This window comes from Kitasatospora sp. NPDC053308 (genome assembly GCF_055585785.1).
In genome coordinates this window covers 450,076-506,578 of the sequence record NZ_JBVJJY010000004.1, presented here as the reverse complement: position 1 = coordinate 506,578, position 56,503 = coordinate 450,076, and the positions used below count along the sequence as shown (strand labels likewise).

At 75.0% G+C, this 56,503-nt stretch carries 50 protein-coding genes (1 of these 50 cut by a window edge); 24 read left to right on the top strand and 26 right to left on the bottom strand.

What is annotated here, in order from left to right; all coding sequences use genetic code 11:
- Positions 1-439: 439 nt before the first annotated feature.
- From ACZ6Y7_RS12915 to ACZ6Y7_RS12885, 7 genes are all read right to left on the bottom strand, one after another.
- The gene (locus tag ACZ6Y7_RS12915; RefSeq protein WP_465757935.1) at positions 440-1,819 is read right to left on the bottom strand and encodes a serine hydrolase domain-containing protein; all 1,380 of its coding nucleotides are present in this window, start codon (positions 1,817-1,819) and stop codon (positions 440-442) included.
- 85 nt (positions 1,820-1,904) lie between these two features.
- The gene (locus ACZ6Y7_RS12910) at positions 1,905-3,296 is read right to left on the bottom strand and encodes a M1 family metallopeptidase (RefSeq protein WP_465757934.1); all 1,392 of its coding nucleotides are present in this window, start codon (positions 3,294-3,296) and stop codon (positions 1,905-1,907) included.
- Positions 3,278-7,285, bottom strand: a complete 4,008-nt coding sequence (locus tag ACZ6Y7_RS12905) for a Pls/PosA family non-ribosomal peptide synthetase (RefSeq protein ID WP_465757933.1) — start codon at positions 7,283-7,285, stop codon at positions 3,278-3,280. The genes ACZ6Y7_RS12910 and ACZ6Y7_RS12905 overlap by 19 nt, the downstream gene beginning before the upstream one ends.
- A 432-nt stretch (positions 7,286-7,717) precedes the next feature.
- Positions 7,718-8,584 (bottom strand): NmrA family NAD(P)-binding protein, encoded by an 867-nt coding sequence (locus tag ACZ6Y7_RS12900; RefSeq protein WP_465757932.1) that lies wholly within the window; start codon positions 8,582-8,584, stop codon positions 7,718-7,720.
- Complete coding sequence (locus tag ACZ6Y7_RS12895) at positions 8,581-9,111, bottom strand: hypothetical protein (protein WP_465757931.1); 531 nt, start codon at positions 9,109-9,111, stop codon at positions 8,581-8,583. Before ACZ6Y7_RS12895 ends, ACZ6Y7_RS12900 begins: the two co-directional genes overlap by 4 nt.
- A gap of 118 nt (positions 9,112-9,229) precedes the next feature.
- A complete protein-coding gene (locus ACZ6Y7_RS12890) occupies positions 9,230-9,757 on the bottom strand; it encodes a MarR family winged helix-turn-helix transcriptional regulator (protein ID WP_465757930.1) in 528 nt (175 codons plus the stop codon).
- Positions 9,758-9,907: 150 nt separating this feature from the next.
- Positions 9,908-11,200: an FAD-dependent monooxygenase gene (locus ACZ6Y7_RS12885; RefSeq protein ID WP_465757929.1), complete on the bottom strand. Its 1,293-nt coding sequence runs from the start codon at positions 11,198-11,200 to the stop codon at positions 9,908-9,910.
- A 328-nt stretch (positions 11,201-11,528) separates the two neighbouring features.
- Here ACZ6Y7_RS12885 and ACZ6Y7_RS12880 point away from each other — a divergent pair, with 328 nt between their 5' ends.
- A complete protein-coding gene (locus ACZ6Y7_RS12880; RefSeq protein ID WP_465757928.1) occupies positions 11,529-12,788 on the top strand; it encodes a S1 RNA-binding domain-containing protein in 1,260 nt (419 codons plus the stop codon).
- 240 nt (positions 12,789-13,028) lie between these two features.
- Here the strand turns inward: ACZ6Y7_RS12880 and ACZ6Y7_RS12875 are convergent, their stop codons facing one another.
- Both ACZ6Y7_RS12875 and ACZ6Y7_RS12870 read right to left on the bottom strand, forming a co-directional pair.
- Positions 13,029-13,388, bottom strand: coding sequence for a hypothetical protein (locus tag ACZ6Y7_RS12875; RefSeq protein ID WP_465757927.1), 360 nt, complete (start codon positions 13,386-13,388; stop codon positions 13,029-13,031).
- A gap of 77 nt (positions 13,389-13,465) precedes the next feature.
- Complete coding sequence (locus tag ACZ6Y7_RS12870) at positions 13,466-14,560, bottom strand: hypothetical protein (protein WP_465757926.1); 1,095 nt, start codon at positions 14,558-14,560, stop codon at positions 13,466-13,468.
- 237 nt (positions 14,561-14,797) lie between these two features.
- On the opposite strand from ACZ6Y7_RS12870, the gene ACZ6Y7_RS12865 reads away from it, so the two are divergent.
- From ACZ6Y7_RS12865 to ACZ6Y7_RS12855, 3 genes are all read left to right on the top strand, one after another.
- Positions 14,798-15,262 (top strand): SMI1/KNR4 family protein, encoded by a 465-nt coding sequence (locus ACZ6Y7_RS12865; protein ID WP_465757925.1) that lies wholly within the window; start codon positions 14,798-14,800, stop codon positions 15,260-15,262.
- A gap of 216 nt (positions 15,263-15,478) precedes the next feature.
- Positions 15,479-16,069: a TetR/AcrR family transcriptional regulator gene (locus ACZ6Y7_RS12860; RefSeq protein WP_465757924.1), complete on the top strand. Its 591-nt coding sequence runs from the start codon at positions 15,479-15,481 to the stop codon at positions 16,067-16,069.
- Positions 16,070-16,373: 304 nt separating this feature from the next.
- Positions 16,374-17,990: an alpha/beta hydrolase gene (locus ACZ6Y7_RS12855; protein WP_465757923.1), complete on the top strand. Its 1,617-nt coding sequence runs from the start codon at positions 16,374-16,376 to the stop codon at positions 17,988-17,990.
- A gap of 536 nt (positions 17,991-18,526) precedes the next feature.
- Here ACZ6Y7_RS12855 and ACZ6Y7_RS12850 read toward each other — a convergent pair.
- Complete coding sequence (locus ACZ6Y7_RS12850) at positions 18,527-19,288, bottom strand: ABC transporter ATP-binding protein (protein WP_465757922.1); 762 nt, start codon at positions 19,286-19,288, stop codon at positions 18,527-18,529.
- Between the two features lie 408 nt (positions 19,289-19,696).
- Here ACZ6Y7_RS12850 and ACZ6Y7_RS12845 point away from each other — a divergent pair, with 408 nt between their 5' ends.
- The 3 genes from ACZ6Y7_RS12845 (at position 19,697) to ACZ6Y7_RS12835 (ending at position 27,016) form a co-directional block, all read left to right on the top strand.
- Positions 19,697-22,999, top strand: a complete 3,303-nt coding sequence (locus ACZ6Y7_RS12845; protein ID WP_465757921.1) for an FtsX-like permease family protein — start codon at positions 19,697-19,699, stop codon at positions 22,997-22,999.
- Positions 22,996-25,824, top strand: coding sequence for a hypothetical protein (locus ACZ6Y7_RS12840; RefSeq protein ID WP_465757920.1), 2,829 nt, complete (start codon positions 22,996-22,998; stop codon positions 25,822-25,824). Before ACZ6Y7_RS12845 ends, ACZ6Y7_RS12840 begins: the two co-directional genes overlap by 4 nt.
- Positions 25,825-26,026: 202 nt before the next feature.
- A complete protein-coding gene (locus tag ACZ6Y7_RS12835; protein WP_465757919.1) occupies positions 26,027-27,016 on the top strand; it encodes an ABC transporter ATP-binding protein in 990 nt (329 codons plus the stop codon).
- Positions 27,017-27,112: 96 nt separating this feature from the next.
- On the opposite strand, the gene ACZ6Y7_RS12830 is transcribed toward ACZ6Y7_RS12835, so the two are convergent.
- Entirely contained in the window at positions 27,113-27,295 is a 183-nt protein-coding gene (locus ACZ6Y7_RS12830; protein WP_465757918.1) for a hypothetical protein, read from the bottom strand.
- A gap of 151 nt (positions 27,296-27,446) precedes the next feature.
- On the bottom strand, positions 27,447-29,084 hold the full coding sequence (locus tag ACZ6Y7_RS12825) for an AMP-binding protein (protein WP_465757917.1): 1,638 nt from the start codon (positions 29,082-29,084) through the stop codon (positions 27,447-27,449).
- 234 nt (positions 29,085-29,318) lie between these two features.
- Here ACZ6Y7_RS12825 and ACZ6Y7_RS12820 point away from each other — a divergent pair, with 234 nt between their 5' ends.
- On the top strand, positions 29,319-30,011 hold the full coding sequence (locus ACZ6Y7_RS12820; RefSeq protein WP_465757916.1) for an AAA family ATPase: 693 nt from the start codon (positions 29,319-29,321) through the stop codon (positions 30,009-30,011).
- On the opposite strand, the gene ACZ6Y7_RS12815 is transcribed toward ACZ6Y7_RS12820, so the two are convergent.
- The gene (locus ACZ6Y7_RS12815) at positions 30,002-30,208 is read right to left on the bottom strand and encodes a hypothetical protein (protein WP_465757915.1); all 207 of its coding nucleotides are present in this window, start codon (positions 30,206-30,208) and stop codon (positions 30,002-30,004) included. The two genes, ACZ6Y7_RS12820 and ACZ6Y7_RS12815, sit on opposite strands and share 10 nt — an antisense overlap.
- 433 nt (positions 30,209-30,641) lie before the next feature.
- On the opposite strand from ACZ6Y7_RS12815, the gene ACZ6Y7_RS12810 reads away from it, so the two are divergent.
- The 4 genes from ACZ6Y7_RS12810 to ACZ6Y7_RS12795 all read left to right on the top strand — a co-directional run bounded on the left by ACZ6Y7_RS12810 (position 30,642) and on the right by ACZ6Y7_RS12795 (position 35,454).
- A complete protein-coding gene (locus tag ACZ6Y7_RS12810; RefSeq protein ID WP_465757914.1) occupies positions 30,642-31,394 on the top strand; it encodes a thioesterase II family protein in 753 nt (250 codons plus the stop codon).
- A gap of 162 nt (positions 31,395-31,556) precedes the next feature.
- Positions 31,557-32,795, top strand: coding sequence for a styrene monooxygenase/indole monooxygenase family protein (locus ACZ6Y7_RS12805; RefSeq protein ID WP_465757913.1), 1,239 nt, complete (start codon positions 31,557-31,559; stop codon positions 32,793-32,795).
- Positions 32,796-33,314: 519 nt separating this feature from the next.
- Positions 33,315-34,628 (top strand): TIM44-like domain-containing protein, encoded by a 1,314-nt coding sequence (locus ACZ6Y7_RS12800; RefSeq protein WP_465757912.1) that lies wholly within the window; start codon positions 33,315-33,317, stop codon positions 34,626-34,628.
- A gap of 403 nt (positions 34,629-35,031) precedes the next feature.
- Complete coding sequence (locus ACZ6Y7_RS12795; protein ID WP_465757911.1) at positions 35,032-35,454, top strand: hypothetical protein; 423 nt, start codon at positions 35,032-35,034, stop codon at positions 35,452-35,454.
- Between the two features lie 64 nt (positions 35,455-35,518).
- Here the strand turns inward: ACZ6Y7_RS12795 and ACZ6Y7_RS12790 are convergent, their stop codons facing one another.
- The 3 genes from ACZ6Y7_RS12790 to ACZ6Y7_RS12780 all read right to left on the bottom strand — a co-directional run bounded on the left by ACZ6Y7_RS12790 (position 35,519) and on the right by ACZ6Y7_RS12780 (position 37,435).
- A complete protein-coding gene (locus ACZ6Y7_RS12790) occupies positions 35,519-35,689 on the bottom strand; it encodes a hypothetical protein (protein WP_465758029.1) in 171 nt (56 codons plus the stop codon).
- A gap of 24 nt (positions 35,690-35,713) precedes the next feature.
- Positions 35,714-36,439, bottom strand: a complete 726-nt coding sequence (locus ACZ6Y7_RS12785; RefSeq protein ID WP_465757910.1) for a B3/B4 domain-containing protein — start codon at positions 36,437-36,439, stop codon at positions 35,714-35,716.
- 159 nt (positions 36,440-36,598) lie between these two features.
- Positions 36,599-37,435, bottom strand: coding sequence for an EamA family transporter (locus tag ACZ6Y7_RS12780; protein WP_465757909.1), 837 nt, complete (start codon positions 37,433-37,435; stop codon positions 36,599-36,601).
- A gap of 117 nt (positions 37,436-37,552) precedes the next feature.
- Between ACZ6Y7_RS12780 and ACZ6Y7_RS12775 the strand changes: the two genes are divergently transcribed.
- Together ACZ6Y7_RS12775 and ACZ6Y7_RS12770 are read left to right on the top strand one after the other, a co-directional pair.
- Positions 37,553-38,134, top strand: a complete 582-nt coding sequence (locus ACZ6Y7_RS12775) for a helix-turn-helix domain-containing protein (RefSeq protein WP_465757908.1) — start codon at positions 37,553-37,555, stop codon at positions 38,132-38,134.
- Between the two features lie 138 nt (positions 38,135-38,272).
- Positions 38,273-38,782 carry a hypothetical protein gene (locus ACZ6Y7_RS12770; protein WP_465757907.1) on the top strand — a complete coding sequence of 170 codons (510 nt, stop codon included), beginning with the start codon at positions 38,273-38,275 and terminating at the stop codon, positions 38,780-38,782.
- Between the two features lie 125 nt (positions 38,783-38,907).
- Here ACZ6Y7_RS12770 and ACZ6Y7_RS12765 read toward each other — a convergent pair whose 3' ends face one another.
- Together ACZ6Y7_RS12765 and ACZ6Y7_RS12760 are read right to left on the bottom strand one after the other, a co-directional pair.
- Complete coding sequence (locus tag ACZ6Y7_RS12765; RefSeq protein WP_465757906.1) at positions 38,908-39,276, bottom strand: hypothetical protein; 369 nt, start codon at positions 39,274-39,276, stop codon at positions 38,908-38,910.
- A gap of 25 nt (positions 39,277-39,301) precedes the next feature.
- Entirely contained in the window at positions 39,302-40,036 is a 735-nt protein-coding gene (locus tag ACZ6Y7_RS12760; protein ID WP_465757905.1) for an ASCH domain-containing protein, read from the bottom strand.
- A gap of 482 nt (positions 40,037-40,518) precedes the next feature.
- Here ACZ6Y7_RS12760 and ACZ6Y7_RS12755 point away from each other — a divergent pair, with 482 nt between their 5' ends.
- From ACZ6Y7_RS12755 to ACZ6Y7_RS12740, 4 genes are all read left to right on the top strand, one after another.
- Positions 40,519-40,974 (top strand): archease, encoded by a 456-nt coding sequence (locus tag ACZ6Y7_RS12755; RefSeq protein ID WP_465757904.1) that lies wholly within the window; start codon positions 40,519-40,521, stop codon positions 40,972-40,974.
- Positions 40,975-41,084: 110 nt separating this feature from the next.
- Positions 41,085-42,512, top strand: coding sequence for an RtcB family protein (locus tag ACZ6Y7_RS12750; protein WP_465757903.1), 1,428 nt, complete (start codon positions 41,085-41,087; stop codon positions 42,510-42,512).
- 201 nt (positions 42,513-42,713) lie between these two features.
- On the top strand, positions 42,714-43,730 hold the full coding sequence (locus ACZ6Y7_RS12745) for an ABC transporter ATP-binding protein (RefSeq protein WP_465757902.1): 1,017 nt from the start codon (positions 42,714-42,716) through the stop codon (positions 43,728-43,730).
- Entirely contained in the window at positions 43,727-44,563 is an 837-nt protein-coding gene (locus ACZ6Y7_RS12740) for an ABC transporter permease subunit (RefSeq protein ID WP_465757901.1), read from the top strand. The genes ACZ6Y7_RS12745 and ACZ6Y7_RS12740 overlap by 4 nt, the downstream gene beginning before the upstream one ends.
- Before the next feature lie 90 nt (positions 44,564-44,653).
- Here ACZ6Y7_RS12740 and ACZ6Y7_RS12735 read toward each other — a convergent pair whose 3' ends face one another.
- Both ACZ6Y7_RS12735 and ACZ6Y7_RS12730 read right to left on the bottom strand, forming a co-directional pair.
- Positions 44,654-44,890: a hypothetical protein gene (locus ACZ6Y7_RS12735; protein ID WP_465757900.1), complete on the bottom strand. Its 237-nt coding sequence runs from the start codon at positions 44,888-44,890 to the stop codon at positions 44,654-44,656.
- A gap of 76 nt (positions 44,891-44,966) precedes the next feature.
- Positions 44,967-45,875, bottom strand: coding sequence for a LysR family transcriptional regulator (locus tag ACZ6Y7_RS12730; protein ID WP_465757899.1), 909 nt, complete (start codon positions 45,873-45,875; stop codon positions 44,967-44,969).
- A gap of 182 nt (positions 45,876-46,057) precedes the next feature.
- Between ACZ6Y7_RS12730 and ACZ6Y7_RS12725 the strand changes: the two genes are divergently transcribed.
- A complete protein-coding gene (locus tag ACZ6Y7_RS12725) occupies positions 46,058-46,729 on the top strand; it encodes a type 1 glutamine amidotransferase domain-containing protein (RefSeq protein WP_465757898.1) in 672 nt (223 codons plus the stop codon).
- A gap of 105 nt (positions 46,730-46,834) precedes the next feature.
- Here ACZ6Y7_RS12725 and ACZ6Y7_RS12720 read toward each other — a convergent pair whose 3' ends face one another.
- Positions 46,835-47,011: a hypothetical protein gene (locus tag ACZ6Y7_RS12720; RefSeq protein WP_465757897.1), complete on the bottom strand. Its 177-nt coding sequence runs from the start codon at positions 47,009-47,011 to the stop codon at positions 46,835-46,837.
- Positions 47,012-47,453: 442 nt separating this feature from the next.
- Here ACZ6Y7_RS12720 and ACZ6Y7_RS12715 point away from each other — a divergent pair, with 442 nt between their 5' ends.
- The 4 genes from ACZ6Y7_RS12715 (at position 47,454) to ACZ6Y7_RS12700 (ending at position 51,024) form a co-directional block, all read left to right on the top strand.
- A complete protein-coding gene (locus tag ACZ6Y7_RS12715; RefSeq protein WP_465757896.1) occupies positions 47,454-48,536 on the top strand; it encodes a TIGR03617 family F420-dependent LLM class oxidoreductase in 1,083 nt (360 codons plus the stop codon).
- A 406-nt stretch (positions 48,537-48,942) separates the two neighbouring features.
- Entirely contained in the window at positions 48,943-49,785 is an 843-nt protein-coding gene (locus tag ACZ6Y7_RS12710; protein ID WP_465757895.1) for a hypothetical protein, read from the top strand.
- On the top strand, positions 49,782-50,447 hold the full coding sequence (locus ACZ6Y7_RS12705) for a ribonuclease FAU-1 family protein (RefSeq protein WP_465757894.1): 666 nt from the start codon (positions 49,782-49,784) through the stop codon (positions 50,445-50,447). Before ACZ6Y7_RS12710 ends, ACZ6Y7_RS12705 begins: the two co-directional genes overlap by 4 nt.
- 37 nt (positions 50,448-50,484) lie before the next feature.
- Positions 50,485-51,024, top strand: coding sequence for a hypothetical protein (locus tag ACZ6Y7_RS12700; RefSeq protein WP_465757893.1), 540 nt, complete (start codon positions 50,485-50,487; stop codon positions 51,022-51,024).
- A gap of 48 nt (positions 51,025-51,072) precedes the next feature.
- Here ACZ6Y7_RS12700 and ACZ6Y7_RS12695 read toward each other — a convergent pair whose 3' ends face one another.
- The 5 genes from ACZ6Y7_RS12695 to ACZ6Y7_RS12675 form a co-directional block, all read right to left on the bottom strand.
- The gene (locus tag ACZ6Y7_RS12695; protein ID WP_465758028.1) at positions 51,073-52,092 is read right to left on the bottom strand and encodes a bile acid:sodium symporter family protein; all 1,020 of its coding nucleotides are present in this window, start codon (positions 52,090-52,092) and stop codon (positions 51,073-51,075) included.
- A 44-nt stretch (positions 52,093-52,136) separates the two neighbouring features.
- Entirely contained in the window at positions 52,137-52,535 is a 399-nt protein-coding gene (locus ACZ6Y7_RS12690) for a hypothetical protein (RefSeq protein WP_465757892.1), read from the bottom strand.
- Complete coding sequence (locus tag ACZ6Y7_RS12685) at positions 52,532-53,419, bottom strand: isocitrate lyase/PEP mutase family protein (protein WP_465757891.1); 888 nt, start codon at positions 53,417-53,419, stop codon at positions 52,532-52,534. Before ACZ6Y7_RS12685 ends, ACZ6Y7_RS12690 begins: the two co-directional genes overlap by 4 nt.
- Before the next feature lie 704 nt (positions 53,420-54,123).
- Positions 54,124-54,999: a class I SAM-dependent methyltransferase gene (locus ACZ6Y7_RS12680; RefSeq protein WP_465757890.1), complete on the bottom strand. Its 876-nt coding sequence runs from the start codon at positions 54,997-54,999 to the stop codon at positions 54,124-54,126.
- A gap of 186 nt (positions 55,000-55,185) precedes the next feature.
- Complete coding sequence (locus ACZ6Y7_RS12675; RefSeq protein ID WP_465758027.1) at positions 55,186-55,764, bottom strand: PadR family transcriptional regulator; 579 nt, start codon at positions 55,762-55,764, stop codon at positions 55,186-55,188.
- Positions 55,765-56,022: 258 nt separating this feature from the next.
- On the opposite strand from ACZ6Y7_RS12675, the gene ACZ6Y7_RS12670 reads away from it, so the two are divergent.
- Positions 56,023-56,503: the 5' end (the start) of an MATE family efflux transporter gene (locus ACZ6Y7_RS12670; RefSeq protein WP_465757889.1), read on the top strand. Its footprint extends 974 nt past the window's final position; 481 of the gene's 1,455 nt are visible here — the first part of the coding sequence; its start codon is at positions 56,023-56,025; its stop codon lies off the right edge, out of view.

Sequence of the window (56,503 nt, the reverse complement as noted above, 5' to 3'; positions counted from 1 at the left end):
ACCGGTCTCGGTATGTCTCTCCGAACCGGTTGGCATTCACGTTGCGGCCCGGCGGATCGCAGATGTGCACCTGCTGAATGGGACCACCCGTGGCCTTCCGGCCACCTGCCCGGCACCCGGCGCTCGTCCGCGGGGGGTGGACAACGGGGGTGCACGGCTGCACCGCGCGCCCCCGCCGTCCGTACTGCGCGCCCCCGCTGTCCCGGCCGCCCGTCCGTCCCGGCGCCCCGATCGGCGCGCCGCCCCGTCCGTCCCGGCGTCCCGGCGTCCTGTGCGTCCCGCCGTCCCGGCGTCCCGGTCGGCGCGGCGTCCTGTGCGTCCCGCCGTCCCGATCGGCGCGGCGTCCCGTGCGTCCCGCTGTCCCGGCGCCCCGATCGGCGCGCCGCCCCGTCCGTCCCGGCGTCCCGGTCGGCCCTGCTTCCGGTCGGCCCGGCGGGGGTCACCCGGCCTGCCAGCCCTCCGGGTCCACACCGCCCGGGACGGCGCCGGCCGGTCCGTAGGGCTCGCGGGTGTAGACGAAGGAGCCGATGTCGAGGTGGCTGACCGAGCCGTCGGCGCCCCGGACCACCCGCAGGGTCTCGCCCGCGTAGTAGTTGTCCAGGCCGGTCCAGGTGCCGTCCGGCTCGGGGCGGAAGCGCGAGCCCCGGGTGCCGCCACCGAGCTGGCTGAGCTCCAGGACGCGCCCGGCCCGCAGCCGCAGGACGTTCGGGGCGGCGCCCCAGTACCAGGGGCCGGTGAGCTCCAGCAGCTCCTGGTCGACCTCGGGCAGCGGGCGCCAGGGCTCGGGCAGCCGGGGCTCGTGCTCGGCGGTGAGCGCGATCAACCGGGCGGTCAGCAACGAGGTGCCGACGCCGCTGGTGGCGTTGGCGAGGGCGTACGCGGCCAGGCCGTCGGCCTGGCTGACCCACAGTCCCGCCGTGAAGCCGGGCATCGAGCCGGTGTGCCCGTACAGCAACCGGCCTTCGTGGCGGAGCAGTTGCAGGCCGAGGCCGAAGGCGGTGGTCCACCCGTCGTCGAGCGGGGCGGCCACCGGGCGGCGCATCTCGGCGAGGGTGTCGGCGGCGAGCACCTTGTCGTCGCCCGCGGCGAGGAAGGCCGCCCAGCGGGCCAGGTCGGCGCCGGTGGACCAGAGTTGGCCGGCCGGGCCCATCAGACCGGTGTCGGTGAGCGGCTCGGGCCGCAGCACGTCGGCCCACGGGTGGACGGCGAAGCCTCCTGCGTACGGGTGCTCGGGCCGCAGCGTGGTGCGGTCCATGCCGAGCGGGGCCAGCACCTCGCGGCGCAGCACCTCGCCCCAGGGTTCGCCGCGCAGCTTCTCGACCAGCGCGCCGAGCAGCGCGTAGCCGGGGTTGGAGTAGTGCAGGAGGCGGCCGGCCGGGTGCTTCAGCGGGCGCTCGGCCTCCAGCAGGTCGTCGAGGCGGGGCCGCAGCGTGCCCTCGGTCCGCTCCCACCAGGGGCCCGGGGTCTCGGCGGCGAGCCCGGAGGAGTGCGAGAGCAGCTGGGCGACGGTGGCGTCGTCGGCCGGGGTGCCGGGCAGGTGGCGGGAGAGCGGGTCGGCGAGGTCCAGCAGGCCCTCGTCGCGCAGCCGCAGGACCAGCACGGCGACGAAGGTCTTGGTGATCGAGCCGATCCGGAACTGGACGTCCGGGGTGGGCGCGTGGCCGTCGGTCATGCTGCGGGCGCCGCTCCACACCGGCCGCCCGTCCCGCAGCACCCCGGCGACCACGGCGGGCGCCCGCTCCTCGGCCTGGGCCACGGCGACCAGGTGCAGCAGGGCGCGGCGGGTGGCGGGGAGCAACTCGGCGGGCAGATCGGTCATGTGGGCTTCTGGAGTCGTCGACATGTGGACGGACAGTAGCCCAGCGGGGGCGCCGATCCCGAGCGGACCGACGCCCCGCGGGTCCTCAGCCCGGCAGCGGCGGCAGCTCCGGACGCTCCAGCCAGGCCTCGAAGAGCGGGCCGAGCGGTACGGAGGTGTACCGGGAGGCGTGCGCCCGCAGATCGGCGGTGTCGACCACGCCGAACCGGTTGAGGCCCGCCCAGTCCCGCAGCATCGCGAAGAACGCGTCGTCGCCGAGCGTGCGGCGCAGCGCGTGCACGACGAGCCCGCCGCGCTGGTACAGCCGGTCGTCGAACATCAGCTTGCGGCCCGGGTCGCCGAGGACGAGGTCCTGCGGTTGGCCGGCGAGCCGGGTGTGGGCGGCCTGGGCGCGGGCGGCCGCGGCCGGGCCGCCGGCGTGCTCGGACCACAGCCACTCCGCGTACTTGGCGAAGCCCTCGTTCAGCCAGATGTGCCGCCAGTCGGCGATGGTGACGCTGTTGCCGAACCACTGGTGGGCCAGCTCGTGCGCGATCAGCCGCTCCCGCTCCCAGCCGCCGCCGAGGTGGTTGGTGCCGAAGGTGGCGACGCCCTGCGCCTCCACCGGGACGTCCAGCTCCTCGTCCGCGAGGACCACCGCGTACTCGCCGAACGGGTACGGCCCGAAGACCTCGGCGAAGTAGGCCGTCATCTCCGGCTGCCGGGCGAAGTCCCGGGCGAAGCCGGTGGCCAGCCGCTCCGGCACGTACCCGGTCTGCGGCACGGCCGGCCGGGCGGCCAGCGGCACCGCCCGGTAGTGGCCGATCGACACCGTCACCAGGTACGTCGGGGTCGGCGCGCTCTGCTCGTACACCCAGGTGGTGCTGGACGCCCGGGTGGTGCGGGTGAGCAGCCGGCCGCTCGCCACCACGGTGAACGGGGACGCCGTGGTCACCGCTATCTGGTACGTCGCCTTGTCGGCGGGCCGGTCGTTGCACGGGAACCAGGACGGCGCGCCGATCGGCTGGCTGGCCACCAGCGCGCCCTCGGTCAGCTCCTCCCAGCCCAGGCCGCCCCACGGGCTGCGCACCGGGCGCGGGTTGCCGGTGTAGTGCACCTCGACGGTGAACGCCGCGCCCGCCGCGAGCGCCTTGGCCGGGCGGATCCGCAGCTTGCCGGCGCGGTGGGTGTAGCGGGCGGCCCGACCGTCGACCAGCACCCGGCCGATCCGGAACTCGGCCAGGTCGAGCGCGAACTCCGCCAGTGCCGCGTCCGCCACCGCGCTCAGCCGGGCCGAACCGGCCAGCCGGTTGGGCCCGGGCCGGTAGTCCAGCGTCAGCTCGTAGCGGTGCACTCGGTAGCGGTGGTCACCGTTGTTCGGGAAGTACGGGTCCGGGGCGCCGGCGGCCGCGGGGGCGTGCTTGGACTTCACGGGGACGTGCGCTTCCTGCGGGCCGGGACGGGGGGTCGTCGAGGCGGTCATGACGTGGTCTGCCACGCCTCGATGGGGTTGCCCAGCCACCGCGTGTCGGCGGGGACGGACTCGGCGCGCATCACCAGCGAGGCCGGGCCGAGCGTGCTGCGCGCGCCCACCGTGCTGCCGGGCAGCACGATGCCGCCCGGGCCCAGGGTGGCGCCCTCGCGGAGGACCACAGTATCCATCCGCATGATCCGGTCGTGGAAGAGGTGGGTCTGCACCACGCAGCCCCGGTTGATGCTGACCCCGTCGCCCAGGGTGACCAGGTCCGCCTCCGGCAGCCAGTAGCTCTCGCACCAGACGCCGCGCCCGACCTTCGCGCCGAGCGACCGCAGCCACAGGTTCAGCACCGGGGTGCCCGGCACGGAACCGACCAGCCACGGCACCGCCAGCATCTCCACGAAGGTGTCCGCGAGCTCGTTGCGCCACACGAAGCCGCTCCACAGCGGGTGCTCCACCGACCGGAACCGCCCGACCAGCAGCCACTTCGCCGCCACCGCGACCACGCACGCCACCGTGCCGGCGCCCAGCAGCACCAGGCCGGAGAGCAGCGCGGCGGTCGGCGGCGAGCCGACGGCCAGCCGGGACAGCGCCGCCGCGGTCAGCAGGCCCAGCGCCCCGGACGCCAGCACCGGGACCAGCCGGCCCAACTCGACCAGCCCGCGCGCCCACAGCAGCCGGGCCGGCGGCTCGTACGTCAGGCTCTGGTCGGCCCGGTCCGCCGAGCGCGGCAGCCGCATCGGCGGCATGCCCAGGTACGAGCCGCCCTTCTTCGCCTTCGCCGGTGTCGCCGACAGCACGCCCACCAGGCCGCGCTTGGGCACCGAGCGGCCCGGCGCCGTCATCCCCGAGTTGCCGAGGAACGCCCGCTCGCCGACCTTCGCCTCGCCGAGCCGCACCCAGCCGCCGCCCAGCTCGTAGGGCGCGATCAGGGTGTCGTCCGCCAGGAACGCGCCGTCGCCGACCGTGGTCAGGCTGGGCAGCGCCAGCACCGTCGACACCTCGGCGCCGCGGCCGACCCGCATCCCGAGCGCCCGCAGCCACGGCGGCGTGACCAGCCCGGCGTAGAGCGGGAACAGCACCTCGCGGGCCCGGTCCATCAGCTGCGAGACCGTCCAGGCCTGCCAGCCCACCCGCCCGTGCAGCGGGTGCACGCCGGGCACCAGGCCGATGCTCAGCAGCCGGACCAGCACCAGCAGCTGCGCCGCGTACACCGCGCCGTACGCCAGCGTCGCGGGCAGCAGCCCGAGCAGGGCGCCGCCGAGCGCCGGGCCCAGCGCGTCGCCCTGGTGGACGAAGCGGGAGAGCACGGCGAGCGCGCCGACGGCGGGCAGCACCGGGAGCAGGCCGAGCGCGGCGCCGCCGGCGCCGTACATCGCCACCCAGCGGGCCCGGCGCGCCGGGCGGTCCTTGGGCCAGGTGCGCTCGGCGCGGCCCAGCTTGACCGCGGGCGCGCCGCCCCAGCGCTGGCCGGTCGGGACCTGACCGGTGACGCTGGAGCCGGCCACCACCTGGGCGCGCTTGCCGATCCGGGCCCCGGGCAGCAGCGTCGAGCGGGTGCCGACCACGGCCCCCGAGCCGACCTTGACCTGGCCGATCAGCAGCCGGTCGCCGTCCAGCCAGTAGCCGCACAGGTCCACCTCGGCCTCGACTGCGCAACCGCGGCCCAGCTTCAGCATCCCGGTGACCGGCGGCAGCGAGTGCAGGTCCACGTCGGGCGCGACCTTGCAGCCCAGCGCGCGGGCGTAGCGCACCAGCCAGGAGCCGGACAGCGAGGTCGCGCCGCTCAGCTCGGCGAGCCGCTCGGCCGCCCACAGGCGCAGGTGCACCGAGCCGCCGCGGGGGTGGGTGCCGGGGCGCACGCCGCGCAGCAGCAGCCGGGCGCCGCCCGCCGAGACGGCCAGCCGGCCCGCCGGGGAGAACAGCGCCAGCGCGCCCGCGCCGACCCACCACCAGGAGGCGGTGGGTGCCCACGGGTAGTCGCCGAGGTGGGTGAGCAGGTTCCCGGCGGCCAGCAGGGCCACCGTCCAGCGCAGGCCGACCACCGTGAACAGCGGGATCAGCAGGAGCAGCTGCAGCAGCTTCGCCCTGGTCGGGACCAGGGTGACGGTCCGGGCCTCGGCGCTGTCCGCGGCGGTGCGCTCCAGGTGCCGGGCGAGCTTGCGCAGCGTCGGGTTCTGGTAGATGTCGAGGACGGCCGCGCTCGGGTAGCGGGTGCGCAGCAGGGTGGTCAGCCGGGCGGCGGCCAGGCTGCCGCCGCCGATCGCGAAGAAGTCGTCGCGCGGGCCGCTGACGGTGATGCCGAGGATCTCGGCCCACTGCTCGGCCAGCCACGCCTCGGTGCCGTAGAGCTGCTCGCTCGGGCCCGCGGCCTCCAGTTCGGGCAGCGGCCACGGCAGGGCGTTGCGGTCCACCTTGCCGGAGGTCCGGGTGGGCAGGGTCTCGACGGTCGCGAGCAGCGGGACGAGGGCGGCGGGCAGCTCGGCGCGCAGCCGCTCGACGGCCTGCTCGCGGTCGAAGCCGTCCTGGACCACCAGGTAGCCGACCAGCAGTTGGTTGCCGCCGCGGGCGGTCCGCACGGCGGCGGCCGCGCCGGCGACGCCGGGCAGCGCCTGCAGCGCCGCGTCGACCTCGCCGAGCTCGATCCGGCGGCCGCCCAGCTTGATCTGCTCGTCGGTGCGGCCGAGGAACAGCAGGCCGGCCGGGTCGGCCTGGACCAGGTCGCCGCTGCGGTAGGCGCGCTCCCAGCCCAGCGAGCGCAGCGGCGCGTACTTCTCGGAGTCCTTCTCCGGGTCGAGGTAGCGGGCCAGGCCGACGCCGCCGATCACCAGCTGACCGGTGCCGCCGGGGGCGACCGGCTCGCCGGCCTCGTCCACCACGGCGAGGTCCCAGCCGTCCAGCGGCAGGCCGATCCGCACCGGGCCCTCGCCGGTCAGCAGCGCGGCGCAGGCGACCACGGTGGCCTCGGTCGGGCCGTAGGTGTTCCACACCTCGCGGCCCTCGGTGACCAGGCGCTGCACCAGCTCGGGCGGGCAGGCCTCGCCGCCGAAGATCAGCAGCCGGACCTCGTTCAGCGCCTCGGCCGGCCACAGCGCGGCCAGCGTCGGGACGGTGGAGACGACGGTGATCTCCTGCTCGGCCAGCCAGGGGCCGAGGTCGGCGCCGCTGCGCACCTGCGAGCGGGGCACCGGCACCAGGCAGGCGCCGTAGCGCCAGGCCAGCCACATCTCCTCGCAGGAGGCGTCGAAGGCGACGGACAGCCCGGCCATCACCCGGTCGCCGGGGCCGATCGGCTCCTCCTGCAGGAAGAGCGCGGCCTCGGCGTCCACGAAGGCGGCCGCGTTGCGGTGGGTGACGGCGACGCCCTTGGGCTTGCCGGTGGAGCCGGAGGTGAAGATGATCCAGGCGTCGTCGGCCGGGGTGGGGCGGCGCTCCGGGGCGGGCGCGCGCTCGGTCGTGGTGGCGATGACGCGGTCGGCGCCGAGCACGGCGGCCACGCCGGCCTCGCCGAAGACCAGCTCGGCGCGCTCGTCCGGGTCCTCCGCGTCCACCGGGACGTAGGCGGCCCCGGCGGCGAGCACGGCGAGGATCGAGACGTACAGGTCGTTGGTGCCCGACGGCACGCGCACGCCGACCCGGTCGCCGGGGCCGATCCCGGCGGCGGCCAGGCGGCGGCGCAGCTGCTCGACCTCGGCGGCCAGCGCGCGGTAGCTCAGCACGGCGTGGCCGTCGTCCAGGGCCGGCTCGTCGGGGTGGGCGCGCACGGTGGCGTCCAGGACGTCGACCAGGGTGCGCGGTGCGGCGGCCGGGCGGCCCGGGAACAGGGCGCGCGTCGGTGCGGCGGCCGGGTCCGGCCGGTGCAGCTGGTCAGGCTGGGCCGGCTGGGCCGGCTGGGCCGGCTGGTCATGTTGGGCCGGTGGGTTCGGCTGGCCCAGCCGGCCCGACTGGTTCGGATGGCCCGGCTGGTTCGGATGGTTCGGTTCGTTCGGTCGGCTCGGTTCAGCTGTCATGGCAGCCCGTGCGCTCCTCGTCACTCGCCCCATTCGTTCCGATCGGTGCCCGACCCTTGGGGGCGGTGGGGACCACTCGCCGTAACCGGGTGACCCCACTCCGGGGTCGGAGCGGACAACCCGACCGATGGTAGCTCCGTCCTTCCGGCGGCGCCGGGGCGGCGATCGACCCAACTCGGCCGATTCCGGCCGAATCTGATGCAGTATCAGTCAATAACTGAGGCTTCAAAACATCGATGTGACGGTCAGTCAGTCGACTTGACGGATCGTCAGGGTGAATTCTCCATCGTGATCCATGCCACACCGGTGGCTGCTCCCTTCGGGTGGCGGGCCCGGCGTTTCGGCCGTGCCCCGGGATGTCCGGCCGGGCGGTTCGGCGCCCCGACGTCCCGGCGGCTCCTGCGGTCCGGGCCCGCCACGGTGGCGGGACGGTCAGCGGAAGAGGTGCAGGTGCTCCCGGAGGAAGGCCTCCAGGGTGCGCGGGCTGCGCCCCGTGGCCAGGGTGAACGCGCCGTCGGGCGTCTCCCGGCGGGCCACGGCGAGCTGCTGGATCTCCACGATGTGGGCGGCGAGCCAGTCCGGCATTCCGGCCCGTTGGACCAGGTGGGTCCGCAGCTCGGCCGGGGTGAGGTCGAGGTAGCGGACCGGCCGGCCGAGCAGCTCCCCGAGCAGGGCGGTGAGCTCGGGGTGGCTGTAGGCCCGCCCGCCGGTCAGCGGATAGCTGCCGCCGGCCAGCTCCGGGCGGGTGAGCACGTCGGCGGCGAGATCGCCGATGTCCCGGACGTCGACGTAGTTGCACCGCGCCCGGCCCGTGGCGCCGTGCACCACTCCGGCGGCGGCGATGCCGGGCGCCAGGAGCAGCAGCTTCTGCATGAACGCGTACGGTCGCAGGACGGTGGTGGTGACGCCGGAGTCGCGCAGGCGCTCCTCGATCAGGTGGTGGCCGCGGGAGACCGCCACGGGGGAGTCCGGCTCGGCGGCGGGGGCGGACACCTTCACGATGTGCTCCACGCCGCAGTCGAGCGCCGCGTCGACGGCGTTCAGCTCGTACCGGACCTGGTCCGGGCTGTTGGCCATGGTGAGGAACAGCTGCCGCGCGCCGAGGAAGGCCCGGCGCAGGGAGTCCGGGTCGGCGGCGTCGGCCGCGAAGGGCTCGGTCCGCGCGAGGGTGCGCTCGTCGAGGCCGGCCGCGAGGCGGGCGGGGTCGCGGCTGAGTGCGCGGCTCGGTGCGCCGAGGGCGGCGAGGCTGCGCAGGGTGGCGCCGCCGGTGGCGCCGGCGGCGCCCATGATGACGATCATGATGTCTGCCTTTCGGGTGCGGGTGCGGGTGCGGGCGCGGGTGTGGGGGTGGGTGCGAGCGTGGGCGCGGGTTGCTGTCGCGGCCCGTGGGAGCGGCTGCCGCGCCAGCGCCAGGTGGTGATGGTGGCGGCGATGGCGGAGGAGGCCGGGAGGTCGATCGGCAGCCGCCGCAGCCAGGTGCCGGTGGCGAGGCCGGGGAGGCCGGGGATGTGCGGGAGCCCGCGCGCGGCGGCGAGGCCGACGGCGAGGCCGAGGCCGGCGGCGACCAGCCCGAGCGTGGCGGCGGCGAGGACGCGCGGGATCCGGGGCGGCCTGCCGCGGACCGGCCGACGGCGCAGGACGGAGCCGAGCGCGGCGGCCACCAGGGCGGAGGTGCCGCCGATGGTGGTGAGCGCGGCGATCGCCAACTGCCGCTGCCCGGTGGCGGCTCCGCCCACTCCGGCCGTCACGGCCGGCATCAGGTAGGCGACCAGGACCTCGCGCCACAGGACGAAGGGCGGGGGAGCGCCGGGGGCCTTCTTGGCCATGGGGTGTCCTCTCGGGGATGTGCTTAGGTGCCTAAGTATGGGTGCTTAGGTGGCTAACTATCTGGGCTGAGAGAAGGGCGGGCCGTTCGCCGGCCCGCCCGGGTGGGTCTGTCCGTGGTCAGTCGGCGGTCAGTGCGTCGACGCCCGCGACCACCCTCGCCAGCAGGTCGAGGAAGGTCGCGCGCTCCTCGACGGAGAGCCCGCCGACCAGCGCCTGCATCCGGGCGAAGTGCTCCGGTGCCAGGTCGCGCAGCTTCTCGGCGCCGCGTGCGGTGAGGATCACCACGTTGCCGCGCCCGTCCTCGGCGGACGGGCGGCGCGCCACCAGGCCCTCCCGCTCCAGGCCGTCGACCAGCCCGGTGACCGTCGCCCGGGAGACGCCGAGGCTCGCCGCGAGCTGGGACGGCGACTTCTCGCCACCGTGGTCCTCCAGGTCGGACAGCAGGCGGTAGCGGCCGGTGGAGAGTCCGAAACGGCCGAAGTGCACCTCGCCCGCCTGGCCGATCCTCGCCCCCGCCGCCATCAGCCGCGCCGCGACCAGGACCGCCTGGGGATCGGCCTGGGCCGTGAGGCCGTAGCGGGCGATCTGGCGGCGGGCCTGGTCGAGCGTGGGTGCGCCGGGGTCGGGCTCGGAGTGCTGGGTCACGAGAAGTAATATGGCGCCTAATCAGATTCGCCGTCAAGCCCGGCCGGTGTGGCCGGTGCTTCTCGGGGGACGGGGCGCTCCGGTGGAGCCCCGGAGGGTCCGCGGCGAGCGAGTCCTCACCTGGGCCTTTGACGGTGCCTCGGGCGGGTTCTAGGCGGCGCGGGGCGCGATCCGGGGCGGCGTCCAGTCGGCGTGCTTCAGGGCGGTCCGGACCATCACGCCCGGCGGGGTCAGCCGGATCGCGGCGTTGCGCAGGCCGACCGCCAGCGGATTGGCGAGCTGCTGGCCCATCCGGCCGGCCCGGCGGGCGTCGCGGGCGACGGTCTGGCTGCGCGGACGGCGCAGCGCGTCGTACCGGGCGAGCGCGTCCTCGACGGTCGGGCCCTCGGCGAGCGCGGCCGCCAGGGTCACCGCGTCCTCCAGGGCTTGGCAGGCGCCCTGGCCGAGGTGGGGCGTCATGGCGTGCGCGGCGTCGCCCAGCAGGGCGATCCGACCCGCGACGAAGGAGGGCAGCGGGGTGGCCAACTCGTTCACGTCGTGGTGCAGCACGGCCTCCGGCCGGGTCGCCGCGAGCAGCGCGGGGATCGGCTGGTGCCAGCTCGCGAACCGGCGGCGGACCTCCGCCAGCGGGTCGCGGTAGCGGACCCCGGGCGGGGAGTTGAGGACGGCGTGCCACTCGGCCGTGCCGTCCGGGAAGGCGATGTGGCCGAACTCGGCGCCGTGACCCCAGGTGAGTTCGAAGTCCGCCGTCAGGCCGTCCACCGGGCGCTCGGTGATCGCGCGCAGCACCGTCGAACCGCTGTAGGCCGGGCCGGGGTGGGCGGGGAAGAGCCGGCGCCGGAGGCGGCTGTTGATCCCGTCGGCCGCGACGACGAGGTCGGCGTCCAGGGTGGTGCCGCCGGCGCTCACCCGTACCCGGGCGGGGTGCGGGGTGTCCGCGCCGGTCGCTTTCTTCGTGCCGGTCGCGCCGGTCGCGCCGGGCGCCCCGGCGACTCCGCTAGCCCCGCTCGCCCCGGTCACGTCGGTCACCTCGGTCACCTCGGTCACCTCGGTCACCTCGGTCACCTCGGCGCCGATCAGCAGGGAGTCGGCCGGCAGGGCCTCGCGCAGGATCCGGTGCAGCGCCGCGCGCGGTATCCCCACGATCGGCGCGCCCAGCTCCCGCTCCAGCGCCTGTCCGTCCATCACCGCGAGCCGGCGGCCGTCCGGTGTGCGGGTGCCGCCGCTGTACTGGCGGCGCGCGGCGGTCTCGACCGCCTCGCCGACGCCCAGGGCGGCGAGCGCCCGCATCCCGTTGGCGGCGAGCGAGATCCCGGCCCCGGCGTCGTCCAGCACGGGCGCCCGCTCGACCACCGTCACCTCCCAGCCCGCGAGCCGCAGCCCGATCCCGGCCGCCAGTCCGCCGATCCCGCCCCCGACCACCACCGCGCTGTTGCCGTTCACGCCCGGTCCCTCCCGTGTCGCTCCGCTGTCTTCTACAGCTGTAGAAGGAGCGTACTACGGGCTTACGGGGGCTCGGAGGCACGGGGGAGGGGCCTGCGGGGCCGGAGCTCGGAGCTGCGGGCTCAGGACGGGCGCCCTGGGTGAGGGGCGACGGGCGAGGGGCGACGGGCCGTGGGAAACAGGGGAGCGCCGGACCGGCCCGTTCGGGCAGGATGGCCCGGTGAACCTTCACCACCGGCCCCGGCCCTGCCCCTCGCGCCCGCGCGCGGACGTCCTGGTGCGTCACCGCTCCACGGCACCCGCCGCAGCGGCCCCCGGGGAGTGACGCGTGCTGCCGTACGTGTGGCGGGTCACCAAGTACGACCCCGCGGACCGCGACGAGCGGGGTTCCTACACCGGGCCGGAGGGGACGGTCAGCGACCACGGGCCGGTCGAGGCCGCCTACCTGGAGGCGATCGCCGCCTTCGCCGAGGACACCGGCGTGCGGCAGCCGGCCCTCCGCGAACCCCAGGTCGCGCCCGGCCTCGCGCACTTCGGGCTGGAGCCGGCGGTCGAGGGCGGGGGCCTCGCGGGACTCTTCCCGCCCGACCTGACCGGCTACCACGACGGCGCACTGGTCCCGCTGCCGGTCGCCCTGGAGCTGGTGCGGGCTATGCTCCGCGACAACGGCGCCTGGTGCCGCCTGGAGGTCGAGTCCGCCTTCACGGTGCACGTCGGGTGGGACCAGTACGTCTACGTGGGCAGTGCCGTGCCCTGCGAGGCGGCGGTGGAGCGCACCCGCGACCTGGGGCTCTTCCCCGAGCCGGTGGAGGCGTCCCCGTACGAGGTGGAGCCGGACGGGCCGGATGAGCAGCGCCCCGCCGACGACGTCTTCTGGGCGCGGGTGCGCGCGTGCGTGGCGGCGGGCGAGGCGGCCCTCCTGGAGGAGATGCACCTCGACAACGCCTCCCGCTGGCACCGGCTCGACGACCGGTCCCTCGACGCGGTGCGTGCGCGGCTGACCCCTCGGGCCCGGCTGGCCGTCTGGCCAGGCCTCTCCACCGAGGTCGAGGAGGTGCTCGCCGGTCTCCCGGACGAGGGCCTGGTGGAGTTCGTCTGGGAGGACCAGGACGGCCGGATCACCGGCGTGGTCGCCGACGAGGAGGGGTTCGAAGCCGTGTCCGCCCGGGTCGCCGACGCGCGGGCCGCCGCGCTGCTGTCGGTGTACGTGGACGAGCGCAGCCCGCTGTTCACAGCCGTGCTGCCCGACGGCGACGGCGTCGTCCGGGCCCGGTGGCGGACCGAACCGACCCCGAGCGACCGGGCCTGGGCCTTCCTGCGGACGTTGAGCCCCGGTCAGACGGTGACGGGCACCGTCACCCGGATCGCCTCCTGCGGTGCCACGAGCGTCGACATCGGCGGCTTCACCGCGACGATCGACCTCCCCGACCCGGCCGGGGACCCCCTCGACCGCCCCGTCGAGGTCGTCGAGGTCGGCGAGGTCGTCGAGGCCGGCCGGCGGATCACCGCGACGGTCCTCGGTGTCGACCTGGTCCGGGAACGGGTGTCACTGTCGCGCGAGGTCCGGCAGGAGGACCGGACGCGGTAGTCGCGCATGATGCGATGCGGTCATCGGATTCTTCGAGCGAGAGTCGGGCATGGGACGTCGGACGGGCCGACGTCCTGCGTGGTGGTCTGCGAGTAAGACAGTCGACCCGGGGGATCCGGTCCGCCTGCACGGGGAGGGCGGTCGCGAGCGAGTCCGGACCAGGCGTCACACCCGATCTCCGGAATCCCTCGCTTCAGCTTCATGCCGTGCGCCCGTCGGCGAGCCCTTGGCAGCGGTCGTCTACGCGGAATCGGGCCTGATCCGGCGGACGTTCTCCCGGCCGCACGTCGCGCAGACGATCCACTCGCACAGCCAGCCGTCCCAACGGAAGGGCAGGCTCGCCCGGTTGCAGTCCTCCCAGCCGCAGAAGACGCAGTCCGCCTCCTCGCCGGTCACGTACCGGAACGCGTGCAGGATCGGGCGGCCGCCGAGATCGGGACGCCCCAGGAACCCGCAGCCGGGGCACGTCCGCCACTCGTGGGTGCCTCCGTACGCCCCGGCGCGGGTGACCTCCCGCACCAGGTCCCGCCCGCACTGCGGGCAGGTCGTGGGCAGCGCGTCACCCGTGCCGTCGATCCCGGTCGGATCCTTGACCCCCACGTTGCTCCCCCTGCCCCTCGGTCCACCCTCGGCCCGACACACCTGCGCCGCCAGCCTATTCCGCGGGCGCCGCGGGATCAGCGCCGCCAGCGGTAGAGGGCGTCCCATTCCTCGGTGATCCAGGTGCCGTCACCGACCGGCATCACGTTGTCGACCTCGGCCATCGGGTACTCGACGCGGCCGTGCAGGGCCCCGGTGGCCGCGTCGACGAGCCAGTGGCTGTGCTCCTGCCAGCGGTCCCTCCCGAACACGGACACCGCGGCCTCGTCGTACGGGTTGTAGAGCGTCACGATGGCGGTGTCGTTGTCCACGAACCCGCTCATGGTGGAGATCTGCGGGTCGTCGTGCACCGAGCAGTCGCCGGTGCCGGGAGCCGGGAAGTCGGTCAGGCCGAGCGAGGCGATGACCTCGTACGTCGGGAGGCTGTGCCAGCGGACGTCCCGCCGCCTGCGGTCGACGGTCATGCAGCGCGAGTTCCGCGAGTCCGTGGCCAGGTACTCGCGCTCGCCGGGGAGCAGGCCGCCCGGGCCCTGCGGCAGACGCGCGCCCAGGACGATGCCGCCGGGCTCCCACCGCGCGGCGTAGTGCGTGGCCGCCATCCGGTCCCCGGACACGGCCACTCCGGTGACCTCGTCGTTCCCGTCCCAGAGCAGCCTGACGAACCGCTCGTAGCCACCGCACGGGAGCACGCTCCGCGCGAGCACCGTGCCCTCGGCGTCCAGGGTGACGATCAGGGTGCTGTCCGGCAGCCCGGAGGGGAGTCGCAACCAGATCCGGAGCTCGGCCCCGTCGGCCCCGTCGGCGCCGGGGCCGGGACGGGACGCGCCGCCGGTCACCGAGAAGTCGAGGTAGCCCCAGCGGCCCACGTCCCAGGTGCCGTACGGCTGCGTCCACAACCCGGTACCGTCCGGGGCGACCGCGACGTACGCCGACTCGGCGCCGAAGACGGCGAACGAGAGGTCGGGAGCCACCCAGTGCCGCGACCACCGGTTGGGCGACGGGGCCGGGAACTCGGTCAGCAGCTCGGCCTGTTCCCCCAGCTCGTAGATGCGCAGCGACTCCGTGCCGCGCACCTCCAGCCGGGGGAGGGGCCCGGTGGGGTCGAGGTACGTCAGGGCGCCGCTCCGGTCCGGGATCGGGTACGTGGCCACCAGCCGGGGTGTGATCGTCATGCCCGCATCCTCTCGTGCGGGGCCGACAGCGTGCTGTGCTGCCCGCGTGCCCGGCTCGGCTGCTGCCCGACGCCGCCGACGCCAGGGGCGAGCGGGCCTCGGCAGGGTTCCGGAGTCCCGTGCGCCGGATATCCTGCGGCGGAGTGTCCCGCGCTGTGCGGCACACCTGAGTGCCGAGGGGGTGGCCCGGTGGACCGGGCGGGGCTGAAGTCGTTGGTCGGTGCGGACCCGCGGGGTGTGCGCGCGCTGCGGCGTCGGCTGCGGCACCGGCTGAATCCGGTACTGCGGGAGTCCGAGGTGCGGGAGTTCGAGGACCGCTACGGCATCGAACTCCCTCCGGCATACCGGGAGTTCCTCCTCACGATGGGGGACGGTGGAACGGGGATCGGTCAACTGCTCTGGCCCTGGTACCCGCCGGACGAGCACGAGCTCTTTCCCGGCTTCCTGGCGACTCCGTTCCCGCACCGCAGGGCCTTGCGCCTGGACGCGCCATCCGAGGAGACGGAGCACCTGGTCACTGGAACGATCAGGGTCGGGTCCCAGGGGCACGACCCCGTCGAGTGTGTCTTCCGGCTGGTGGTGACCGGGTCGCAGGCCGGATACGTGTGGGAGGACCGGCTGGAGTGGGACGGGACGCTCACGCCCGGGCCGAACTTCACGGTGTGGTCGCGGCTCCGCCTGCTGGACATGGCCGGGCCCTGACCCGGCGCCGCGAGGTCCGCCGGGACGGGCCCCGGCGCTCCGCCGGCGAAGGGGCGTCAGCCGATCCCGGCCGACCCCGGCTGATCCGCTCGGGGGTGGACGGTGCAGCGCTCGACACCCGCACGGCCCGTACGCGGGGCGCGTCGGGCGCACCCGCCGGGCCGTCGTGCCGCTACCGGAGGGTGGGGGACGCGGCGGTGCCGGTAGAAAGGGGGGATGCGGCGAGATGAGGAGCAGGGGCGGCCGGACCGGCGGACGGTGCTGGCGGACGCGGCGATCGGGGTGCTGGCGGACCTCGGGGTGCGCGGGCTGACCCACCGGGCGGTGGACGCGGCCGCCGGGTTGCCGACCGGGACCACCTCGGCCTATCTGCGGACCCGCCAGGCGCTGCTGACCGCGCTGGTGCGGCGGCTGGTGGAGCTGGACCAGGGGGAGCTGCAGGACATGGGGGAACGGGTGCCCGTCCGCTCGGTGGAGGAACTGGTGGCCGGGATCCTGGCGTTGATGCGGCACCGGCTGACCGGCGAGGGGCGCCGGCGCTCGCTCGCCCGGTACGCGTGCGCGGTGGAGAGCGTACGGGATCCCGAGCTGCGGGAGATCCTCGTCCCGCGGGAGAACGCGGGGCGCGCCGCCGTCCGGGCCTTCCTCGCCGAGCGCGGCGTACCGGATCCCGACGGGCGGACCGGCACGCTGCTGGCCTGCATCGACGGTCTGGTCTTCGACCGGCTGGTGGGCGGCGGAGAGCCCGGGGCCGACGAGATCCACGGGCTGGTGGCGGCCGCCCTGCGCGGGGCGGACGGGGGCTGAGCGGTCCCGGGCCGGTGGTCAGGGGTCGGTGGTGAGGGGTCGGTGGGTCACTCGACGGTGGCCACGCGCCCGCCGGTGGTGGTGCGTCGTCCTTCGCCTGCTCCACCTCGGCGGCGTAGCGCTGTCGGGGGAACGGCCGAAGTGACGGCCCAGCAGGTCAAGTGACCGTCAAGTTGGTTCATTCACAGAATATTCGGCCGAATCCCCGAAGGCGGCACGGATGATTTCCGCCGCCTCCGGGTCTTCACACGGAGATCTCCGGCTGACAGTCTGGGGCAGCCCTTTTCAGTACGGAGGAGGTTCCTTGTCCCGCATATCCACGTTGGCCGGAGCGGTCACCTGTGCGCTTGCCCTTGTCACCGGTAGTGCCGTAGCCGCGTCGGCGGCGCCGATCGACCAGGCCCCGAGCCTGGCCGAGGCGAAGGTCGACCCCGTCGCCTGGACCCCGTGCAACCCCGACCCGAGCAAGCCGGACCCGGGCATCTACGACTGCGCCGTCTACCCCGTGCCGCTGGACTACGACAACCCGTCGGGCGAGAAGATCGGCATCGCCATGATGCGGCGGCGGGCGAGCGACCCGTCGAAGCGGATCGGCTCGCTGTTCCTCAACCCCGGTGGCCCGGGCGGCAGTGGCTACCTGTGGGCGACGACCAGCCGTTTCGGCCCCGAGGTGCAGTCCAAGTTCGACCTGGTCGGCTTCGACCCCCGCGGCGTGGCCCGGAGCAACCCGCTCAAGTGCTTCAAGACCCAGGAAGAGGCCGACGCGGTCAACAACCGCATGGTCGGCGTGCCGGTCACCAAGGCCGAGGTCGACGAGACGCTGGACGCGGACCAGGACTACACCGACGCCTGCAGCAAGAACGCCGGCCCGCTGATCGAGCACATGTCGACCATCAACGTGGTGCGCGACCTGGACCGGATGCGCCGCGCCGTCGGTGACGCCCAGCTCACCTTCGCCGGCTTCTCCTACGGCACCCTGATCGGTTCGACGTACGCCAACATGTACCCGAACAAGGTCCGGGCGATCATCGTCGACGGCAACGTCGACCCGAACCTGCGCCTGCACAACGGCCTGGAGTACGACCGCCAGCGCGCGGGCGGCTTCGAGCTGGCCCTGGACGAGTTCCTGAAGCGCTGCCAGGCCGCCGGCGCCCCGCGCTGCGCCTTCGGCGAGGGCGACACCCGCGCCAAGTTCGACACGCTCCGCGACCACCTGCGGACCAGCCCGATCACGCTGCCGAACGGCTCCAAGGTGACGCTGAGCAGCTTCACCAGCGAGGTCGCCAGCGCGCTGTACTCGCAGGCCAAGCTGGCCCCGCTGGCCAAGTCGCTGCAGGCCACGTACCAGGTGCTGCAGAAGCCGGCCGCCGCCAACCTGCTGGCCCCGAAGGCGAACGTCGCGGAGGAGGACGCCAACCTCCTCTCGGTGGACGTCCCGCGGGCGCTGCGGGAGGCCCCGGCGGACTCCGAGTACACCGCCGACGACTCCTACATGGGCGTCAACTGCCAGGACAAGCCGTACCCGTCGAACGACCGGGTGTTCGCGAACGTCGCCAAGACCTGGGAGCAGGAGTCGCCGACCTTCGGCCGCTACCAGGCCTTCGACGCGCCCGCCTGCGCCAGCTGGCCGGCCCCGGCCCGGGACGCCGAGCGCTTCACCGGCCCGTGGAACAAGAAGACCTCCAACACCGTGATGGTCATCGGCAACCTCTACGACCCGGCGACCCAGTACAAGTTCGCCCAGCGGATGCAGCAGGAGCTGGGCAACGCCGTGCTGGTCAGCGTCGACTCGATCGAGCACTGCGCCGTCGGCCGCAGCTCGGCGCTGAACGCGCTGGTCACCCGCTACCTGGTGGACGGCACCGCGCCGAAGCCGGGCCAGCTGCTGAAGCCGGACGCGGAGATCTTCCCGGCGGTCTGAGCGCCCTGAGTGGCCTGAGCGCTCCGGGCGGTCCGATCGTCCTGAACGGTCCGATCGCCCGGAGCGGTGCACGTGATCCGGACGGCCGGAGCGGTGCACGTGATCCGGACGGCCGGACCGTCCGGCCCCCGGGCGGTCGACGCCCGGGACGACGGTTGTGGTGGTCGGCGGTGCTGCCGGCCACCACAGCCGTGTTCTCCGGCCGATGCTCGCGAGCGCCCCGGAGATGCGGAAGAAGATCGCCATCAAACCTCCGTGGAAACGGATTCCGTCGAGTTGTCGGCGACCATAGCCGGTGCCACTGACAATGCGGTCCGATGGCGACGGCGGGCGGCGGTGGGCGAGGGCGGGCGAGGATTCCCTCAGGGGGCGGTGAATACGGCGTACGGTCACACGTTCTCCGGACACCCTTTCGCCGTGCCGAATGCCCGTGCCGAATGCCCGCGCCGAATGCCCGTGTCCATTGCCGGTGGGCATACCGGTGGGAATGCCGGAGCCGAATGCCGCGCCGAATCCCCGGGACGGTCGGACGGACCCTATGCGGCCCGTTCGGCGTCCTCCTCGACGATCCGTCCGTCCCGGAGTTCGATCACGCGGTCGGCGAGCCCCATCAGCGTCGGGTCGTGGGTGGCGACCAGCACCGTGACGCCCTCGCTGCGCACCACCGCGCGCAGCAGCTCCATGATCGAGCGGCCGGTCTCCGAGTCCAGCTGGCCGGTGGGCTCGTCGGCGATGATCAGGCCGGGTTCGTTGGCCAGCGCGCGGGCGATGGCGACGCGCTGCTGCTGGCCGCCGGACAGCTCGCCGGGGCGCTGGTTGGCGTGGTCGGCCAGGCCGACCAGGGCCAGCAGGGTGTGCGCGCGCTCCTCGCGCTCGGCGGGAGGCACCTTGCGCAGCCGCATCGGGACGCCGACGTTCTCGGCGGCGGTGAGCATCGGGATCAGTCCGAAGGACTGGAAGACGAAGCCGATCCGCTCCCGCCGCAGGGCGAGCCGACCGTCCTCGTTCAGACCGCCGAGGTCGATGCCGTCGAGGGAGATGGTGCCCCCGGTGGGGGCGTCCAGGCCGCCGACCAGGTTGAGCAGGGTGGTCTTTCCGGAGCCGGACCGGCCCTTGAGCGCGGCGAGTTCACCGCGGCCGACGGTGAAGGAGACGCCGCGCAGGGCGTGCACGGTCCGCTCGCCGGAGCCGAAGCTGCGCCGGAGATCGCTCACGGCCACCATCGGTTCCGTGGCGGAGGTGGCGGCGGTGGTCGTCACCGTGGCCGTGGTGGCGTTGGCGGCCTGGTCCTGCGTCATGCGGCGTCCCCCCTTGTGGGCGTGGCGACCCGGTCCTATCCGGGATCTACGGGTGCGGTCGCTCCGCCGGTTCACCGTCCCGGACGGAATCCGGAAGGGGCGGAGTGCCCGGCCGGCGCGGCGCCGTGAAGCCGGAGTTGTGAAGTGTGCATGGCATTTCAACGGCGCGGCGTCGGTCGGGATGCTACCGATGAAAGGAATTTGCTCATTGCTTACTTGATTCGCGCAAGTCCCTTCCGTTCCTGGATCGAATCTGACAGCATCGTCCGCTATCCGGTGACCGAATGCCGGTGATCCATGCGCCGGTGTGCTCTCGATGTGTCCATCCCTGGCCGATGTGTGCTCGGATCGGGTCGACGGGCGGGGTCGGTCGACGCTACCGGGGGAGCAATCCGGGGGAGGAACGTGATGCTCGGCTTCGTCGTGCGCCGACTGCGCGGGCGACTGCCGCTGGCCGGTGCCGTCCTGCTGACGGTCCTGATCACCACGGCGGTGCTCACCGCCCTGGTGACGTTCAACAGCAGCGTCGGCCAGGCCGGCCTGCGGCAGGCGCTCCAGGGCCCCGGCCACGCCCGGACCACGGTGGTGGTGACCGCCGAACACGGGCTGGACCAGCGGGCGAAGGACGAGGAGGCGCTCGCCGCCTACCGGCAGAAGCTCTTCGGTGACCTGCCCGTACGCACCGACAGCATGCTGCGCAGCCGCTCCTTCGGCCTCCCCGGCACCGCCGCGGCCGGTCCGAACGGCGCCGCCGAGGCGAGCGGTGCGTCGGGCGCGAACAGCGCATCGGGCGCGCCCCCGGGTCAGGCACCCGGTCAGTCCGGTCAGTCCGGTCAGAACGGTGCGGCCGGTGCGGCCAAGGTCGACCTGACGCTCCTCGCCGACGTCGACCGCGGCCGGACCCGACTGGTCGCCGGAGCCTGGCCGGGCGCCGCCTCCGAGCCGGTGCGCACCACCGCCCCCCAGGTCGCCGTCCCGCAGAGCATGCTGGGGCGGCTCGGCCTGAGCGAGCCGATGCTGCCGGCGGAGGTCCGGCTCACCGACCGCTTCGACGGCCGGCCGCTGACCGTCCGGGTCACCGGCGCCTACCGGGCCGTCGACCCCTTCGACCCGTACTGGCGGATCGATCCGGTCGGCGGCCACGAGGTCGAGGTCGGCGGCTTCACCACCTTCGGCCCGATGATGGTCGATCAGAGTGCTTTCACCGCGGGCGGTCTGCTGCAGGGGAGCCGGAGCTGGCTGCTCGACGCCGACTTCGCGGGCGTCGGCCAGGACGCGGCCCAGGCCATCGGCGCCCGTGTCCCGAGTCTGACCGATGACCTGCGGAAGTCGGCCTCGCTCAGCGCGACCACCGAACTGTCCGACGTGATGCGCGAGTTGTCCGCCGGCATGCTGGTCGCCCGGTCCACCCTGCTGATCGGCGCCCTGCAGCTGGCCGTCCTCGCCGCGGCCGCCCTGCTGCTGGTCGTCCGGCTGATCTCCTCCCGCCAGGAGTGGGAGAACGAGCTGCTCGCCGCCCGCGGCGCCTCCGGCACCCGGCTCGGCGCCTTCACCGCCCTGGAACTGGTGCTGCTCGCGGCCCCGGCGGCGGTGCTCGCCCCGCTGCTGACCCCCTTCCTGGTCCGGGTGCTCGCCGGACTGGGCCACTCCCACCAGGTCGCCCTGCACGCCGCCCTGAGCTGGACGCTCTGGCCGGTGGCCGGGCTCTGCGCACTCGCCTGCATCGTGCTGGCCACCGTGCCCAGCCTGCTGCGCGGCGCCGGCGCAGCCCTGCGCCGACGGGCCGGACGCCGCCAGGCCGTGGTCTCCGGCATCGCGCGCAACGGCGGCGACCTCGCCGTGCTCGCCCTGGCCGCCCTCGCCTACCAGCAGCTCAGCCGGTACGGCGGCGGGTTGTCCACGGACTCCTCGGGCGAGCTCGGCGTCGACCTGCTGCTGGTCGCCACCCCCACCCTGGCGCTCTGCGCGGGCACCCTGGTGGTGCTGCGCCTGCTGCCGCTCGCCGCCCGGCTGGGCGCCCGGGTGGCCGCCGGGGGCCGCGGCCTCGGCCCGGCGATGGTCGGCTGGCAGCTGGCCCGTCAGCCCGCCCGCGCCACCGGCCCGGTGCTGCTGCTGGTCATGGCGGTGGCCACCGGTGTGCTCGCCCTCGGCCAGCAGGCCACCTGGACCACCTCCCAGCGGGACCAGGCCGCCTTCGACACCCTCGGCGGCCTGCGCGTCTCCGGCGCGCACAGCTCGCTGATGGGCCAGGCCGGCCGGTTCGGCTCCCTGCCCGGCGGCGACCGGCTGGTGCCGGTGGTGCGCGACCAGCAGCAACTGCCCTCCGGCACCGGCCAGGTGGTCGCGGTGGACGCCGCGGCCCTCGCCGACCGCGTCCCGATCCGCGGGGACCTGCTCGACGGGCACACCCGGGACGAGCTGTTCCGGCCGCTCGCCCAGCCCGCCCGCGGCGGCGCCCCCGTCCCCGCCGGCGCCCAGGACGGCGTGCCGCTGCCGGGCCACCCGCTGCGGATCGACGCCGACGTCTACACCGCCGAGACGGGGTACCCGGCCGCCGACCGCACCCTGCGGGTGACCCTGCTCCTGCGCGACCGCTTCGGCATCGTCTACAAGGCCCCGTTCACCGGTGCCCCGGTCGACGAGACCGTTCGCGGCTCGGCCCCGCTGAGCACCCTGGTGGACGCCCCGATGGGTTCCGTCGCCGCGCCGCTGACCGTGATCGGGGCGACCGCCTCCGCCAAGGGCAAGGACGACCGGCCGGCCACCGTCCGCCGGCTGGCGGTCTCCGACAGCGCCGACGGACCCGCGACCGCCGTCCCGGTGCCGGCCGGTGTCAGCTGGTCGGGCGCCCCCACCGCCGGCACCCCCGTCGGCAGCACCCCGCCCGGGAGCGCCTCACCCGGCGGCACCCCGCCCGGAGCCGGCTCCGCGACCGTGCCGGGCGTCGCCACCCGGGACTACCTCAAGGCCACCGGCTCCGCCGTCGGCGACACCCTGCGGGTGCCCTTCGGCGGGACGGTCCTCCCCGTCAAGGTCACCGCCGCCGTCGAGGCCGTGCCGGTGGCGGGCCGCAGCGCCGTCGTGATCGACCTCGCCACCACCGCGCGCGTCCTGATCGCCCAGGGCCGGACGGTCTCCGGCAACGCCGAGTGGTGGCTCCCCGCCACCGGCCCGGGCGACCGGACCCCGGCCGAGGCCGCCGCCGCGTTGCGGGCCGGGCCCGGCGTGCAGGACGTCCGGCTCTACGACGAGACGGCCGAGAGCCTGCTCACCGACCCGGTCGGCGCCGCCCCGCAGAGCGCGCTGACGGCCGTCGCGGTCGTCACCGCCGTGCTCGCCGCGATCGGCTTCGGTGCCGCCGTGGCCGGCTCCGCCCGCCAGCGCTCCCAGGACTCCGCCCTGCTGCTCGCGCTGGGCGCGCCCCGCCGACTGGTCTCCCGCACCACCGCGGCCGAGCCGGCCCTGCTGGTCGCCCTCGGCGGAGCCGTCGGCCTCGGGCTCGGTGCCCTGCTCGTCCACCTGATCGTGCCCTTCGTGGTGCTGACCCCCACCGCCCACCACCCGCTGCCCGAGGCGCTGGTCGACCTGCCGGTGGGCCGGGCGCTGCTGCTCACGGCCGCGATCGCCGTCGTCCCGCTGCTGTCGGCCTTCCTCGTCGGACGCAGCGGCAGGAACGTGGCCACCCGGCTGCGCCTCGTGGAGGAGATGTGACCACCACAGCCGGCACCCCCGTGCCCACCGCCGACGCCGCGCAGCAGCCGGCGTACCGGCCCGCGCGCTGGGTCGGCACCCGACTGCGCGCCGACCCGGTGGCCGCCCTGCTGACGGCCGCCCTCGCGCTCGTCACCGTGTTCCTGGCGGCGGCCCTCCCCCGGGTCGCGGACCGGGGAGCGGACGCGGCCCTGCGGGACTACGTCGGGCACCAGGGTCTCAATCTGACCAGCCTGCAGAGCGCGGCCAAGGCGCGGCTGAGCGACACCGCCGCCGAGCTGGACGCCGTGCACGGGAAGATCACCGAGCGGGTCGGCCGGGAGCTGCCGCTGTCGCGGGCCGGCGAGGCCTACGGCGCCCGGGCCGAGTCCCAGGGCGCCATGCTCAACCAGGGCTACGCCCGGCTCTCCGACAACACCCCGCCGATGATCGGCCTGCTCTACCTGCACGGACTCCAGGACCGGGTGACCCTGACCGACGGCACCTGGCCGAGCGCCGCCCCCGCCACCCCGGGGGCCCCGTTGCCGATCGTGGTGGCGAAGGCGGCGGCCGAGACCATCGGCATCAAGCTCGGCGACACCGTCGAGAACGGCGACGGCGGAGCGGGCGCGACCCGCCGCAGCGTGGTCGTCGGCCTCTACCGCGTGAACGACCCGCGGGACCCGTTCTGGGACGACCTCGGTTGCCCGGCCCGCGCCTGCCTGTACTCCGCCAGGGGCGGATTCTGGTGGCAGACCAGCGGCTTCGTGGACGGCGGCAGCCTGACCGCCCTGAACCTCTGGGGCTCGGGCGCGGAGAACTTCTGGCGGCTGCCCGTCGACCCCGCCGGGCTGCACGCCGACCGGCTCGACCGGACCCGGGCCGCCCTGGCGTCGTTCCAGACCGGGCCCGGTGCCACGGCGCTGGTCGGCGCGACCGGCCGCCCGGACCTGCACACCTCCTCCAACCTGACCGACATCCTCAACCGGGCGGACGCCCGCTACCGGGCCGCGATGCCGCTGAGCGCGATCGGCCCGGCCGGGGTGGCCGGCGTGGCCGTGGTGGTGCTCTGCCTGGCCGCCGCACTGACCGTCGACCGGCGCACCGCCGAGCTCGAACTGCTCCGGGCCCGCGGCGGTTCGCGCGCCGGGGTGCTGCTGCGCCTGCTCGGGGAGGGCGCGGCGACCGTCCTGCCCGCCGCCGTGCTCGGGACGGCGCTCGCCGTGCTGCTGCTGCCCACTCCCCGGTGGGGCTACGCGCTCCTCGCGGCGCTGGCCGCCACCCTGCTCGCCTTGCTGGCCTTCCCGGCCCGGGCCGCCCTGCTGTGGTCGCGCCGGCGATCGCCGGGCGGCTGGCGCCGGGTGGTCGGCGAACTCGCCGTCCTGGCCGTCACCGTCGCGGCCGTGGCGGAGGTCCGCCGCCGCGGCGTCGGCCACGTCCTGACGACCGGGGCGGACCCGCTGCTGGTCGCCGCGCCGCTGCTGCTGGCCGTCACCGGCGGACTGCTGCTGGCCCGGATCGAGCCGGTGGTGGTCGGTTGGCTGGCCGCGTTGGCCGGCCGGGGCCGCGGACTGATCGGCTTCCTCGGCCTGGCCCGGGCCGCCCGCGACACCACGGGCCGGCGCCGGCCGTCCGCGCTGCCGCTGCTGGCGCTGCTGATCGCCGTCACCACGGCCGGTTTCGGCGCCACCGTGCTCGACACCGTGGACCACGTCCGGATGCGGGCCGCACGCCTGTCCACCGGCGGGGACGTCTCCGTCGCCATCCCGGACTACGGCACGCTGCCCGAGGCGTTCACCGACGCGGCCGGCACGCTCCCCGGCGTCCGCGCCGCCACCGGGGCCCGGGTGGAGTCGAAGGCCCTGTTCATCGGGGCGGACAAGGAGTACACCGAGGCGATCCTGGTGGTCGTCGAGCCGACGGCGTACGCGCAGATCGCCCGGACCGTCGGCGTCGGCGGGTTCGACCCGGCGGCGCTCGCCGCCGCCCCCGGTGGCCCGGACACCCCCGTCCCCGCCCTGTTCAGCCGCGACCTCGCCAAGCGACTGGCCGCCGGCGCACCGCAGGTCCGTACGCCCAGCGGGAACCAGCTGCGCCTCACCGTCGCTGGAACGGTCGCGGCGACCCCGGCGCTGCCGGACCCGGGCAAGCCGTTCGTGGTGGTGCCGGCCGGCCCGGCAGGGGAGCGCCTGCCCGAACTGAAGCGGACGAACAAGTGGTTCGCGGTCGGCGACGCCGACCCCGACCAGGTCAGGACGGTCCTCCGGGACGGTGGCGTGACCCAGCCGACGGGCCTGGCCAAGCTGGTCGCCGACGAGGCCGCGGCCGCCGGGAAGGCCACCCACGGGCTGCCCGCCGGGTACACCGTGCACAGCAGCCGGGAGACGGCCGCGGCCCTCGCCGACGACCCGCTGCAGCACGCCGCCGGACGGCTGTTCCGGTACGCGGCCGCCGCGGGAGCCGGATTCGCCCTGCTGGCCGTCCTGCTGACACTGCTGCGGGCCGCGCCCGAGCGCACCGCCGTCCTCGCCCGGCTGCGGACCATGGGCCTGCGACCCCGCCAGGGCCTGGCCCTGATCATCGCCGAGGCGCTGCCGCAGACCCTGGCGGCGATCGTCGGCGGCGGGCTGGTCGCCACGGCCGCGGTCGGACTGCTCGGACCGGCCTTCGACATCTCCTCGCTGGTCGGTGCCCGGGTCGGCGACGCGCTGACGCCGGCGCTGGTGCCGGTGCTGCTGCCCACGGTGGGCCTGGCGCTGCTGGTCGGGCTCTGCGTGGTGCTGGAGACGCTGATCGCCGGGCGGCGGCAGATCGCCACCGAACTGCGGGCGGGGGAGCGGTCGTGACGGCTCCCCCCGCGGCTGCAGCGCTTGCAGCGACCCCCGCGACCCCAGCGACCCCAGCGACCCCCGCGACCCCAGCGATCCCAGCGACCCCCGCGAGCCCAGCGATGCCGGTGAACCCGGCGCCCCCCGCGCAGACGACGCAGGCAGGACAGGCGGTACACGCCGTGCACGCAGTGCAGGCAGTCGAGACAGGAGACGAGCGGTGATCAACACCCCCCAGGGGCAGACGGTCGTCCAGGCCCCCAGCCTGCAGGAGCTCCGGGAGCGGGCGCTGGCCGCCTCGTCGCCCAAGGCGCACGGCGAGGACGCGGCCATCGTCTGCGACCGGCTGGTCCGGATCTTCAGTGCCGAGGGCGTGGAGGTCCAGGCGCTCCAGGGTCTGGAACTGACCATCCGGCAGGGTGATCTGGTCGCGCTGGTCGGCGCGTCCGGCAGCGGCAAGTCCACCCTGCTCACCATCCTCGCCGGGCTGGACGTGCCGACGGCCGGCACCGCCACCGTGGCCGGTTGCGACCTGCTGGAGATGTCCGCCAAGGAACGGCTGCGCTACCGGCGCGAGGTGGTCGGCTTCATCTGGCAGCAGACCGCCCGCAACCTGCTGCCCTTCCTCACCGCCGCCGAGAACATCGCGCTGCCCATGCAACTGCGCGGCCGCCGCTCCGGTGCCGGTCGGGCGAAGCAACAGGCTGCCCGGGTGGCCGAGTTGATGGAGGCGCTGGAGATCGGGCAGCTCGCCCACCGGCGTCCCGGCGAGCTCTCCGGCGGTCAGCAGCAACGGGTGGCGATCGCGGTGGCGATGGCCAACGACCCGCCGGTGCTGCTCGCCGACGAACCCACCGGCGAGCTGGACTCCGAGACCGCCGGGGTGATCTTCGAGTCCTTCCGCACCGTCAACCGCGAACTCGGCGCCACCGTCGTCATCGTCACCCACGACCCGATGGTCGCGGGCGAGGTGCGCCGCACGGTCGCCATCCGGGACGGCCGGACCAGCAGCGAGGTGCTGCGCCGCACCGTCACCGACGAGCACGGCGAGGAGTCGGTCAACGAGCGCGAGTACGTGATGCTGGACCGCACCGGGCGGGTGCAGCTCCCGGTCAAGTTCCTGGAGGCGCTGGGCATGGAGCACCGGGTGGCGGTCGACCTCGCGGCCGACCACATCGAGGTCCGCCCGGACGACCTCGCGGGGCACTGACCCGGACCCGGACCGTGGTCCGGATCCGCTTCGGGCTGCGGGGCTTCGGGCGGCGGGGCTTCGGGCGGCGTGGCTTCGGGCGGCGGGGCGGCGGCGTCAGGTGTCGCCGCCCATCCGCTGGAACAGGCCGCTGCCCTCGGCGTCCGCGCGGAGGTCCGGCGGCGCCTCCCCCGCGGCGTGCTCGCCGCGGGAGGTGGCGGTGCAGAGGGCGAAGACGAGCAGGGCACTGGCCGCCACGGCGAGGATGCCCACTGCGGTCAGGACGCGTAGCCAGGTCAAGGTAGTGCCTCCTGGGGGACGGTGCGGGAAACGCTGCCGGGGATGTATCGGCAGGTCGGCCCGCACGGTCGAGTGCCCACGGACGGTTCTTCCCGCCGGGGGCCGCGCGAGAGGTCGCCCGCGGAGGCGCTCGAAGCGTTGGCGGGGCGCGTCACACCCCCTCGCGCGCCCCCACCGCGGCGCCGGTCCGGATTCCGTCCTCGGCCGGGGCGGCGGTGCCCGGCCGGGGGCGTCCCTCCGGCCGGGTCCCGCCGTCGCCCCGGCGGTCGCCGTCCGCCCGGGCCTCGCCGCCCGCCAGGGCGCGCAGCAGCCGCAGGTCCGGCTTCCCCACACCGTTCAGGGGGACCACGGGCAGTCGCAGGACGGTGTCCGGCGCGCACCGCGCGCAACCGCGCTCCCGGCTCCAGCGGCGCAGCTCCTCCGCCGTCGTACGGGAGCCGTCGGCCAGCGCCACCGCCGCGTGGACGCGCTCCAGCCGGTCCGGGTCGGTGGTCGTGAACACCACCGCTTCGCGGACCTCCGGGTGGGTGCGCAGGGTCTCCTCGACCTCACGGGGGAACACCTTGTGCCCCTCGACGATCGCCATCGGGTCGCGCCGCCCGGCCACCGTCAGATAACCCGCCGCGTCCAGGCTGCCCAGGTCACCGGTGTGCAGCCAACCGTCCCGCAGCACCCGCGCGGTCAGCTCCGGATCGCGCCAGTAGCCGACCATGGCGGTCGGTGTGCGGACGAGGATCTCCCCGGTCCGGCCCGGCGGCAGCGGCGCGCCCTCCTCGTCCACGACGCGCACCTCGGTGTCCGGGTACGGGCGTCCGGCGGTGCCCAGCAGCCGCGGGTCCAGGTGCTCGTCCGGGCCGAGCCGGGCGACCGGCCCGCACTCCGTCAGGCTGTACGTCTGGTGCAGCACCCGGCCCAGCCGACGGGTCGCCTCCGCCAGCCGGCGCGGCGACGGCGGGCAGCCGGTGTAGCCGATCCGGCGCAGGCTGCCGGTGTCGGTCACCGGCAGCAGCGGGTGGTCCAGCAGCCGGTAGAGCAGGTGCGGCGGCAGGTACAGCCGGGAGACCCGGTGCCGCTCCACCGCGGCCAGCACCGCCCCCGCGTCGAAGCCGTCCTGCAGCACCACCGTGCCGCCCGCCGCCAGCGCCAGGTCCGCCGTCGTACCGCCGCCGTGGCAGAGCGGGGTGCACAGCAGGAAGGTCGAGCCGGCCGGCAAGGGCGGGCGCGGCGGCCGGGCGAACCGGCGCAGCACGCCCTTCGGCCGTCCCGTCGTGCCGCCGGTGAACCGCACCGCCATCACGTCCTCGGGCCGGTACCGAGGTTCCGACGGAGCGGGGGAGCACTCGGCGGCGAGGTCCAGCAGGTCCGCCCCGAGCCCGAGCGGCGCCGGCCCGAGCGAGAGGAGGACGGCCCCGGGCAGGGCCCGCGCGACCCCTGCGGCCGCGGCCGAGCAGCGCGCAGGGTCGAAGACCAGCGCCGAGGTTCCGGCGAACTCCGCCAGCGCCACCTGCTCGGCCACCGTCCCGTCCGGGTGGGGCATCGCCACGCGGCAGCCCAGCAGGTTCGCGGCCAGCCGCGCCAGCAGCGCCTCCGGCCGGTTCCCGGCCAGGACCGTGACCCCGTCCCCGCGCCCCAGCCCGATCCGCTCCAGCGCCCGGGCCATGCGGTGGGCCGCGTCCAGGCAGTCCCGACCGGTCAGCGCGTCCTCCCCGGCGCGGAGCGCCACCCGGCCGGACGCCAGCGCCAAGCCCCCCAGCACCAGCTCGGTGTACGTCGGACCCGCCTCTGCCATGGCCTGCCTCCTGTCTGACGGTGCGTCAGCCTAGCGGAACGGCCGCCCCGGGGATCACCGGGGCCGCACGGAGCCTGCGCGGCACCGCCGGTACCCGGCTGGGCCACCGGGCGGGGTCCGCACGGTCGCCCGCGCGGTTGCCTGCGCGGACGCCCCGGGCGGTGGACGGCCTCCGGTGGGCGGGCCGCCGGCCCGGGTTGTTAGGGTTCCCGGTCGGACCTGAACGGGGGGCTGGTGGGCAGCAGGGTGGACGCGGTCGTGGCGCCGTGCGGGGTGGTGGACCTGCGCGGCGAGGCCGGTGCGGGGTTCGTGGTGGCGTACCCGGCCGATGCCGTGGTGGTGGTGTCGGGCCTGCCGGGGGCCGGGAAGAGCACCCTGCTGCGCCGGTGGTCAGGCGCGGCGTCCGGGGCGGCGTCCCGTGCGACGTCCCGTGCGACGTCCGGGGCGGCGTCGGCGGTGCGGGCGGTGGACCCGCGGACGGTGCACGAGGCCTGCGAGGCGGTGATGCCGGCGCGTCTGCCGTACGCCGTGTACCGGCCGTGGGCGCGGCTGGAGCACGTCCGGCTGCTGCGCTCCTCGGTACGGCGCGGCGGGCCGCTGCTGGTGCACGACTGCGGCAGCCGGGCCTGGATGCGCCGCTGGCTGGCCCGGGAGGCCGGCCGCCGGGGCCGTGAACTGCACCTGGTGCTGCTGGACGTCGGCGCGGCCACCGCGCTGGACGGCCAGCGGGCCCGGGGCCGGCACGCCTCCGCCCGGGTGTTCGCCCGCCACCACCGGGGCCTGGCGCGGCTGTTGGCGGCCCTTACCCGGCACGTCCGGTCCGGAGGCCCGGTACCCACCCCCGAGGCGTCGTCCGTGCTGCTGCTGGACGCCGTCTCCCGCTCCCGGGCCGAGGCGGTGCGCTTCGGCCCGGAGGCTCAACGGTAGGAACGGCGCTCGGCCTCGGCGTGCCACCACCGGGGCGGGGACGGTCCGTTGACGGTGGCGGAGGGCTGGTCGGGGTGGAGGCCGAGCGGCCGCAGGGCCTCGGCGGCGACCTTGACGCCGACCCAGCACCGCCGGCGGCCGTCCGGCCCGATCCCGCAGCTCAGGTCGAAGCACACCGCCTCCGGCGGGAAGGGCATCCAGTCGATTCCCCGGTCCCGCAGTCAAGCGCGGACGGCCGCCGGTGGGGTGGCGGAGCCGGGCAGGTTGCGGTAGCCGGCGATGGTGATCCACTCCGGGTCGGGCTCGCTCATGCGCGCCATCGTGCCACAGGCCGTTCGGCTTCCTCGCCGTCCACCGGACCTCGGGCTCGGTGCTCGCGGCGGCCTGGGTGACCGCACCGGACACGGTGGTCGAGACCGATCCCTGGGAGGAGTGGCCGGAGGAGGACTGACGGCGGGCCGACCGGGGATCGGCGGGGGCCGGAAAGGGCGGCGCGGGGTCGGAGGGGCCGGGAGGGGCGGCGTCGAGCGGCCGACCGTCCGTCCGTGATCACCGCAACACCCCTGCGGCCGCCCGACGCTGACAGACTGGGGACAGCACAGTCCGTCACGGAGAGAGGCCACACCCCGCATGACCAGCAGCGCCGCCGTCGACAACCCGTGGTTCCGTCGGTTCAACCCCTCCGACTCGGCGCCCGCCCGGGTCGTGATCTTCCCGCACGCCGGCGGCTCGGCCAGCTACTACCTGGAGTACGCCAACGCGCTGGCGCCGTACGCGGATGTGCTCGCCGTCCAGTACCCGGGCCGCCAGAACCGCTTCACCGAGCCGACGATCAGCTCCGTCGAGGGGCTCGCCGAGGAGCTCTGCCGCGAACTGCGGGACTGGACCGACCGGCCGCTCGTCTTCTTCGGCCACAGCATGGGCGCGGCCGTCGCCTTCGAAACCGCCCGGCGCTTCGAGCGCGACGGACTGCAGGGCCTCGGGCGGCTGTTCGTCTCGGCCGGCCGGGCGCCCTCGCTGCCCCGCGACAGGGAGGTGCACAAGCTGCCCGACGACCTACTGCTCGCGGAGACCGTCAAGCTCGGCGGCACGGACGAGCGGATCGTCGGGATCCCCGACCTGCAGGAGCTGATCCTGCCGGCCCTGCGCGCCGACTACACCGCCGTCGAGACGTACCGCTGCGCCCCGGACGCGACGGTCTCGGTGCCGGTCACCGGCCTGGCGGGGGACAGCGACCCGAACGCCACCGCCGAGCAGGTCGCGCAGTGGGAGCGGCACACCACCGGCGGCTTCGACCTGCGGGTCTTCCCGGGCGGGCACTTCTACCTGGCGGACCGGGTCGACGAGGTCGTCCGGCTGCTCACCGCCCACCTCGGCGGCTGAGGCCGCCCGCGGCGGCGACCGGTTCCGGCCGTGTGCGGTGGCGGCCGATCCGGGCCGTGCGCGGCGGTGACCGGTTCCGGCCGTCCGCACCGGTGACCGATCCGTGCCGCTCGGCTACTGTGCCTGCTTGACGAGCCGTCAAGGGATCACCGGGAGGCCGCGTTGCGCCGGATCGCCGTCGTCGGAGCGGGCCAGGCCGGCCTGCAGTTCGCGCTCGGGCTGGTCGCGGACGGGTACGAGGTGACGCTGGTCGCCGAGCGCACCCCGGAGCAGCTGCGCGGCGGGCGGGTGCTGTCCACCCAGGCGATGTTCGGCCCGGCGCTTCGGCTGGAGGCGGCGGCCGGGCTGGACCTCTGGGCGGGCCGCGCGCCGTCCGTCTCCTCGGTTGCGGCGGTGCTGGCGGCGCCGCCGGCGGTACGGGCGCTGGAGTTCACCATGACGCTCGACGAGCCCGCCCAGTCGGTGGACCAGCGGCTCAAGCTGGCCGGCTGGCTGGAGCTGCTGGCGGAGCGCGGCGCCCGCGTCGAGTACCGCTCGCTGGACCGGGAGGGCTTGCGCGACCTGGCCCGCCGGCACGAACTGACCGTGGTCGCGGCCGGGCGCGGCGACCTGGCGGGGATCTTCGCCCGCGACCCGGCCCGCTCGCCCTTCGACCGGCCGCAGCGGGTGTTGTCCTGCCTGTACGCGCACGGCGTCGGCGCGCCCGACCCGGCCGCCGAGCCCAGGGCGCGGATGCACGCCCTGCCCGGCCTCGGCGAGCTGTACCTGCAGCCGGCGCTGACGCTCTCCGGCCCCTGCGCGATCCTGCTCTGGGAGGCGCTGCCCGGCGGCCCGTTGGACGCGTTCGGCGACAGCCCGCCGCCGGACGACCAACTGGCCAGGATCCGTGCCCTGTTGGGCGAGTACCTGCCGTGGGAGGCGGAACTCTGGGCCGAGGCCGAGCCGACCGACGCCGGAGCCGGGCTGTTCGGCGCCGTCACCCCGACCGTCCGGCGCGCGGTGGCCGAGCTGGGCTCGGGCGTGGACGCCGTCCACGTCCTGGGCCTCGGCGACGCGCTGGTGGTGAACGACCCGATCACCGGCCAGGGCGCCAACAGCGCGGCCCGCGCCGCCGAGGCCTACCGGCGGGCCGTCGTCGAGCACGGCGACGCCCCGTTCACCGCCGACTGGATGTGCCGCACCGCCGAACGCTTCTGGCAGCAACACGCCCGGCACACCGTCGACTTCACCGCCTCCATGCTCACCATGCCGGACCACCTGCAGAGCGTGTTCGCGGCCGCCGCCGAGCACGAGCGGGTCGCCCGCCGCCTCGCCAACACCTACGCCGAGCCGAGCGACCACGCCGCCTGGCTGGCCACCCCCGAACTGACCGCCGGTTACCTCGCCTCACTGACCGGATGACCCCCAGCCGCCGCCGCGGGCCCGTGGCTTCCCGGGGCCGGCACGGGTCGCCGCCCGGGGTGTGCTCGGGGCGTGCTCGGGGAAAGCGGCCGACGGAGCCGGGGCATCGAGCGGAGACCGGTCGGTCGATCGTGAGCCGCATGATCGCGAGTTCCATGACCGCCACTGACGGCCTTGCGGACCGGCTCCGCGAGCGACCTGAGGCCGACGGGCCCAGCGCACCGGCCCGGCGACGGATCCCGCCCGGCTGCGACCGGTTCCGATCCTGGTGCGAGGGGCCGGTGCCTCGGCGCGAGCCGCTTCGCGCCGCGCCTCTCCTCGCCGCACACGCCCTGGCCCGAGACGCCGCAGCCCGCCGCAGCCTGCCGCAGTCCGCCGGACTTCGCCCTGCCGGCACCCGCAGCCCGCAGCCGCGCAGCCCGCAGCCCCGCAGACCCCCGGGCAACCCGGCTGTAGGCTCTCATCGAACAGCCTGAATCGTGAAGGGGGAGCCCGGTGCGCGCCCGTCGATGGATACCCGTGGTCGCTGGAGCGGTCGCGCTGAGCAGCCCGACGGCCGCGTACGCCCGCGGCGGGGGTGGTGGTCACGGCTTCGGGGGCAGTGGGGGCAGCGGCGGTAGCGGGGGCAGCCACGGTGGTGGCTTCCACGGGGGGAGCGGCGGCGGCTTCGGCTACGGCGTCGGAGCCGGTGGCGGCGGACTCGTCGCCCTGGTGGTGATCGTGGCCGTCGTCCTGCTGATCCTGTGGCTCGTGTACCGGCACCGGAGGGCTGCGCAGACGGCCGGCCTGAACACGGTGTCGGACCGCGTGGCGCACCGCGCGGACGCGCAGGCGCGCGAGCGCGCGGCCCAGGTCGGGGCGCGGGTGGACGCTCTCGCCGACACGGATCCGACCTTCGAGCGCGCCGCGCTCGAGCGCCGCGCCGTCTGGCTGTACGCGACCGCCCAGCACGCCTGGACGAACCACGACCACGCCACGCTGCAGCAGATCCTCTCCCCGGTGCTCTACGGGAAGTGGGCCGAGGAGTTGCGCGACTACGAGTCACGTGGCGAGGTCAACGTCGTGGAGATCGTCTCCGGCCCGGAGGTCGAGCTGGTCGACGTCGCCAACCGGGCGGGCGAGGTGAACGACACCGTCACCTTCCGGATCACCGCGACGCTCAGGGACTACGTGCGCCGCAGCGACGGCACGGACGCCGTGCGCAAGGACGGCTCGACGCGCCCGGTCGAGTACTGGACGCTCCGCAAGAGCGGGGCCGGGGAGTGGATCGTGTCGTCGGTGGAGCAGGCGGCCGAGGGCGCGCACCACCTGACCAGCGCCATCGAGACGGACGGCTGGGACCAGAAGGAGGTCGCCCGCGAGGCCGTGCTCGAGGTCGCCGGGAAGACCGCGGTCAGGGGTGCGGGCGACATCCTGTCGCTGACCAACATCGCGTGGAGCACGGACGCCGACGCCGCCGCCGGCGATCTGAGCGTGCTCGACGGCCGGTTCGACCGGGCGGTCCTCGAGGTCGCCGTCGAGCGGTTCCTCGAGGAGTGGGTCATGAACGACGGCAGCCTGGACTTCACGTCCGTGCGCACGGCCGACCGGACCGTCATGCGTGACGCCGTCGTCCGGTCCGTCACGGTGCGCTCGCTGGTCTCCCGCGACCCGATCGTCTTCCGGGTCGCGGTCGACGCCGAGGGCGTCTACTACGAGGTCGACCGGCGCAGCGAGCAGGTGCTCCGCGGCGACGCGCACCGGCGCAGACCGATCACCTTCGCGTTCGACCTCCGCCTGGACGACACGTCGACCACGGCGTGGACCGTGGTCGCCACCGCAGCCGTGGAGTAGGCGGAGCCCGCGCTCGGCGCGTCCGGCCAATTCGGCCCGTTCGGTCGCGTCCGGCGCGCTCGGTCGCCTCCGGCGGGTTTCGGTCGCGTCCGGCGCGGCGCACTCGGCCGTGCCCCGCGCCGGCGCCGACCGCCCACCGAGTCTCGCCCCGAGGCCAAGAGCGGATCGACCTCCGCCGACCCCGCCGAGCGGCGCTGCGGACGGTTCCGCCGGACCGGAGAAGACGGCCACGTACCATGACCGGCCTGACCCCCGAAGCCGTGCGACCGCGCTTGATCGAGTTCAAGGCCGACCGGCCGGCGGCCGAGTGACCGGCCCGGATCGTACTTACCGTGCGGGTACGGCCCCGGCCGGTCGACCGACCAACGCCCGCAGCGCCGACCACCCACCACCGAGGACGCCCATGCCAGACACCGTGAAGCGCATCCACAACCCGACGTACCTGCTGAACCGGCCGGGTCTGATACCCACCGGCACGCCGCTTCGGCTGACGTGGGCGCGTACGACGGAGCGGTACGCCCCGATCCTCTCCGCGTGGACCGCGTCCCATCCCGACCGGTCCGCCGTCACCTTCGACGCCGGCGGCGACCACAGGGGCTACCTGCGTTGGGCCTACGACCGGTCGCAGCTGTTCACCGGCGCAGCTCTGATCCGCCGGATCACCGATGAGGCCGGCTGCCGGATGGCGGGTGACGATCGGTCGGGCCGGTCCTTCGAGGGAACGATCTACTTCCTGCTTCCTGACGCGGCGCCGTACTTCGGTCTGAGCCTGCGCGACTACGCCTTGGCGTTGCGTCACGCCGATGAGCACCCCACGCGCCGCTGAGGTGCCGTGGGACATGGCGACGGCCCCCACGGCCGGTGGGGGCCGTCGTGCTGCGCGGCGCCGGTCAGTGATGCAGCAGCGGTCTGACGGAGGATGGGCCGGGGCCGGGAAGTGGGCCGGGGCGGCGTCCGTGGTCAGCTCGTTGCAGACGGCGCTGCCGTTCGGTGGCGTCCTGCACTCCGCTCTCCCAGCAGTGCACCGAGCTGATCGGGTAGACCTCCGCACAGGCCGCCAGCCGTCGGCGGACGTTGGCCGGGCATCAGTTCGTGGGGAGTTCTCGGATGGTGACCTCCGGCTCTACCTGGCTGAGGTAGTGGAGGGTGGTCTGACCGGCGTGCGGGGCGAGCAGGTCCCGTAGTTCGTGGGCGGCGGCTTCGAGGTGGTGGCCGTCGCGGGCGGCGTGGAGGGTTTCGAGGAGGAAGGCGACGCGCGTGGAGTCTCCGGTGACGCGGGTGCGGTGGGCGTCGCGGTGGTTCCAGTGGCGGGTCAGGACTCCGGTGGTGTCGGCGTAGATGATCTCGCCCGGGTTGGGGTGTTCGACCGCGTCGGGTTCGCCGAGCGGGGTGAAGGATTCGGTGCCGTCGGCGTGGCGGATGAGGACGTCGCCGGTGACGTGGTCGAGGTCGAAGGCGCCGGCGGGGAGGCCGTGGCGAACGGAGACGGCGTTGTAGGAGTCGACGGCCGGGTTGATGCGCGGGAGGGTGCCCTTCTTGGCGAGTCGGCGGCCGAGGGCGTCGACGCTGGGGCGGGTCCGGCGGGGGTTGGTGCCGAAGGAGCGGTAGGCGGTGTGCCAGGCCTCGATGCGGGGGTCGGTTGCGTCGGCGGGACGCCAGGTGCCGTCGGCGAGCCGTTGCTCCAGGTCGGCCAGGGCGGCAGCGGTGCGGGGCCAGGGGTCACGGCCGCGCAGGTCGGTGGCGGTGACCAGGGCGATGAGGGTGTCGGGGAAGGCGTCGGCGACAGCGTGGTCGAGGCGGAAGACGGGCATGGGCGGGTTCCGTTCCGGTGGGCGTCTGGGCGTCTGGGCGACGGGGGGATTGGGCGTCTGACTGTTGGGCGTCGGGGCGTCAGGGCGTCGGGGCGTCGGGGCGTTTCGGGGGCTCGGGTGGGCGAGGCGGGGGCCTCCCCCGGTGGTGCGGTGCGGGAGTCAGGTGAGAGCGAGGAGGCTGACGGCGACGGCGGCGGTGCCCAGGCCGATGAGCTGACCGCGGTGGACGCGCTCGGCGAGGACGCCGCGGGCGAGCAGGACCGTTCCGGCCGGGTAGAGGGCGGTGATGACGGCGACGACGGCGAGGTCGCCGCCGCGGGCGGCGAGCAGGAACAGCAGGTTCGCCGCCGAGTCCAGTACCCCGGCGGCGGCCGAGATGGCGCGAGCGGGCCGCTCGGGGCCCAGCCGGTGGCGCATCAGGACCGCCGCGGCCAGGATGACGGCCGAGGAGACGGCCCGGCCCGTGACCAGCGGGGCGACCCCGCTGTCGGCGGGTGCCTGGTGCAGGAAGATCAGCTGGAGGGCGATGGCCGCGCCCGCGCCGAAGGCCGACAGCAGCGCGGTGCGGGAGGGGCGTGCGGAGCCGGTGCCGCCTCCGGCGCTGACCAGGACCACCGCCAGCAGCGCGAGCGGCAGCCCTGCCAGGCCGGCGACGCCCAGATGCTCGCCCTGCAGCAGGCCCACCGCGACCGGCAGCGCGGCGGAGACCAGCGCCGTCACGGGCGACAGCACGTTCATCGGGCCGATCGCCAGGGTCCGGTAGAGCAGGGCGAACGCGGCGGCCGAGGCCACGCCCGACGCGGCGCCCCAGCCGAGGGCGCCGGCGCTGAACGAGGCGCCGAGGAAAGGCCACAGCAGTAGTTCGACCGCGAGGCTGGCCGGGGCCGCGACCAGCACGGTCCGCAGCACGTGGGCCTTGCGGGCGCCGAGACCGCCGAGGAAGTCGGCGCACCCGTAGGCGAGTGAACTGCCGAGGGCCAGCAGCAGAGCGATCACGGCACCATCCCTTACCATTCAGTGGAACGACCACACGGTACAACAGATCGACCGCAGGGGCACACTGGAACGACCGTGCGGTGCATTCGAATGGTCCACGGTGAGGATGATGATCACGTGAACGAGACAGCCACCGCCCTGCGGACCGTCGCGCACAACGTCAAGGCGGCCCGCCTGCGCGCTGGCCTGTCCCTGGAGGAACTCGGTCGGCGCGCCCAGGTCAGCAAGGGCGCCCTGGTGGGACTGGAGAAGGCCCAGGGCAACCCCAACCTGGCGACTTTGGTCCGTCTCGCCGACACCCTCGGGATCTCGGTGTCCGACCTGATGCAGGGGCGGCCCGAAGGCCGCGTCCGCGTGGTGGCCGCCGACACCGTGGCGCCGCTGTGGAAGGGGGCACACGGCAGCGAGGCCCGGCTCATGCTGACCACGGCGGGACCGGCCCCGGTCGAGGTCTGGCGCTGGACGCTGGAGCCGGGCGACGAGTACCCCAGCCACCCCCACCAGGCCGGAGTCGTGGAAACCGTCAGCGTCACCACCGGGAGGATGACGCTGGTCGTCGACGGCACCGAGTACGCCGTCGAAGCCGGCCAGACCGCCACCTTCGACGGCGACGCCCCCCACACCTACCGGGGCGCGGGCACCGGCACCTGCCACCTGGTCATGACGGTCCATCTGCCGCCCGGCCCCGCTGGGACCTGACCCGCACCGGGCGGCAACTCCGCAGCGGCGCAGAACCGTCAGCGCTCACGCGTGTGGGGGAGAATCCGCGCTTCGCCGGTCGTCCACCGCCCCGGAGCGCTACGTTGACGACTGCCAACTGTGGGGAGAATCGTCGACATGACCATCGATCAGGCCGCCCTCGGTCGCGCGGTGAAGGCGATTGCCGCCGCCGCGCACACCGACGACGTGGCCGCGCTGTACCGCGCCGTGATGCCGCCGGCAGGAACGGAGACACCGCCGGCCGAGGCCGCGGCCTGGTTCGGGACGCTCCTCATCCACCTGGCACTCACGGCGGCGGCCGCCTCGAAGCTCGCCCTGGGTTCCCCCCGGGAGGCCGTCACGGAGTGGATCGGGCAGGAGCTGGGCCCGCCGCCGACCCCGGCACTGCTGCGCGCTGCGGACCCCGCCCGCATCGACCACGTCGAAGCCGTGAGCGCGGCAGCGGACCACTCCCGCTGCCGCGAGTACGCCGTCGACCTGGTCCGCGTGGGCCTGACCGACCCCGATCAGGACCCGGACGAGCGGGGCGTCGACGCCCATTGCACGGTGACGAACGACAAGGACGTACGGATCGTCGTGATGGCGATGCTCGGCCGCCTCATCCCCGTTCCCGGCGACCGGGCCTGACCCTGCCATTCGCCTCCGACGTCGCCGCGACCGCGGAGCGCCGGCAGCAGGACGGCCTCGGACCAGCACGGGCCACCCTGCCGGCTCTCCTCGGGATCAACCGGAAGCCGACCGAACCGTAGTGCTCAACGGCCCAGCCGGTGCCGAACGTCACCCGGCTGGGCCGTACCGATCTCGATCCGGTTCTCGTCGAGCCCGTTGACGATCCGCAGACAGCCCTCGGCGAAGGCGAACTCCACCGCCACCGTCCCGGCCGCCAGGTCATGGTCCGCCGGCCGCCACTCCAGCAGCGCGACCTCGCACAGTTCCCGGCCGACGAACGGCTCCAGGCGTTCGGCGGCCCCAGCGGCGGATCCCGGTCGAGTGCAGTGGTGGGAGCTCTCGGACGTGAGCGTGGGGCGCAGCCTGCCGGACGGAGAGAGCCGCCGGGCCGGTACGCCGTCCGCTCCTCCGAGGTGAGGCCGGGGCCGAGGGCCACCGAATTCCGCACTCACCGCGTCCGGAGCTGTCCACGCCGCATCACTTCACGGTGTCAGGCGCTTCGACCGTGAACGTCACGAAATCGACTTCGGCGTCGGAGGGCAGGCCGGGGTAGTGGCCCTGGAGGGCCTTCTTCAGCTCGTCGACGCTCGTGAAGCCGTCGAGCCGAGCCTGTTCGGCGGTGAGGCGGTCCAGGCGGTGGCGTTCGACGCCGGTGACGGTGCCGTTCAGGGTGCGGGGGACTCCGTCGTCCTCGAAGAGGAAGATCGCGGGGCCCGGCGCGATCGGATCTTCGTAGCGGACGGTGGAGGTCTTCCGCGCGGCGGCGACGTCCTCGTAGTAGCGCTTGTTGAACCGGACGATGCGACGCGCATACGCATCGGGGAAGACGTAGGCGTCCGGCAGAAGCTCCCGAATCGGGCGCAGTGTCGGCCCGTCGTCGGTCGGTACGGCGACGAGGACGTCGGGGTGGAGGTCGAGGAGCACCTGGCGGCAGCGGCCGCACGGCGGGATCAGGCCACGACCCCGGTCTCCCGCGGCGGCGATCGTGACGAGCGGGCCGGCTCCCACCGCGGCGGCGGCACCGAGGACGACGAGCTCGGCGCACGGTCCGCCGGTGAAGTGGTAGACGTTGACCGCCTCATGGATCCTGCCGGCCGTGTCCATGGCCGCTGCGGCCACGGTGTGGTTCGGGTCGCTCCCGAGGGTGGCAGCGAGCCGCTCCGCCGCCTCGATGACGCGGCGCTCGGAGTCGAAGAGCTTCATGGGGACCATGGCGCCCACCGTAGATCGGGCCGGCCCGACTCCTCGACAGAATTTCCCTCGCCAGGGTCGTTCCGGAGGACGGTCGAACGCGGTGACGACGCCGGGGCTGGTCGCGCGGGACGGTTCAGCGGACGTTCGGGTGGCCCACGCGCTCACATTGCCTCGCCCCCTCGCCCCCTCGCCCGCGGTGGTGCCCCCGGCGCGGGCCGGCGGCCGTCGAGGGCCGGAACGTCGTCTTGGTCACCCTCGGACCCCGGCACGTGGCCGCGGCACCGGGGGCGATGGAACCCGAGCCCGCCGCGAGGCCCTCCGCCGGGGGCTCGACCGGGCGAGGGCCGAGGGCCTGCGCTGCACGGCACGGCCGCCGTGTGGTGGAGCCGCGCGGGCGGAACGTCGGCGGCCGGTGGTCGGTGACGGCTGCGGCTTGCCCCCGGGCCGTCGGCGGGACGAGGCTGGAGGGAGGACGGCAACGGGTTCGGGAGGCGTCGCTCGTGGAGGGACACGAGCCCGCGGGCCGGGCCGGCAGCGGTCACCGGAGCGTGCCGCACACGGCGGACCTGCGGGTGGAGGCCTGGGCGCCGACGGCCGAGGGCTGCATCGGCGAGTTGGTGCACGCCGTCGTGGGCAGCTTCGCCGACCTGCGCGGGGCGCGGATCGTCGGCGAGCGCGAGTGCACCGTCCTCGCGGCGAGCGACGCGGACCTGGTCGCGGGCGTCCTGGAGGAGGTCATCTACCGGATGGACACCGACGGGGAACTGCCCGTGGCGCTGGCGGTCGGCCGTATCGAGGGCCTGGACGGCGCCCGTACGGTCGCGGTCCGCTTCCGGATGGCCGAGGCCGCCACCGCGGCCCTGATCGGCGCCGTACCGAAGGCCGTCTCGCTGCACGACCTGGACCTGCGCGCCGGACCGGGCGGCTGGAGCGGCCGGGTCACCGTGGATGTCTGACCATCGTCGCGCACGAGCGGCGAGCGCACGAGCGTACGGGCGGCACGTACGAGCGCCGCGCACGGGCGGCGCGCGGACGAGCGCCGAGCAGCGGAGGCAGGGTGAGCGAGGTGGAGATCGCAGTGAGCCGGGCGGGCCGGTACCGCTGGCGGATCGAGCCGCGCCCGCCGATGCGGGTGCCAGGGGTGGTCTTCGCGTCCGAGGCGCTGCTGCCGCAGGCTGCCGGGGACAGGGCGCTGGAGCAGGTGGCGAACGTGGCGACGCTGCCCGGGATCGTCCGGGCCTCCTTCGCGATGCCCGACGTGCACTGGGGCTACGGCTTCCCGATCGGCGGGGTCGCGGCCACCGACGTCGACGGGGGCGGGGTGGTCTCGCCCGGCGGGGTGGGCTTCGACATCTCCTGCGGCGTCCGGCTGCTGGCCGCCGGCGTCTCCCGGGACGAACTCGACCACGAGCGGATCCGCCGGCTGATGGACCTGCTGGACAGGACCGTCCCGCGCGGCCTCGGCCGGGGCGGCCTGTGGCAGCTGTCCGGGCCGGACGAACTGGACGAACTCCTGCTCGGCGGCGCCCGCTACGCCGTCGAGCACGGCCACGGCGTACCGCGCGACCTGGAACGCTGCGAGGACGGCGGGGTGCTGGCCGGTGCGGCCCCCGGCGAGGTCAGCCACCGGGCCGTCGAACGCGGGCTGCAGCAGGTCGGCAGCCTCGGCTCGGCCAACCACTTCCTGGAGGTGCAGGCCGTCGACCGGGTGCACGACCCGGAGACGGCGGCCGCCTTCGGACTGCACCCCGGGCAGGTCTGCGTCATGATCCACTGCGGCTCGCGCGGCCTGGGCCACCAGATCTGCACCGACCACGTGCGCGCCATGGAGCGCGACCTGCACCGCCACCGGATCGAGCTCCCGGACCGTCAACTCGCCTGCACCCCCGTCGACTCGCCGCGCGGCCGCGCCTACCTGGGCGCGATGACCGCCGCCGCCAACTACGGCCGCGCCAACCGGCAGTTGCTCTCCGAGGCGGCCCGCCGCGCCTTCGCCGCCACGCTCGGCGTCGGGCTGGAGCTGGTCTACGACGTCTCGCACAACCTCGCCAAACTGGAGACCCACGAGGTGGACGGCGCCCCCCGGAGGCTCTGCGTCCACCGCAAGGGCGCCACCCGCGCCCTGCCGCCCGGCGGCCCCGGCCTCCCCGCCGACCTCGCCGCGGCCGGCCAGCCCGTGCTCGTCCCGGGCACCATGGGCACCGCCTCGTACGTCATGGTCGGCCTGCCCGACAACGAGGCCTTCCGCTCCGCCTGCCACGGCGCCGGACGGGTGCTCAGCCGGCACCAGGCGCTGCGCACGGTGCGCGGCGAGCGGCTCAAGAGCGACCTGGAGGCCCGGGGCGTCGCGGTACGGCCGGCCTCGTGGCGGGCGTTGGCCGAGGAGACGCCCGAGGCGTACAAGGACGTCGACGCGGTCGCCGCCGTCACCGAGGCCGCCGGACTGGCCCGGCAGGTCGCCCGGCTGGTGCCGCTGGGGGTGTGCAAGGGCTGAGCGGCTCCGGCCTGTCGTCCCGATCCGCCTCCCCGGCCCGTAGCTCCGGCCGCCGCTCCGGCCTGCCGCTCCACCGGGCCGTACGCGGGGAGCCGGCACCGATTCCGGTCGTGTCCCTCGACTCGCCCGCCCGGGCGCGCTTTGATGTCGGACGCATCCGTCGCGGGGCCGCGGAGCAGCAGCCAGCAGCAGGAGGTGGCCATGCCGGGGAACGAGGACGCCCACGGGCCCGGGGACGACGCCGGCCCGGTGATCGAACTGCGGTCGCTCACCAAGCGGTACGGCGCCACGGTCGGCATCGAGCGGCTGGACGTGTCCGTCGCGGCCGGCGAGGTGTTCGGCCTGCTCGGGCCCAACGGGGCCGGCAAGACCACCACCCTGCGCTGCCTGGTCGGCCTGCTCGGCCCCAGCGACGGGCAGGTGCGCGTGCTCGGCCTGGACCCGGTGGCCGACCACCGCCGACTCGCCCCCGCGATCGGCTACCTGCCCGGCGAACTGCGGCTCTACCCCGAGCTCACCGGACAGCAGACCCTCGACCTGCTCGCCGCCCTCCAGGGCGCCCCGGTGCCGCGCCAGCGCGAACTGTGCGACCGGCTGAAGCTCTCCCGGCACGACCTGGCCCGGCCGGTGGGGGAGTACTCCCGGGGCATGAAGCAGAAGCTCGGGCTCGTGCAGTCGCTCCAGCACCGGCCGCCCGTGGTGGTGCTGGACGAGCCGAGCGAGGGGCTGGACCCGCTGGTCCAGGAGACCTTCTACGAACTGCTCGCCGAGGAGGCGGCCGCCGGGCGGACCGTGCTGCTCTCCAGTCACGTGCTGCCCGAGGTGCAGCGCACCTGTGGCCGGGTCGCCATCGTGCGCCACGGCCGACTCGTCACCGTCCGCTCGGTGGCCGAACTGCGCCAGGCCCGGGCGCGCCGGGTCCGGCTGGTCTTCGCGGACGGGGAGGGCGCCCGCCCGCTCGGCACCGCCGAGCGGTGGTCCCCGCGCTGGGACGGCTCCCGGGTGGAGCTGCTGGTGCCGCCCGACGAGGTGGTCCCGGCGGTCCGCACCCTGCTGGCCGAGCTGCCGGTCGCCGACCTGACGGTCGAGGAGGCGGGTCTGGACGAGGCCTTCCTCGACCTCTACCGCTCGAACGACGGCGACGGCGACGGCGACGGCGACGAGGGCACCGGCGGCGATGGCGAGACCCGCCGCCCCGAAACGGAGGAGAACCCGTGACCCCGGGAACCGTCAGCCGCCGCCTCCCCCTGGTCTGGCTCGCGCTGCACCGGCGCCGCCGGATGCTGCTCTCGCTGCTGCTGGGCATCGTCGTCTTCGAGACCCTGATCGTGGTGATCGCCGGAACCGTCCCGCCCGGCGACCTGTTCGGCGCCGCGCGCCGCAACCCGCCCGGGGCGTTCCGGGCCTTCAGCGGTTCCAACGGCGACGTCTCCATCGCCAGTTACCCCGGACTGCTCGGGGCCGGGCTCACCCACCCGTTCTGGATCGCCCTCCAACTCACCGTGATCGGCTCCCTCGGCGCCGCCGCCGTCGCGGCCGACGTCGAGTCCGGCACCATCGAGCTGCTGATGACCCGCCCGGTCACCCGTCGCCGACTGCTCGCCGAACGGGCCGCAGCCCTGGTCGTGGCCTCGGTGCTGCTCAACGCCGCCGCCACGCTGACCGTCGCACTCGGTGTCGCGTTCTCCCCGAAGCTGCGCGACGCCGTCCCCGAGGGCGCGGTGTTCACCGCCGGACTGCTCGGCTGCGCCTTCGCGTTCTGCCTGACCGGGCCGGTGCTGGCGGTGTCGGCGCTCAGCCGGCGCCGGGCGTACGTGATCGGCGCCGCGGTCGTCTTCGGCGCGGTCGGGTTCGCGCTCAACTTCGTCGCGCTGGCCTGGTCCCCGGCCCGGCCGCTGCGCTACCTCAGCCCGTTCCACTACTACGCCCCGGGCGACGTCCTCGCCCACGGCGGGGTGCCGTGGGCGGCACTGGGGGTGCTGATCGGCGTCGGCCTGCTCGGACTGCTGGCGGCGTTCCGGCTGCTGGAACGCCGCGACCTGGCGATCTGATCCGGGCAACCCGACTCCGCCGATCCGGCCTCGGCAACCCGACTCCGCCGGTCCCGGCTCGCAGGCCGGGGTGTTCCGGCAGAGCCGCCCCTACCCGGTGTCGCCGGTGTCGCCGGTGTCGCCGGTGTCGAGCGCGCACATCGACACCGCGGCGTCCGGCGAGTCGGCGGCCGAGCAGGTGACCCGCGACGCGGGCGAGTCGAGGTCACGGTTCGGCCCGCAGCCGGTCGGGCCGGGCACGCGCTTGCCCGCCGACTCGCCGGACGCGCCGAGACCGTGCATCGATCCGTCTGCGGCCTGCTGCTCGCCACCGCGGAGGGCCACCACGGCGGGCCACCACGGCGGGCCACCGCGGCGGCGCCGCTGCTGCGCCGCCGTCGGGCCGGGACGTCGCCGTCGGGCCTCAGTAGGTCCGGGCCGCGGCCAGCAGGCGTTCGCGGACCAGGGCGACGTGCGGATTGGCCGAGCCGGCGGGACGCCGGACCAGGTAGGCGGTGTTGATCGGAGCTTCGTCCGGTTCGTACAGCAACCGCAGTGCCCCGGAGGCGAGTTCGGCCCGGCAGAGGTAACCGGGCAGCACGCTCCAGCCCGCGCCCGCCGTCACCGCGGCCAGCACCGCCCGCAGGTCCGGCACGGTGACCGCCGCCCGGGCGTGCAGCCGCCGGCCGAAGACGTGGCGCCAGTACCGGCGGGCGATCGGCAGGTCCTCGGCGTAGCTGAGCAGCGGCACCGTCGCCAGGGCGTCGGGCAGTTCCTGCCCGGACAGCCGCTCGGCCCAGACCGGGGCCGCCACCAGGACGAACTCCTCGTCGGCCAGCGGTTCGGCGAGCAGCGCCCGGCCGCGCGGGCGCCGGGTGGCGATCACCAGGTCGTGCCGCCCGGCCCGCAGCTCCTCCAGCAGCGGATCGGTCAGCCCGCTGGTCACCCGCAGCTGGACGCCCTCGGCGACCAGTGGCGCGAGGTCCGCCAGCAGGACGGTGCCGAGGAACTCGGCGGGCCCGGCCAGGTGGACCGGCTCCGGCACACCGCCGCCGCTCCCGTCGGCCAGACCCGCCAGCCGGTCCAGCGGGACGGCCAGTCGGGCGGCGAGGTCGTCGGCGTACGGCAGTGGGCTGACCCCGCGCGCCCCGCGCTCGAACAGCTCCCGCCCGAGCCGCTGCTCCAGCGCGCGGATCTGCGAGGTCACCGTGGACTGGGACAGGCCCAGCAGGGGCGCGGCCGCCGTGAAGGAACCCGCCCGATGCACGGCCAGGAAGGTCCGCAGGTGGTTGAGGTCCAGCGGGCCGGAGCCCGGTGGCAGCCGATCGCTCATGCCGCGAGCCTACGGGATCCCGATGGCTGGGCCGCCCGGGCGAGCCATCGGGATTCCGATGCCCGGCATCGCGTGGCCCATTGGTTCCCGCGGGCTCGCCGGGTCTAGCGTCGGCGGGGTGAGCGCCGCGGCGGGGTCGTCGCGGCGGGGACCGCACCACCGGAGCACTGGAGGCACCCACCATGGCCGACATCCTGTTCGTCCTGACCGGCTCGGACGTCTGGACGCTGAACGACGGCAGCAAGCACCCGACCGGCTTCTGGGCGGAGGAGGCCGTCGTCCCGTTCCGGGCCCTGACCGCCGCCGGCCACCGCGTCACCGCCGCCACCCCCGGCGGCGTCGTCCCGGTCGCCGACCGGGCCAGCCTGACCGACCCGGGCATCGCCGAAGCGCTGGAAGGCATCGAGGAGTTCCGCCGGCCGCTCGTCCTGGCCGAGGTCGACCCGGCCGACTACGACGCCGTCTTCTACCCCGGCGGCCACGGTCCGATGGAGGACCTCGCGGTCGACGCCGACTCCGGTCGGCTGCTCACCGCGGCGCTGGCCTCCGGCCGTCCGCTCGGCGTGGTCTGCCACGGCCCGGCGGCGCTGCTCGCCGCCCGCTCCGAGGACGGCGGTTCGCCGTTCGCCGGGTACCGGCTGACCGGCTTCACCAACGCCGAGGAGACCCAGGCCGGTCTCGCGGACCGGGCGCCCTGGCTGCTCCAGGACCGGCTGGTCGCCCTCGGCGCGGACTTCGAGGAGGGCGAGCCCTGGGCGCCCCACTCGGTGGTCGACCGCAACCTGGTGACCGGTCAGAACCCGGCCTCCTCGGCCCTGGTGGCCGCGGAGCTGCTCAAGCTGCTGGAGGCTTAGCCCGCTCCTGGCGGCGCCCCGGCCGCAGAGCCCTCTCTCCCGGGACCCCGCCGGGGCGGGGACGGCTGCGCCGGCCGGGTCGCCGTCAGCGCGGGTCGTAGGCGGTCAGGGGGTGCCCCGCCCAGATCCGGCGGGCGTCCTGCTCGGGGTACCGGGGTAGCGGACGGTCCGGGAGCCGGCGTCGAGGACGCGGCCGAGCTGTTGCTCCGGGTCGAAGGCGGGCCGCCCGGGGTCGCCGGTGAGGGCGAACCGGACCCACGCCTGCTGCAGCTGCTGCGACACCCGGACGGCCTCGGACGAGGGCGAGGCGAGGGCGGCGCAGCCGAGCGGTCCGACCGGCGGCCGGGCGTCGCGGAGGCCGCCGGAAGACCGGAGCCCCCGGTCAGCAAGCCCCGGACGGCTCCTTCGGTGGTGTCGGCCGCGGTCGAGCAGATGGTCCGGGGGCGGTCGCCGACGGGTTGATCGCCGCCGACCGCGGCCCGGTGGTGGAGACCGAGCCGCTGCTCGCGCTCACCGGGTTCACCACCCTGCTGGAGCTGGACGTGGTGCAGCCGGCCGCCGTGCTCACCGCCGTCGACCGGTACCCGGGCCGGCAGTTCGAGGCGTGGGACGACCCCCCGAAGGCGGCCGAGCACCGCAGCGACCGGTGGCCGGGGCGGGTCCGCTCGGGCGGCGTGGCAGGCTACCCGGGTAGCACCACCGCCCGCGACCAGGAGCACCGCCCATGGACCGACCCGCCGCCGCCCGACCCGCCGCAGACTCCCGACCCGCCGCGGCCTTCCGCCTCGACGCCACCGCGTCCGGGCACCCGGCGGGGATCCTGGACGCCGCCGAGCGGGCCGAACGCCGGGGCATGGACCGGCTGGTGGTCGCCGAGACCGCGTACGACCCGTTCCTCCAGCTCGCCCGCGCCGCCGACCGGACCGGCTCGATCGAGCTGGCCACCGGCATCGCGGTGGCCTTCGCCCGGACCCCGATGACGCTGGCCTACCAGGCCTGGGGGCTGCACGCGGCCTCCGGCGGACGGGCCGTCATCGGGCTGGGCTCGCAGGTCAAGCCGCACATCGAGAAGCGTTTCGGGATGCCCTGGGACCGCCCGGCCGCCCGGATGCGCGAGTACGTGCACGCCGTGCGGGCGATCTGGCACAGCTGGCAGACCGGTGAACGGCTGCGCTTCCGGGGCGAGTTCTACACCCACACGGTGATGACGCCGGTCTTCTCGCCCGATCCCGTCCCGGCCGGGGTGCCGCGGATCCTGCTGGCGGGCGTCGGACCGCTGATGACCCGGACCGCCGGTGCGGTGGCCGACGGCTTCCTCAGCCACCCCTTCTCGTCCACCGCGTACCTGGCCGAGCAGGTGCTGCCCGGGCTGACCGAGGAACGGGCCCGGGCCGAGGCGGAGGGCGCCGACTGGACGGCCCGGCCGTTCGAGATCGTCGGCAACGTGCTCACCGCCGCCGGGCGCACCGAGGAGGAGCTGGCGGCCAACCGCGCCGCGACCCGCGAACGGCTCGCCTTCTACGCCTCCACGCCGGCCTACCGCCCGGTGCTGGCGCAGCACGGCTGGGAGGGGCTGCAGGAGGAACTGCACCCGCACTCGGTGCGCGGGCGCTGGACGGAGATGGCCGCGCTGATCGACGACGAGGTGTTCGACACCTTCGCGGTGTCCGGCTCGCCGGAGGATGTCGCCCGGGAGCTCCGCCGCCGGTACGCGGGCCTGGTCACCCGGCTCTCCGTGAGCCTGCCCGAGGACGCCGACCCGGAGCTGGGTCTGGACGTGCTGGCGGCGGTGCGCGCCCTGGACTGACGCGGGGCCGACGCGAGGCCGACGCGAGGCCGACGCCGGACTGTCGCCGGGACCGCCCGGTGGCCGGCGCGGGGGCCGACGCCGGACCGACCTGCTGCCCGGTTGCCGATCACCACCGATCGGGAATCCCGGCGGGACGGGTGGTTGATCGGGCAGGAGGTGGTCAAGTCCGAGCAGATCCGGGCAACGGGTTTCCGGTGGCAAGGGGCGGCGGCAGGATCGCGAAGGGCCGGTCCGGCCGTGCGACGAGAGACGACGCCCCCGGGCCGGTCAGGGCCTCGGAGGCTGTCACGTCGTGGCCACGCGGTCCCCGGTCACGGATGCCGCGACCGTCCGCCGCCGATCGGAGGGGTGCCCGCGTGTCCTCGCCGTCGTCCTCGTCCCACCCTTCGTCCTCGGAGCGCTCATGACCGGCCTGCCCCTGCCACCCGTCCCGGCGCCGTACCACCTGCCGTTCCACTACGGCGCGCTGCACACCATCGGCGTCGACTACCTGGTCGACCGCGAGCGGGCGCGCGAGCTGCTCGGCAAGCGCCACCCCGGTCTCAACGCCGCCGCCTTCGACGGCGGGGCCTGCGTGTCGCTCGACTACCGGCTGTCCTTCGCCCAGTACCCGAACGGCGGCGGCATCACCCAGGAGCTGGGGATCAACCTGATCGCCCACCCGGTGTTCGCCGAGGACCGGATCCCGGTCGTCAACTACGGCCAGTACGCCCGGGGTTACGACCAGACCAAGCTGCTCGGCGCCGCCCGGCTGCACGTGCTCTGCGACGACCCGCCGGCCATCGACGCCGGGCGCCGGCTCTACGCCGAGCCCACGCACCCCGGCTGGTTCGAGACCACGCTGCCCTCCCTCAACGCGCCCGCCGTGCGCGAGCACTGGTCCGTCTCGTGCCGCCGGGCGACCCTCGGACCCGACGGGCTGGACCGCCACGACGAGGAACTCCTCGCCCTGGACGTGAACCTGGTCGGCCTCACGCCCGAGACGGTCACCAACACCCCGATCACCGGCTACGGCACCGACGACGAGGGCAAGCTGCTCGCCAGTCCGCTCAACGTCCACCAGCCGTACCGCTACTACGCCCTGGACGACCGCACCGCCGAGCGCGTCCGGCTCGACCTCGGCAACCCCGCCGAGGAGTCCGCCCGCGACCTCGCCCACCTGATCGCCGACGCCCCGGCAGCCGGGGTCTGGACCTACCAGTCCCCGCCGGTCGCCGCCCACCACCGCGCGTACTACGTCCGATGACCGCCGTTCCCTTCCGCCCGGGGAGCACCGCCGTCCGCCGGGACATCGCCTACGGCCGGGTCTGGACCGCCATGCCGTACACCGTCCTCGCGGACGACGGCGCCACCTTGACCCTGACCGCCCGCCCCGGCACCGAGTGCCGGGCGCCGTCCAGCTGGACCACCTCCCGCCGCGTCGGGGACGTCGCCGCCCGCAAACGCGGCATCGACGACCTCGCGGCCGGCCAGTGGGAACTCGACCACTGGGTCTGGCGGGACACCGTGGTGCTCAGCCGCTTCGCCGCCGGAGAGCCGTTCAGCGTGCACCGCTTCCTCACCCCGGAAGGCCGGCCGCTGCGCTGGTACGTCAACTTCGAGCGCCCGCACCGGCGGACGGCGATCGGCATCGACACCCTCGACCTCTTCCTGGACCTGGTGATCACCCCCGATCTGTCCGCGCACACCTGGAAGGACGAGGACGAGTACGCCCAGGCCCGACGGCTCGGCCTGATCGACGAGGCCACCCACCGGGAGGTGGACGCCGCCCGTGACCTCGCGCTGGCCCAGCTCCGGGACCGCGCCGGCCCGTTCGCGCCCGATCCGGACGCCTGGACCCTGCCGCCCTTCGGACCCCTGCCCGTTCTGCCGCCCACCGCCCTCAGCACCCCGGCCGAAACCCGCTGAGCGTCGGAGCACGTGCCTGCTAGGGTCGCGCCTCGACATGGACGACACCGACCGCAACGAGACTGACCGGAACGACGCCGGCCGTAGCGGGACCGAGCGGAGCGGAACCAACCGCAACGACGCCGACCTGATGGACGACGTCGAGGCGCTGCGCCACCTGCACGACGGCGGTGACTACCGCCGGCTGGCCGAGCGGACCTCCCACCCGCAGGTGCTGCGGCGGCTGGCCGTGGGCGAGTACCCGTTCGTCTGGCACGCGATCGCCCGGAACGCCGCCGCACCCGCCGATCTGCTGGTCGCCCTGTCCACCCGGCGGCACAGCACCTGGAACGACAACCACCTGCTCCGGCTGCTCGCCGTCCACCCCGCGCTCACCGGCGCGGACCTGGACGGACTCGTCGACCTGCTGGCCGTGCGGCTGCGCGAGGGCGACCGCCCGTACGCCGCCGTGCTGGCACTGGCCCGTCGGCCGGAACCGTCGGCCGAGCGGCTGCAGGGACTGGGGCGCCTACCCGGGGCCTCGACCCGGCTGCGCCGGGGGATCACCCGGGGGCTCGCGGCGCGCCCCGGGCGGTGAGACGCCCACCCTCGCCCCCCGGTTCCTGCCGTCGCGGATGCTGACCGCTCATTGCGCGAGGGAGTTCGACCCAGGCGTTCCCGGGCTGTGTGAACCCCTCGCGGGCGCGGGGCCGCTGCCCGGGGCCGCGTGCGGGCCGGTGGCCCCGGCGGGAGCCCGGGCCCAGCGGCCGGCCAGCACCGTGCCCACCACCAACTGGAGCTGGTGGTACAGCATCAGGGGCAGCACCATCAGCCCCGCCTCCGATCCGAACAGGACGGCGGCCATCGGCAGGCCGTTGGCCAGGCTCTTCTGGGATCCGCAGAACACCGCCGCGATGGCGGCCGAGCGGTCCAGCCCCAGCAGCCGCGCCCCGAGCACGGTGGCCGCCAGGGCGGCGGCGAGCAGGACGAGCAGCACCACGAGGAGTCCGGACAGGGCCGTGGGCGTGGCCAGGCCCCAGATGCCCTGCGCCACCGCCGAGCTGAACGCCGTGTAGACGACGAGCAGGATCGAACCGCGGTCCACCGGGGACAGGGCCCGTTTGTGGCGGGCCAGCAGGCCGCCGATCCACGGCCGCAGCACCTGCCCCAGCAGGAACGGCGCGAGCAGCTGCAGCCCGATCCGCAGCAGTCCGCCCGCGGACAGCTCGGCGTGCGAACCCAGCAGCCAGGCCGCCAGCAGCGGGGTGAGGACCAGCCCCGCCAGGCTGGAGTAGGTGCCCGCGCAGATCGCCGCCGGGACGTCGCCCCCGGCGGCGCCGGTGAGCGCCACCGAGGACTGCACCGTCGACGGCACCAGGCAGAGGAACAGCACCCCCGTCCGCAGCTGCTCGGTCAGGGGCGCGGGCGTGAACAGCGCGGTGGCCAGCCCGAGCAACGGGAAGAGGCCGAAGGTGATGGCCAACACCAGCGTGTGGAAACGCGGGTGGCGCAGCCCGGCCAGCGTCTCGCGGGTGGAGAGGCGGGCGCCGTAGAGGAAGAACAGCAGCGCCACCGCGAGATCGCAGGCCGCCTCGGCGGTCCGGGCCGCCGCCCCCGAGGCCGGGACCAGCGCGGCCAGGCCGACCGTCCCGGCCAGGGCCACCATGAACGGATCGAGCCGGCGCGGCAGCGATCGGCTCGGCGGCCTGGTCACGGACCGCCTCCCGCCACCGGGCGGTGCGCGGGGCCGGCCGGTGGCCCCGCCGCCCCAGGTGCCCCCGACACTCCCGCTGTGCCCGCTGTGCCCGCTGTGCCCGCTGTGCCCGCCGGCGCCAGCAGACCGCCCACCAGGGCGCCCGCGCCGTCCTGGTCACTGCCCGCCGAGCCGCTGCCGTTCTGGAGATCGGCCGCCCGGTCGATCTCCAGCCAGGAGTCGGCATGGGAGTTGTCCACGACCGTGATGAGACTGCCGCCGGCCGCCGCCGGGGCCGCGCCGCCCACGAGCAGCACGCACGCCCCGGCCAGCCCCAGCGCGCCGGTCCGCAGCGCGCCCACCCGCGAGGCGCCGGCCACCGGGGGCGGGCCCGGCCCGCGCAGCCGGGCCGTCACGCGCCCACCGCCGTCAGCCGCCGGGGGCGGGAGATGTTCCGCTCCAGCAGTTCGGTGGACTCCCGCACGCCGATCTGCCGGCCCTGTTCCGCCGTGGCGGGCAGCCGCCCGTCGGAGACCTTCAACCCGGCCAGCGCCTCCTCCATCGCCCGGTGCGCCGCGAACAGGCAGGGCGTGCTGTAGATGGCCACGTCCACCCCGAGGGCCGTCAGCTCCGAGAGCGACAACCGCGGGGACTTGCCGCCCGCGATCTGGTTGAACAGCAACGGCTTGTCACCGACCGCCGCGCGGATCCGGCGGATCCACTCCTCGCTGCGCACGCCGTCGACCAGCACCACGTCGGCGTCCGTGGCCGCGAGCGCCCGGGCCCGGCGCAGGATGTCCTCCTCCTCGGTGGCGTCGGTGCGGGCGACCACCACGAGGTCCGTCCGGTTGGCGAGAACCAGCTCCAGCTTCTCCAGGTACTCGTCCAGCGGGAGGACCTGCTTGCCGTCCGCGTGGCCGCAGCGGCGCGGCCGCTTCTGGTCCTCCAGGATCACGCCCGAGGCGCCGATGCGTTCGAGCCTCCGCACGACGTGGCAGGCGACCTCGGGATCGACGTAACCGTCGTCGATGTCGACCAGGAGATGGTGCCGGGGGAACGCCCCGCGCAGCCGTTCGACGAAGCCGACCATGTCGGGCCAGGCGATGAAACCGATGTCGGGCAGGCCGTAGTAGGAGGCCGCGAAGCCGAAGCCGGAGACGAACATGCCGTCGTAGTGCTCGGCCGCGATCGAGGCCGAGTACATGTCGTAGACACCGATCAGCGGCGTGGTGCCGGGGCCCGCGATCTCCTCGCGGAGCCGCTGCCCGGGGGTGTCCGCAGTCGTGGTTCCGTGGAACAAGGCGCTCTCCTCACCTGGAGTGACTTTGCCTGAACTTGGTCTTTGCTAGACCAAACTGAGGTGCCATCACTATGCGCTCTTTAATGTTCCGTGGGCAAATCTTTAAGGGAGATTCCCTCTTTGGGGTGAATGGCGGGCGACTATAGGAAAGGCCTACAAGTCCAGGAATTAAGCGACGTGGCGGCGCCCGGTTCGTGATCGTTCGAGGCCGGAGAGCGCGAGGGGCCGCGGTGGCGCGGGCACGGCGGCGAAGGTCGGCCCTCGATGCTCTTTCGCTCCGGGGCCCGACTCGCCCGCGCTCCCGTGGCAGCAGGGCTCCCGCGCGCTTCACGGTGCGGAGGACGGGCGCCGACTCGATCGTCCGGATCGCGTCCGGCGGGGCGCTCCGGGTGGTCGGATGGCGCGCGACGTCCGGTGGATCACGGCAGTTGACGGCCGTCGGCGGAGCGGTGGGCCCGGTGGTGCCGGTCACCCGGGTCACAGGCCCTGCGCCGTGCGGCGATCCGCTGCCGCACCGCCGATGCCGGCCGTGCCGACCCCGGCCTCCCTCGCGCCCGGGAGGGGGGCACGCCGTGCGGCCTGCCCGGGTGACCGGCGCGGGGTCGGCCCGCCCGTCGGGCGGTCCAAGGCTGTCGGGCGGCAGACGGGCGGAGACGGAGCGGGTGAGGGGGGGAGCGCCGGGCAGGCGCGGGAGGCCGTCGGGGTCAGGCGCTCGGGACCGGGGGCGCGGCGCGGCGCTCGCGGAGGGTGCGGAGCATCCGGCGGGTCGCCTTGGTGGCGACCGGCGGCAGGAGCTCCAGGGCCAGTCGGCGGGAGGCGGAGCGCTGGACCTGGGCCGGGGTCTTGACCCGGTAGTTGAGGCGCAGCACCCGCGCCCCCGCGATGGTGTCGTCGTCCACGGTGTAGCCCTCGGCCTGCCAGTCGCGCTCCAGCAGGACCTGCCGGGCGGCCGCGGCGTCGCCCCAGGTGCCGTAGAACTTCATCGGGGTGAGCAGGACCGGCCGCAGCCCGGCGGTGAAGACCGCCTCCCAGACCGCGGCCGAAACGCCGGGGGTGTGTTCGGAGCGGTAGTCGTCCAGGGCGACCAGGCCGTTCTCGGTGAGCGCGGCCCGCGCCACCGCGATGTCCCCGGCGACGTGCTCGTACAGGTGGGAGGCGTCGACGTGGACGAACCGGCAGCTGCCCGCCGGGATCCGGCCGTCGGCCAGCACGGAGGTGGGGGCCTGCACGATCTCGGGGAGCTCGCGGTGGAAGGCCAGGTAGTTCGCCTCGAAGGCGCTGCGGGTCAGCGTCTTCCGGTAGGACATCGCCATCTCGGCGGCGTTGTCCTCGTCGCCGGCCTCGGAGTCGAACAGGTCGCAGACCGTCAGCCGCTCGCCCGGCTGCAGGTGGTCGCCGAGCAGGACGGCGCTGCGGCCCAGGTAGCTGCCGAGTTCCAGGATGTCGCCGGTGACGCCGGCCGCGCTCTGGGCGGTCAGCACGTGCGTGAAGGCGGCCCGGTCGAGACTGAAGAACCAGCCGGGGATGTCGTCCCGCTTGAGCGGCGCGGGGCGGGCGGCTGCGGTCGCGGACAGGGGCACGGCGGCCTCCAGGAGGACGGCGGGGCGCGGTGGCGGATCACGCCGCGGAGGGACGCCGAGGACGTGAGGCGGATCATCATAGCCACGCCGGGCCGCTCTGGAACCAGGTGTGGAAGGACCTGATTCCGTTCGTCCGCCCGAGCGTTCGAGCCCGGTGGTCCGTGCGGTCCGGTGGCGCCGTCGGGGTTACCTGGATCGATCGGCCCGTTCGCCCTGTTCGGGCCGGTCGGGCGCTCCGGACCGTTCCAGCTCCGCGATGGTCGCCTCCAGCCAGGCCAGCTCGGCCGCGGTGGAAGCCCGGGCGACGAGCAGCATGCCGCGCCGGAACGGGTTGGGTTCCCGCTCGGCGGTGACCGGTCGGCCGTCCCCGTCGTAGAAGAAACTGCTCGGCGCGGTCAGGAAGGCGAGCCGGCGGCGGAGGACCTCGGCCTGCCGGGGCGGGTCGGCGAGGTGGTGCAGGAAGGCGGTGACGGTGAAGAACCGGATCTGGTCGGTGATCTCGGCCTGCTCCGGGTCGGCCAGCCGCCGCAGCAGCTCGGCCCGGCCGTCCTCGGTGAGCGCGAGGGTCTGGCGGGGTGCGGCCCCGGTGCCGGGCTCGCTGCGGCGGGACAGCAGGCCGGCCTTCTCCAGTCGCGCGATGGCCGGGTAGAGCGCTCCGTCGCTGACCGGGCGGACATGGCCGGTCAGGCCGGTGATCCGGGACTTGAGCTCGTAGCCGTGCAGCGGCTGGTCGAACAGGAAGCCGAGGATCGCGAGGGTCAGCACGGTCGAAGCCCTTCTGTCGGAGTGCGCCCGGTGCGCCGTCATGTTACCTCTTGCCGATATACCTCGAAGCGATGTATCTCTATTCGAGGTTGCTGGCCGAGCCGCTGCCGATCCGCAGCCGGGGCCGATCCGCACGCGGGACTCGATCCGCAGCCGGGGCCGATCCGCACGCCGGACTCGATTCGCACGCCGGGCCGGTCTCGGCCCCGGTCCTGGCTCGGTCCCGGTGCCGGGTGGTGGAACAACAGGGGAGGAAACATGCGCGGGCATCTGTCCCGGCTCACGGCGCTGGCCGTACCCGTCTACGCGGAGCTGCTGTCCGGGGTGGTCGCCTCGGTGATCGGCACCCTGTGGGTGTCCGGCCTCGGCGGAGCCGCGGTCGCCGCCGTCACGCTGGCCGGCACCGTCGAGAACCTGTTGCTCGGGCTCGTCCTGGTGGTCGCTTCGGGCACCAGCGTCCGGCTCTCGCACGCCCTCGGCGCCGGGGACCGCGCGGAGGCCGCCCGGACCACCCGCGCCGCCTGGTGGCTCTGTGTCGCGGGCAGCCTCGTGCTCGCCGTCCCCGGCTTCCTGCTGCGTGACCGGCTGGCGGGCACCTTCCTGGACGGCGACGCGGCCGAGCTCGCCGCCGGGTACTTCACCGTCGCCTTCCCGGCCTTCGCGCTGTTCGTCGGCCAGCGCGTCGCCGACGAGCTGTTCAAGGGCGCGGGCGACACCCGCACGCCGATGCGGATCGCCC

Bases quoted from the DNA above. Each gene is read 5' to 3' on its own strand.
- ACZ6Y7_RS12760 (WP_465757905.1), bottom strand. From the start codon at position 40,036: ATGGTCCCCATGAAGCTCTTCGACTCCGAGCGCCGCGTCATCGAGGCG.
- ACZ6Y7_RS12850 (WP_465757922.1), bottom strand. From the start codon at position 19,288: ATGACGCAGGACCAGGCCGCCAACGCCACCACGGCCACGGTGACGACC.
- ACZ6Y7_RS12715 (WP_465757896.1), top strand. From the start codon at position 47,454: ATGGACCGACCCGCCGCCGCCCGACCCGCCGCAGACTCCCGACCCGCC.
- ACZ6Y7_RS12745 (WP_465757902.1), top strand. From the start codon at position 42,714: ATGCCGGGGAACGAGGACGCCCACGGGCCCGGGGACGACGCCGGCCCG.
- ACZ6Y7_RS12710 (WP_465757895.1), top strand. From the start codon at position 48,943: ATGACCGGCCTGCCCCTGCCACCCGTCCCGGCGCCGTACCACCTGCCG.
- ACZ6Y7_RS12730 (WP_465757899.1), bottom strand. From the start codon at position 45,875: ATGAGCGATCGGCTGCCACCGGGCTCCGGCCCGCTGGACCTCAACCAC.
- ACZ6Y7_RS12810 (WP_465757914.1), top strand. From the start codon at position 30,642: ATGACCAGCAGCGCCGCCGTCGACAACCCGTGGTTCCGTCGGTTCAAC.
- ACZ6Y7_RS12815 (WP_465757915.1), bottom strand. From the start codon at position 30,208: ATGCCCTTCCCGCCGGAGGCGGTGTGCTTCGACCTGAGCTGCGGGATC.
- ACZ6Y7_RS12915 (WP_465757935.1), bottom strand. From the start codon at position 1,819: ATGACCGATCTGCCCGCCGAGTTGCTCCCCGCCACCCGCCGCGCCCTG.
- ACZ6Y7_RS12705 (WP_465757894.1), top strand. From the start codon at position 49,782: ATGACCGCCGTTCCCTTCCGCCCGGGGAGCACCGCCGTCCGCCGGGAC.
- ACZ6Y7_RS12905 (WP_465757933.1), bottom strand. From the start codon at position 7,285: ATGACAGCTGAACCGAGCCGACCGAACGAACCGAACCATCCGAACCAG.
- ACZ6Y7_RS12900 (WP_465757932.1), bottom strand. From the start codon at position 8,584: ATGATCGTCATCATGGGCGCCGCCGGCGCCACCGGCGGCGCCACCCTG.
- ACZ6Y7_RS12860 (WP_465757924.1), top strand. From the start codon at position 15,479: ATGCGGCGAGATGAGGAGCAGGGGCGGCCGGACCGGCGGACGGTGCTG.
- ACZ6Y7_RS12845 (WP_465757921.1), top strand. From the start codon at position 19,697: ATGCTCGGCTTCGTCGTGCGCCGACTGCGCGGGCGACTGCCGCTGGCC.
- ACZ6Y7_RS12700 (WP_465757893.1), top strand. From the start codon at position 50,485: ATGGACGACACCGACCGCAACGAGACTGACCGGAACGACGCCGGCCGT.
- ACZ6Y7_RS12870 (WP_465757926.1), bottom strand. From the start codon at position 14,560: ATGACGATCACACCCCGGCTGGTGGCCACGTACCCGATCCCGGACCGG.
- ACZ6Y7_RS12770 (WP_465757907.1), top strand. From the start codon at position 38,273: ATGACCATCGATCAGGCCGCCCTCGGTCGCGCGGTGAAGGCGATTGCC.
- ACZ6Y7_RS12725 (WP_465757898.1), top strand. From the start codon at position 46,058: ATGGCCGACATCCTGTTCGTCCTGACCGGCTCGGACGTCTGGACGCTG.
- ACZ6Y7_RS12895 (WP_465757931.1), bottom strand. From the start codon at position 9,111: ATGGCCAAGAAGGCCCCCGGCGCTCCCCCGCCCTTCGTCCTGTGGCGC.
- ACZ6Y7_RS12785 (WP_465757910.1), bottom strand. From the start codon at position 36,439: ATGCCCGTCTTCCGCCTCGACCACGCTGTCGCCGACGCCTTCCCCGAC.
- ACZ6Y7_RS12825 (WP_465757917.1), bottom strand. From the start codon at position 29,084: ATGGCAGAGGCGGGTCCGACGTACACCGAGCTGGTGCTGGGGGGCTTG.
- ACZ6Y7_RS12695 (WP_465758028.1), bottom strand. From the start codon at position 52,092: ATGGTGGCCCTGGCCGGGACGGTCGGCCTGGCCGCGCTGGTCCCGGCC.
- ACZ6Y7_RS12795 (WP_465757911.1), top strand. From the start codon at position 35,032: ATGCCAGACACCGTGAAGCGCATCCACAACCCGACGTACCTGCTGAAC.